50 protein-coding genes and 3 pseudogenes (1 of these 53 only partly in view) are annotated in these 52,213 nt (G+C 67.3%); 25 read left to right on the top strand and 28 right to left on the bottom strand.

All coding sequences use genetic code 11. From position 1 onward, the window contains the following. Positions 1-71: 71 nt before the first annotated feature. The 7 genes and pseudogenes from ACWEO7_RS05015 (at position 72) to ACWEO7_RS04985 (ending at position 8,337) form a co-directional block, all read left to right on the top strand. Positions 72-1,187 (top strand): acyl-CoA dehydrogenase family protein, encoded by a 1,116-nt coding sequence (locus ACWEO7_RS05015; RefSeq protein WP_452420871.1) that lies wholly within the window; start codon positions 72-74, stop codon positions 1,185-1,187. A 149-nt stretch (positions 1,188-1,336) separates the two neighbouring features. Continuing rightward, positions 1,337-1,558: pseudogene (locus tag ACWEO7_RS05010) on the top strand (NADP-dependent oxidoreductase); the annotation flags it as partial. Positions 1,559-1,588: 30 nt separating this feature from the next. After that, positions 1,589-2,215 (top strand): TetR family transcriptional regulator, encoded by a 627-nt coding sequence (locus ACWEO7_RS05005; RefSeq protein ID WP_452420869.1) that lies wholly within the window; start codon positions 1,589-1,591, stop codon positions 2,213-2,215. A gap of 10 nt (positions 2,216-2,225) precedes the next feature. Next, positions 2,226-3,461, top strand: a complete 1,236-nt coding sequence (locus ACWEO7_RS05000; protein WP_452420867.1) for a PucR family transcriptional regulator — start codon at positions 2,226-2,228, stop codon at positions 3,459-3,461. Positions 3,462-3,593: 132 nt separating this feature from the next. After that, positions 3,594-5,072, top strand: a complete 1,479-nt coding sequence (locus tag ACWEO7_RS04995; RefSeq protein ID WP_452420866.1) for a class I adenylate-forming enzyme family protein — start codon at positions 3,594-3,596, stop codon at positions 5,070-5,072. A gap of 32 nt (positions 5,073-5,104) precedes the next feature. Continuing rightward, entirely contained in the window at positions 5,105-6,865 is a 1,761-nt protein-coding gene (locus ACWEO7_RS04990) for a DUF3556 domain-containing protein (protein ID WP_452420864.1), read from the top strand. Then, positions 6,862-8,337 carry a phytoene desaturase family protein gene (locus ACWEO7_RS04985; protein WP_452420862.1) on the top strand — a complete coding sequence of 492 codons (1,476 nt, stop codon included), beginning with the start codon at positions 6,862-6,864 and terminating at the stop codon, positions 8,335-8,337. The genes ACWEO7_RS04990 and ACWEO7_RS04985 overlap by 4 nt, the downstream gene beginning before the upstream one ends. Before the next feature lie 141 nt (positions 8,338-8,478). Here ACWEO7_RS04985 and lexA read toward each other — a convergent pair whose 3' ends face one another. The 4 genes from lexA to ACWEO7_RS04965 all read right to left on the bottom strand — a co-directional run bounded on the left by lexA (position 8,479) and on the right by ACWEO7_RS04965 (position 13,016). Continuing rightward, entirely contained in the window at positions 8,479-9,141 is a 663-nt protein-coding gene (lexA, locus tag ACWEO7_RS04980) for a transcriptional repressor LexA (protein ID WP_452420860.1), read from the bottom strand. Between the two features lie 29 nt (positions 9,142-9,170). Beyond that, a complete protein-coding gene (locus ACWEO7_RS04975) occupies positions 9,171-10,148 on the bottom strand; it encodes a LysR family transcriptional regulator (RefSeq protein WP_452420858.1) in 978 nt (325 codons plus the stop codon). 31 nt (positions 10,149-10,179) lie between these two features. Next, positions 10,180-12,474, bottom strand: coding sequence for a molybdopterin-dependent oxidoreductase (locus tag ACWEO7_RS04970; protein ID WP_452420856.1), 2,295 nt, complete (start codon positions 12,472-12,474; stop codon positions 10,180-10,182). Positions 12,475-12,536: 62 nt separating this feature from the next. After that, positions 12,537-13,016: a nitroreductase family deazaflavin-dependent oxidoreductase gene (locus tag ACWEO7_RS04965; protein WP_450022212.1), complete on the bottom strand. Its 480-nt coding sequence runs from the start codon at positions 13,014-13,016 to the stop codon at positions 12,537-12,539. A gap of 593 nt (positions 13,017-13,609) precedes the next feature. On the opposite strand from ACWEO7_RS04965, the gene ACWEO7_RS04960 reads away from it, so the two are divergent. After that, a complete protein-coding gene (locus ACWEO7_RS04960; protein ID WP_452420855.1) occupies positions 13,610-14,929 on the top strand; it encodes a family 1 glycosylhydrolase in 1,320 nt (439 codons plus the stop codon). 34 nt (positions 14,930-14,963) lie between these two features. Next, a complete protein-coding gene (locus ACWEO7_RS04955) occupies positions 14,964-15,158 on the top strand; it encodes a hypothetical protein (protein ID WP_452420854.1) in 195 nt (64 codons plus the stop codon). Positions 15,159-15,163: 5 nt separating this feature from the next. On the opposite strand, the gene ACWEO7_RS04950 is transcribed toward ACWEO7_RS04955, so the two are convergent. Then, positions 15,164-16,150 (bottom strand): NAD(P)H-dependent flavin oxidoreductase, encoded by a 987-nt coding sequence (locus ACWEO7_RS04950; protein WP_452420852.1) that lies wholly within the window; start codon positions 16,148-16,150, stop codon positions 15,164-15,166. Positions 16,151-16,202: 52 nt separating this feature from the next. Further along, positions 16,203-16,901, bottom strand: coding sequence for a TetR/AcrR family transcriptional regulator (locus tag ACWEO7_RS04945; protein ID WP_452420850.1), 699 nt, complete (start codon positions 16,899-16,901; stop codon positions 16,203-16,205). 187 nt (positions 16,902-17,088) lie between these two features. Here ACWEO7_RS04945 and ACWEO7_RS04940 point away from each other — a divergent pair, with 187 nt between their 5' ends. The 3 genes from ACWEO7_RS04940 (at position 17,089) to ACWEO7_RS04930 (ending at position 21,128) form a co-directional block, all read left to right on the top strand. Then, a complete protein-coding gene (locus tag ACWEO7_RS04940) occupies positions 17,089-18,810 on the top strand; it encodes a GMC oxidoreductase (RefSeq protein WP_452420848.1) in 1,722 nt (573 codons plus the stop codon). Between the two features lie 188 nt (positions 18,811-18,998). Continuing rightward, positions 18,999-20,558, top strand: a complete 1,560-nt coding sequence (locus tag ACWEO7_RS04935; protein WP_452420884.1) for a serine hydrolase — start codon at positions 18,999-19,001, stop codon at positions 20,556-20,558. A gap of 138 nt (positions 20,559-20,696) precedes the next feature. Next, on the top strand, positions 20,697-21,128 hold the full coding sequence (locus ACWEO7_RS04930; protein WP_452420846.1) for a hypothetical protein: 432 nt from the start codon (positions 20,697-20,699) through the stop codon (positions 21,126-21,128). A 110-nt stretch (positions 21,129-21,238) separates the two neighbouring features. Here the strand turns inward: ACWEO7_RS04930 and ACWEO7_RS04925 are convergent, their stop codons facing one another. The 5 genes from ACWEO7_RS04925 to ACWEO7_RS04905 form a co-directional block, all read right to left on the bottom strand. Beyond that, positions 21,239-21,622 carry a VOC family protein gene (locus tag ACWEO7_RS04925; RefSeq protein ID WP_452420845.1) on the bottom strand — a complete coding sequence of 128 codons (384 nt, stop codon included), beginning with the start codon at positions 21,620-21,622 and terminating at the stop codon, positions 21,239-21,241. 307 nt (positions 21,623-21,929) lie between these two features. Next, complete coding sequence (locus tag ACWEO7_RS04920) at positions 21,930-22,805, bottom strand: DUF4231 domain-containing protein (RefSeq protein ID WP_452420843.1); 876 nt, start codon at positions 22,803-22,805, stop codon at positions 21,930-21,932. A 134-nt stretch (positions 22,806-22,939) separates the two neighbouring features. Continuing rightward, positions 22,940-24,358, bottom strand: a complete 1,419-nt coding sequence (locus ACWEO7_RS04915) for a hypothetical protein (RefSeq protein WP_452420842.1) — start codon at positions 24,356-24,358, stop codon at positions 22,940-22,942. Positions 24,359-24,525: 167 nt separating this feature from the next. Then, a complete protein-coding gene (locus ACWEO7_RS04910) occupies positions 24,526-25,797 on the bottom strand; it encodes a cytochrome P450 (protein ID WP_452420883.1) in 1,272 nt (423 codons plus the stop codon). Positions 25,798-26,158: 361 nt separating this feature from the next. After that, positions 26,159-27,271, bottom strand: a complete 1,113-nt coding sequence (locus ACWEO7_RS04905) for a hypothetical protein (protein WP_452420841.1) — start codon at positions 27,269-27,271, stop codon at positions 26,159-26,161. A gap of 1,062 nt (positions 27,272-28,333) precedes the next feature. Between ACWEO7_RS04905 and ACWEO7_RS04900 the strand changes: the two genes are divergently transcribed. Together ACWEO7_RS04900 and ACWEO7_RS04895 are read left to right on the top strand one after the other, a co-directional pair. After that, positions 28,334-29,095 carry a bestrophin-like domain gene (locus ACWEO7_RS04900; protein WP_452420839.1) on the top strand — a complete coding sequence of 254 codons (762 nt, stop codon included), beginning with the start codon at positions 28,334-28,336 and terminating at the stop codon, positions 29,093-29,095. Between the two features lie 95 nt (positions 29,096-29,190). Then, the gene (locus ACWEO7_RS04895; protein WP_452420837.1) at positions 29,191-30,087 is read left to right on the top strand and encodes a hypothetical protein; all 897 of its coding nucleotides are present in this window, start codon (positions 29,191-29,193) and stop codon (positions 30,085-30,087) included. A gap of 87 nt (positions 30,088-30,174) precedes the next feature. Here ACWEO7_RS04895 and ACWEO7_RS04890 read toward each other — a convergent pair whose 3' ends face one another. Beyond that, a complete protein-coding gene (locus ACWEO7_RS04890) occupies positions 30,175-30,936 on the bottom strand; it encodes a 3-hydroxyacyl-CoA dehydrogenase (protein ID WP_450022238.1) in 762 nt (253 codons plus the stop codon). 238 nt (positions 30,937-31,174) lie between these two features. Here ACWEO7_RS04890 and ACWEO7_RS04885 point away from each other — a divergent pair, with 238 nt between their 5' ends. Beyond that, the gene (locus ACWEO7_RS04885; RefSeq protein ID WP_452420836.1) at positions 31,175-32,026 is read left to right on the top strand and encodes a crotonase/enoyl-CoA hydratase family protein; all 852 of its coding nucleotides are present in this window, start codon (positions 31,175-31,177) and stop codon (positions 32,024-32,026) included. 26 nt (positions 32,027-32,052) lie between these two features. Here ACWEO7_RS04885 and ACWEO7_RS04880 read toward each other — a convergent pair whose 3' ends face one another. Further along, a complete protein-coding gene (locus ACWEO7_RS04880) occupies positions 32,053-32,313 on the bottom strand; it encodes a hypothetical protein (RefSeq protein ID WP_452420834.1) in 261 nt (86 codons plus the stop codon). A 320-nt stretch (positions 32,314-32,633) separates the two neighbouring features. Further along, positions 32,634-33,284: a cyclase family protein gene (locus ACWEO7_RS04875; protein WP_452420832.1), complete on the bottom strand. Its 651-nt coding sequence runs from the start codon at positions 33,282-33,284 to the stop codon at positions 32,634-32,636. 134 nt (positions 33,285-33,418) lie between these two features. Between ACWEO7_RS04875 and ACWEO7_RS04870 the strand changes: the two genes are divergently transcribed. Continuing rightward, the gene (locus tag ACWEO7_RS04870) at positions 33,419-33,625 is read left to right on the top strand and encodes a hypothetical protein (RefSeq protein WP_355074149.1); all 207 of its coding nucleotides are present in this window, start codon (positions 33,419-33,421) and stop codon (positions 33,623-33,625) included. Positions 33,626-34,002: 377 nt separating this feature from the next. On the opposite strand, the pseudogene ACWEO7_RS04865 reads toward ACWEO7_RS04870, so the two are convergent. After that, positions 34,003-34,458, bottom strand: a pseudogene (locus tag ACWEO7_RS04865) (alpha/beta fold hydrolase); the annotation flags it as partial. Positions 34,459-34,731: 273 nt separating this feature from the next. Here ACWEO7_RS04865 and ACWEO7_RS04860 point away from each other — a divergent pair. Together ACWEO7_RS04860 and ACWEO7_RS04855 are read left to right on the top strand one after the other, a co-directional pair. Next, positions 34,732-34,890 (top strand): hypothetical protein, encoded by a 159-nt coding sequence (locus tag ACWEO7_RS04860; RefSeq protein WP_452420830.1) that lies wholly within the window; start codon positions 34,732-34,734, stop codon positions 34,888-34,890. A gap of 171 nt (positions 34,891-35,061) precedes the next feature. Further along, positions 35,062-35,538: a DUF2505 domain-containing protein gene (locus ACWEO7_RS04855; protein ID WP_355074157.1), complete on the top strand. Its 477-nt coding sequence runs from the start codon at positions 35,062-35,064 to the stop codon at positions 35,536-35,538. Positions 35,539-35,576: 38 nt separating this feature from the next. Here ACWEO7_RS04855 and ACWEO7_RS04850 read toward each other — a convergent pair whose 3' ends face one another. The 3 genes from ACWEO7_RS04850 to ACWEO7_RS04840 all read right to left on the bottom strand — a co-directional run bounded on the left by ACWEO7_RS04850 (position 35,577) and on the right by ACWEO7_RS04840 (position 38,371). Then, the gene (locus tag ACWEO7_RS04850; RefSeq protein WP_452420828.1) at positions 35,577-36,641 is read right to left on the bottom strand and encodes an LLM class flavin-dependent oxidoreductase; all 1,065 of its coding nucleotides are present in this window, start codon (positions 36,639-36,641) and stop codon (positions 35,577-35,579) included. Positions 36,642-36,645: 4 nt separating this feature from the next. Further along, positions 36,646-37,467: a DUF1684 domain-containing protein gene (locus tag ACWEO7_RS04845; protein ID WP_452420826.1), complete on the bottom strand. Its 822-nt coding sequence runs from the start codon at positions 37,465-37,467 to the stop codon at positions 36,646-36,648. A gap of 178 nt (positions 37,468-37,645) precedes the next feature. Then, positions 37,646-38,371: an SDR family NAD(P)-dependent oxidoreductase gene (locus ACWEO7_RS04840; protein ID WP_364426654.1), complete on the bottom strand. Its 726-nt coding sequence runs from the start codon at positions 38,369-38,371 to the stop codon at positions 37,646-37,648. 58 nt (positions 38,372-38,429) lie between these two features. Here ACWEO7_RS04840 and ACWEO7_RS04835 point away from each other — a divergent pair, with 58 nt between their 5' ends. Then, positions 38,430-38,951, top strand: coding sequence for a MarR family winged helix-turn-helix transcriptional regulator (locus ACWEO7_RS04835; RefSeq protein WP_452420824.1), 522 nt, complete (start codon positions 38,430-38,432; stop codon positions 38,949-38,951). Between the two features lie 18 nt (positions 38,952-38,969). Here ACWEO7_RS04835 and ACWEO7_RS04830 read toward each other — a convergent pair whose 3' ends face one another. Together ACWEO7_RS04830 and ACWEO7_RS04825 are read right to left on the bottom strand one after the other, a co-directional pair. Beyond that, positions 38,970-39,161: a hypothetical protein gene (locus ACWEO7_RS04830; RefSeq protein ID WP_452420822.1), complete on the bottom strand. Its 192-nt coding sequence runs from the start codon at positions 39,159-39,161 to the stop codon at positions 38,970-38,972. Positions 39,162-39,416: 255 nt separating this feature from the next. Further along, a complete protein-coding gene (locus ACWEO7_RS04825; RefSeq protein ID WP_452420820.1) occupies positions 39,417-39,911 on the bottom strand; it encodes an anti-sigma factor antagonist in 495 nt (164 codons plus the stop codon). A gap of 109 nt (positions 39,912-40,020) precedes the next feature. On the opposite strand from ACWEO7_RS04825, the gene ACWEO7_RS04820 reads away from it, so the two are divergent. Beyond that, positions 40,021-40,458 (top strand): hypothetical protein, encoded by a 438-nt coding sequence (locus tag ACWEO7_RS04820; RefSeq protein ID WP_452420818.1) that lies wholly within the window; start codon positions 40,021-40,023, stop codon positions 40,456-40,458. A 222-nt stretch (positions 40,459-40,680) separates the two neighbouring features. Continuing rightward, positions 40,681-41,950, top strand: a pseudogene (locus ACWEO7_RS04815) (FAD-dependent monooxygenase). Here ACWEO7_RS04815 and ACWEO7_RS04810 read toward each other — a convergent pair. Continuing rightward, positions 41,913-42,503 carry a TetR/AcrR family transcriptional regulator gene (locus ACWEO7_RS04810; RefSeq protein WP_452420816.1) on the bottom strand — a complete coding sequence of 197 codons (591 nt, stop codon included), beginning with the start codon at positions 42,501-42,503 and terminating at the stop codon, positions 41,913-41,915. The pseudogene ACWEO7_RS04815 and the gene ACWEO7_RS04810 sit on opposite strands and share 38 nt — an antisense overlap. Before the next feature lie 87 nt (positions 42,504-42,590). On the opposite strand from ACWEO7_RS04810, the gene ACWEO7_RS04805 reads away from it, so the two are divergent. After that, positions 42,591-42,974, top strand: coding sequence for an ester cyclase (locus tag ACWEO7_RS04805; protein ID WP_452420814.1), 384 nt, complete (start codon positions 42,591-42,593; stop codon positions 42,972-42,974). Positions 42,975-43,024: 50 nt separating this feature from the next. On the opposite strand, the gene ACWEO7_RS04800 is transcribed toward ACWEO7_RS04805, so the two are convergent. The 5 genes from ACWEO7_RS04800 to ACWEO7_RS04780 all read right to left on the bottom strand — a co-directional run bounded on the left by ACWEO7_RS04800 (position 43,025) and on the right by ACWEO7_RS04780 (position 47,521). Continuing rightward, a complete protein-coding gene (locus ACWEO7_RS04800) occupies positions 43,025-43,822 on the bottom strand; it encodes an SDR family NAD(P)-dependent oxidoreductase (protein ID WP_452420812.1) in 798 nt (265 codons plus the stop codon). A gap of 110 nt (positions 43,823-43,932) precedes the next feature. Continuing rightward, positions 43,933-44,376 (bottom strand): pyridoxamine 5'-phosphate oxidase family protein, encoded by a 444-nt coding sequence (locus ACWEO7_RS04795; protein WP_355074173.1) that lies wholly within the window; start codon positions 44,374-44,376, stop codon positions 43,933-43,935. A 436-nt stretch (positions 44,377-44,812) separates the two neighbouring features. Next, on the bottom strand, positions 44,813-46,060 hold the full coding sequence (locus ACWEO7_RS04790) for a TIGR03618 family F420-dependent PPOX class oxidoreductase (RefSeq protein WP_452420810.1): 1,248 nt from the start codon (positions 46,058-46,060) through the stop codon (positions 44,813-44,815). Between the two features lie 297 nt (positions 46,061-46,357). Next, the gene (locus tag ACWEO7_RS04785) at positions 46,358-46,957 is read right to left on the bottom strand and encodes an SLATT domain-containing protein (protein ID WP_452420808.1); all 600 of its coding nucleotides are present in this window, start codon (positions 46,955-46,957) and stop codon (positions 46,358-46,360) included. A 141-nt stretch (positions 46,958-47,098) separates the two neighbouring features. Continuing rightward, positions 47,099-47,521, bottom strand: coding sequence for a hypothetical protein (locus tag ACWEO7_RS04780; protein ID WP_452420806.1), 423 nt, complete (start codon positions 47,519-47,521; stop codon positions 47,099-47,101). A 262-nt stretch (positions 47,522-47,783) separates the two neighbouring features. Between ACWEO7_RS04780 and ACWEO7_RS04775 the strand changes: the two genes are divergently transcribed. From ACWEO7_RS04775 to ACWEO7_RS04765, 3 genes are all read left to right on the top strand, one after another. Further along, positions 47,784-48,398: a hypothetical protein gene (locus tag ACWEO7_RS04775; RefSeq protein ID WP_452420804.1), complete on the top strand. Its 615-nt coding sequence runs from the start codon at positions 47,784-47,786 to the stop codon at positions 48,396-48,398. 240 nt (positions 48,399-48,638) lie between these two features. Next, entirely contained in the window at positions 48,639-49,421 is a 783-nt protein-coding gene (locus tag ACWEO7_RS04770) for a sigma 54 modulation/S30EA ribosomal C-terminal domain-containing protein (RefSeq protein WP_452420802.1), read from the top strand. Positions 49,422-49,542: 121 nt separating this feature from the next. Then, positions 49,543-50,520 (top strand): acyl-ACP desaturase, encoded by a 978-nt coding sequence (locus ACWEO7_RS04765; RefSeq protein ID WP_452420800.1) that lies wholly within the window; start codon positions 49,543-49,545, stop codon positions 50,518-50,520. Positions 50,521-50,555: 35 nt separating this feature from the next. On the opposite strand, the gene ACWEO7_RS04760 is transcribed toward ACWEO7_RS04765, so the two are convergent. Continuing rightward, positions 50,556-51,452 carry a glycosyltransferase family 2 protein gene (locus tag ACWEO7_RS04760; protein WP_452420798.1) on the bottom strand — a complete coding sequence of 299 codons (897 nt, stop codon included), beginning with the start codon at positions 51,450-51,452 and terminating at the stop codon, positions 50,556-50,558. A gap of 3 nt (positions 51,453-51,455) precedes the next feature. Next, positions 51,456-52,213, bottom strand: partial view of a glycosyltransferase family 2 protein gene (locus ACWEO7_RS04755; RefSeq protein ID WP_452420796.1) — the 3' portion only. Its footprint extends 127 nt past the window's final position; only the last 758 of its 885 coding nucleotides appear in the window; its start codon lies off the right edge, out of view; its stop codon occupies positions 51,456-51,458.

Here is a 52,213-nt window from a genome sequence, read left to right as displayed (position 1 = left end):
CCCCCGGGGACGCCGTCTCATTTCAGTCCTCGCAGGACAAGCAACAAAAGCGTTCCCCGGAGGTCCCAGCCATGAACGAAGGTAGTGCTATCAGCGACATCCTGCTGCTCGATACCGATGTCGAGACCTCCTTGCGGAGCGCGGTGCGTGACCTGCTCACCACCCGATGCGACCCGTCCGCCGTCGCGCGGGCCTACGACGGCGATCGGACACTGACTCGGACGCTATGGACATCGGTCAGGGACGACCTCGGGCTCGCGGGTCTCCTCATCCCCGAGGACCGCGGCGGAGCGGGCGGTACAGCTCGTGACGCCGCCGTCGTCCTCGAGGAGTTCGGGCGGTTCGTCGCACCGATCCCATTTCTCACCAGCAGCGTCATCGCCGCGACCGTCCTGCTCGCGGGCGACTCCACGCTGGTCGGTCGACTCGGCGACGGTAGTTGCACCGCAGCGCTGCTGACGCCGTTCTCCACTGCGCTCGCGACGCACATCCCGACCTTGACGGCTGATGCGGAGGGCCGGCTGTCCGGACTGGTTACCAGCGTCGCCGGTGCGCTCGACGCCGATGTACTGCTGGCCGCCGTCGAGACGGCGAACGGCACGGAGGTGCACGCGCTGACGGCCGCCGCGGCGCAGATCAAGCCGGTGGTCTCCCTGGATATGACCCGCCCGCTGGCTGACGTCGCTGTCGACTCCGTGCCGGGCCGGGTCGTCGTCGCCGCCGAATCCGGTTGGGCAGCTATCCAATCCGGCTTGACAATCGGCGCCGCACTCCTCGCGTCCGAGCAAGCCGGAATCGCCGCCTGGTGCCTGGAGACAACCGTCGAGTATCTGAAGCTGCGACGCCAGTTCGGCCGGGTGGTCGGCGGATTCCAGGCGATCAAGCACCGCCTCGCCGACCTCTACGTCGAGGTCGAGTCGGCCTCGGCCGCCGCGCGGTATGCGGCGGGAACATACGCGGCCGACGACCCCGACAGCGTGATCGCCACCGCCGTCGCGGCGTCCTATTGCAGCGATATCGCGGTGCGGGCCGCCGAGGAGGCCATCCAATTACACGGCGGGATCGGCATGACCTGGGAGCACCCGGCACACCTGTACCTCAAACGCGCGAAGGCCGACCAGATAGGACTGGGAAGTCCCGGCCACCATCGGAGATTGCTGGCGGACCTCGTCGCGCTGCCCGCGTAAGAAAGCGGAATGCTCGGTTCCGGCCGACGACGCGGACTCGGCGCTCTCTGACCCGATCCGTTCGGCGCACAAAAGGAGACCACGTGACAACAACCCAGCAGGCGCGGCTCGCGAAACGGCCGCCGGGGCTGCCCGACGCGGGCGCTTCGGCAGGCGGTCCGACCTGGCTCGGCACGCTCGGGATGCCGGACATGACCGCCTATTCCGGTTTGCGCGAGGTCTGCGAACTCCGAGCCGGCGACACGGTGGTGGTCTCCGCGGCCGCAGGTGCTGTCGGCAGCATCGCCGGTCAGATCGCGAAGATCAAAGGTACGAGAGTGATCGGGATCGCGGGCGGCGCCGAGAAATGCCGGATGCTGACCGGCAAACTCGTGCTCGCTGCGTAGAGCCATACTGTCCAGGTGACCGACACAGAGGACCGATCGCGCGCGGACCAGACCCGAGCGCGGCTGCTCGACGCCGCGGTGGTGGCCTTCGCCGAACGCGGCTTCCACGGGTCGACCACCCGCGACATCACATCGATCGCCGGGGTGAGCACGGGGACGATCTACGTGTATCACCGTTCCAAGGAAGAATTGCTCTACCAGATCTCACGCGCCGGTCACCTGGACACCCTGGAGCACGTCCGCACTGCCATCGCTTCGGCACAAGACCCCGCCGAGCAACTGATCGCCGTGATGCGGGAGTTCACGATCCATCACGCCCGCGCCCACACCGTCGCCCGGATCATCAATTACGAACTCGCCGCACTGAGCCCGGAACATCAACAAGAGATCAAGGAAACCCGGCGTGCGATCGAGGGCGAGGTCCGGAGCTTGATCGAGCGCGGGGCGGCAGCCGGAGTGTTCGAGAACTCGAATACCCATATGGCCGCGACCGCTCTGCTCTCGCTGGGAATAGATATCGCGCGCTGGTACCACGAGGGTGGCTCCTGGTCACCGGAGGACATCGGCGACTATTACGCGGACCTCGCGCTGCGGATCGTGGGCGGTCGAAGGCCGAGCCCGCCGGAGTCCGCTCGATCGTGAAGATGTCAGGATGATCATGCGGAGCGACGCCGCGGAACTGCTCGCGAGGATCGCGGGCGAACTGAGCCGACATGCGCTCGGCTTGTCCGAACGTCTGACCGAGCAGATGCTCCACATCGAGCCGGAGCTGCGCGGCGACAGCCGGGTGGAGTCACTGCTGCGGGCCAGCGTCACCGGCAACGTCGTGATCGCGTTGCATATCTACGAGCTGGGGCTCGACATCGACGAGCTCGAGGCTCCCACGGAGGCATTGGAGTACGCCCGGCGCATGGCCCAGCGCGGCACTTCGATCGCCGCCTTGCTGCGGGCCTACCGCATCGGACAGCGACTGTTCAACGACCACATGCTCGGCGAACTCACCGCGGCGACCAACGACGTCGCCCTGATCACCTCCGCAGTGGCCGAGATGACCGACCGCTCGTTCGCCTATATCGATCGGGTCTCCCAACAAGTCGTGACCGCCTACCAGGACGAGCGGGACCGGTGGCTGCAGAACCAGATGGCCGTCCGTACCGCGAGGGTGCGCTCGATCCTGTCCGGACAGCGCGTCGACCCGGATGACAGCGAGCGCGCACTGGGATATCGGCTCGATCGAACCCACCTCGGCATGGTCATTTGGTCCGACGCGGGCGCGGATCAACTGCGCGCGGCCAAACAAGTGGCGACGGCCATCGCCGATCAGTTGTCCTGCCAAGGACCACCGCTGCTGATCCCGGCCGACGAATCGACCCTGTGGGCGTGGCTCCCGCAACCGGAACTGAATGTCGATCCCGCCACGGTGCGCACTCCGGAGCAGACATGGGTCGCGGTGGGCAGACCGGCCACCGGACTGGAAGGCTTCCGGCTGACCCATCGCCAGGCGACACAAGCGCAGGTGGTCGCGATGTCCGCACCGGCACCGCAGCGTGCGTCGATGTCGTGTTCGGCTCAGCTCGGGCCGATCGCGCTGATGTGCTCGGACCTCACCGCCACCCGGGCATGGATCAGCGAAATTCTCGGGTCGCTCGCGCGTGACGACGATGCCACGGCGCAGCTCCGCGAGACCGCGCGTGTCTTCCTGGAGACGAACGGCAGCTTCCAGACAACGGCAGAGCGGCTGGTGCTGCACCGCAACACCGTCCAGTACCGGATTCGCAAGGCGGAAGCGGTACTGGGACATTCGCTTCGGGAGCGACGACTGGACGTCGAGGTCGCCCTGCTGGCCTGCCGATGGCTGGGGTCGACTGTGCTGCAGCCCGTGGGGTGACCGAGATATCCCTCGTGCGCTGCGCACGATCCCTCCCGCTATCTTCATGCGCTCACAATATGGTCCAGGTCACATCACCTTCCTAACGTGGCGTTCACGCAAGTGAGCTGCCGAGTTAGCAAGGAGATCGACATGCACTTCGCTGCCCTCCCGGACATACGTGCCGGAGGCTTCCCCACCAACCCGTGTATTGCCGACGACAACTTGGGAAGTATCACCAACGCCGAGTTCCTCGACTTCGTGCGGAAGTACGCCGATCGGCTGTCGGAGGCGGGGATCGGTGTCGGCGATGTCGTGGCCGTGCGGTTGCCGAACCGGCTCGAATTGATCGTGACATTGTTCGCGGCTTGGCGGCTGGGTGCCGCGGCGACGCCGATCGACCCGTCGTCGACCGCGGCCGAAGCCGACTATCAGCTGGCCGATTCCCGCGCTCGCGTCCTTGTCTGCGCTGACGAACGCGAGTCCAGCGAGGCCGGTCAACCGCAGCGAATCGCGGTTGCGGAGCTGAATCGGCACGAAGGCCGCGGCGGCGCCGCGGAAGCGACCGAATTCTCGAACGACGCGCTCGCGTTGATCATCTACACCAGCGGTACCACCGGACGTCCGAAGGGCGTCGAGTTGACGCACGCGAACATCCTGGTGATGGCCGAGACGATGGTCGCGGGTATGCGGTTGACCGCCGAGGACCATAGCCTGCTGATCCTGCCGCTGTTCCACGTCAACGGCATCGTGGTCAGCGTGCTGTCGCCGCTGCTCGCCGGCGGCCGGGCCACCGTCGCGGGCCGGTTCTCGCCGCGGACCTTTTTCGACAGGGTCGAGGCGGCGCGGCCGACCTATTTCTCCGCGGTGCCAGCCATCTACGCCATGCTGTCGGCACTGCCGGCCGAGATCCGGCCCGACACCTCCTCGGTCCGGTTCGCGCTCTGCGGTGCGGCTCCGATGCCGGTCGAACTGCTCACCCGATTCGAAGAGCGCTACGGAATCCCGATCTACGAAGGCTATGGCCTGTCGGAGGGGACGTGCGCGAGCACGGGCAATCCACTCGACGGTGTCCGCAAACCCGGCACCGTCGGTCTCGCGCTGCCAGGGCAGGAGATCGCCATCGTCGACAGCGACGGCAATTTCCTCACCGCCGGATCGGTGGGCGAGGTCGTGATCAAAGGTCCGACCGTGATGCGGGGATATCTGGGCCGGCCGGAGGAGACGGCGAAGGTGATCGTCGACGGCTGGCTGCACACCGGAGACATCGGTCGCATGGACGCCGACGGCTACCTCACCCTGGTCGACCGCATCAAGGACATGATCATCCGCGGCGGAGAGAACATCTATCCCAAGGAGATCGAGTCCGCGATCTACACCCACCCACAGGTGCTCGAGGCCGCCGTGATCGGTCGACCGCACCCGGTCTACGGCGAAGTGCCCATCGCCTTCGTGTCCTATCGCGACGGTGCCGCGGTCGAGCCGGAAAAGATTCTCGAGCTACTGCGAAAGTCTTTGGCCGCCTACAAGCTTCCCGGGCTGATCGTGACCGTAGACGAGATCCCGAAGAACCCCGTCGGGAAGATCGACAAGCGGATTCTGCGCGGCCTCTCGGTCGATGCGACCCTCTGACCCCCTCCTTTCCCTCTCGAAAGACATCTGCCATGGGATTCACGAAACCAGACCTTCCGGACATCGACTACGCCGAATGGAAGACCCGTCCGCGCGGTGAACGGCTGCGCACCGTTGCCGAGCACTGGGTCGAACACGGCTTCGGCACGCCTCTTGCCGTCTACCTGCTCTACATCGTCAAATGCGCCTTGTACGTCCTCGGCGCGGGCGCGGTGATCTCCCTGACCCCCGGGCTCGGGGCGCTCACCGACATCAGCTCGTGGTGGACCGAGCCGATCGTCTACCAGAAACTCGTCGTCTGGACTCTGCTGTTCGAAATACTCGGGCTCGGATGCGGGTTCGGACCCCTCACCATGCGGTTCCTGCCGCCACTCGGCGGGCTGCTGTACTTCCTGCGTCCCGGCACCCTGCGGCTGCCGCCATGGCCGGGCAAGGTGCCGTTCACCCGTGGTGACGAGCGCGGAGTCATCGATGTCGCCCTGTACGCGGTCGTCCTCGGATCCGGAATCCAGGCGTTGCTCGCCTCCGGCCGCGGCGTTCCGCCGGTGGACGGCGGTCAGGTAGGCCTGCTCGATCCCATGGTCGTCGTCGCTCTGGTCATCGCCCTCTGCGTGCTCGGGCTGCGAGACAAGACGGTGTTTCTGGCCGCACGCCCCGAGCACTACCTGTTGATGCTGCTGATGTTCTTCGTCCCCTTCGCCGACATGGTGATCGGATTCAAGCTGGTCATGCTGGCACTGTGGTGGGGTGCGGCCACATCCAAGCTCAACCATCACTTCGGGCACGTGGTCGCCGTCATGATGAGCAACAGCCCCGTCATGCGACTCGGATGGCTCAAGCGCAAGATGTACCGCAACCCACCGCAGGACCTGCGGCCGTCACGTATCCCGGCTCTGCTGGCCCACGGCGGCACCGTCGTGGAATACCTGGTTCCCGCCTACCTCGTGTTCCTCGGCCACGGCGGCCCACTGACCTGGGCGGCGATCATCTTCATGGCCGTTTTCCACCTGCACATCATCTCCACCGTCCCGATGGGCGTGCCGCTGGAATGGAACATCTTCTTCATCTTCAGCCTGTTCTACCTGTTCGGACACTACGGCTACATCCACGTCCAGCAGCTTCGATCGCCGCTGGTACTCGCGATGATCCTCTTCTCCGCACTTGTCGTCGTCGTGGGACATATTCGGCCGCAATGGGTTTCGTTCCTGACATCGATGCGCTACTACGCAGGAAACTGGGCCACCAGCGCCTGGTGTTTCCGCGGGGACGCCGAACTGAAACTCGAGCAGCATGTCACCATGAGCGCCGCGCTGCCGGTCACCCAGTTGACCAAGCTGTACGGCCCCGAGATCGCCGACATCCTCATCCAGACCGGGCTCGGCTGGCGATCGATGCACACCCACGGCCGGGCGCTCAACGGCCTTATCGCACGGGCCGTCGACAACGCGGAGGACTACGCCGTCCGCGACGGAGAGATCGTCGCAGGCCCGCTGCTGGGCTGGAACTTCGGTGAAGGGCACTTGCACAACGAACAGCTGCTGGCAGCGCTGCAACGGCGCTGTCAGTTCGAAGAGGGCGAGCTTCGCATCGTCGTCCTCGAATCTCAGCCCATCCACCGGCAACGCCAGGCATACCGCATCATCGATGCCGGAACCGGGGTCATCGAGGAGGGCTACGTACTGGTCGAGGACATGCTTGCCCGCCAGCCGTGGCCGGAGCCGGGCGATCTGTTCCCGGTTCATCCTCTCCACCACGACGACACCCAGGATCTTTCCTCGGCGCGTGCGCGATGACCACGGCGATCGTGGTCGGCTCCGGGCCGAACGGACTGGCTGCCGCCGTGACGCTGGCCCGTCACGGGGTCGACGTCACCGTGCTCGAAGGTGCCGCCACCATCGGCGGCGGCACCCGCTCCGGCGAACTCACCCTCCCCGGTCTGCTGCACGACCACTGCGCCATGGCCCACCCCATGGCCGTCGGCTCACCGTTCTTCGCCGGAATCGACATGGCCCGCTACGGATTGGAATGGGCATGGCCGGACATCGACTGCGTTCACCCGCTCGACGACGGAACAGCGGCAGTGCTGTATCAATCCGTCGAAGAGACCGCGGCGGGCCTCGGGCCGGACGGGCCGATATGGCGCCGCCTGTTCGCCGGCCCCGCCGCTGGATACGAGCTGCTGGCGCAGGATGTCATGCAACCGCTCCTACGGATACCGTCACATCCGCTGCGGCTGGCCCGATTCGGCATCCCGACCCTGATCCCCGCCGCCGCGCTCGGACGGCTGTTCCGGACCGAGCGGGGACGGGCGTTGTTCGCCGGGAACATGGCGCACGGCTGGCAACCACAGCACCGAATCCTGTCCGCGGCGATCGGTCTCGGCATCACCACCGCGGGCCATCGCTACGGGTGGCCAGTCGCGGTGGGCGGCTCGCGCGCGATCACCGAAGCCATGGCGGCGGCGCTGAGAGATCTGGGCGGAAAGATCGAGACCGGCTTCTGGGTCGAGTCGCTCAACCGACTGCCGCCGGCCGACCTCGTGATGTTCGATCTTGCCCCGGCCGCTATCGCCGACATCGCCGGTGACCGGCTACCGTCGCGGATCGCCCGGGCCTACCGGCGCTTCCGGCACGGGCCCGCCGCCTACAAGATAAGCCTGGCCGTAGAGGGCGGCATTCCCTGGACCAGCCCGCACGCCAGGAAATCGGGAAGCCTGCACATCTGCGGCAGCGCAGCTGACGTGGTCCGCGCCGAACGCGCTGTGCATCGAGGTCGGCTTTCCGACCGACCGTTCATCATCGTCGGACAGCAGTACCTCGCCGACCCAACACGCTCACAAGGAAACGTGCACCCGGTCGATATGTATGCCCATGTGCCACAAGGATATTCGGAGGACATCACCGAAGTACTGCTCGATGCGGTCGAACGGTTCGCACCGGGGTTCCGAGACCGCGTCCTCGCCACCACCGTGGTAGGTCCCATCGACATGCAGGCCTACAATCCCAACTATGTGGCCGGAGACATCCTGACCGGCGACAAGAGCATCCGCCAGCTCGTCTTCGGCGGACCACGCATCACCAGGCGCCCCTATCATGTGGCGAACCGGATGTTCATCTGCTCGGCCGCCGTCCCGCCAGGGCCGGGAGCCCACGGGATGAGCGGATTCAATGCCGCGGTCGCGGCCCTGCGAGAATGCGCCGCCCCACCGAGGGAGCGATCCGCAGTGCCGCGCGGCGGGAACGGCCCGAACTCCCCAGATCATTGATCGCAGCTCGGGTCGCGTCGACCTGGGCGGCTACTGGGGCAAGCAAGGCCCCGACCTGCTCGACCACCACGATCCCATGTCGGTCGAGACCTGCGCCGGTCAACGCGACGACCCGACGCCCATCGAGCAGGCGCACCGAGCTCAGACCCGCCGCATCACCGACACGACCTTGCCGAGCACCACCGCTTCGTCACCATCGATCACCTCGTAGGCCGGATTGCGCGGCTCGAGATACACGTGACCGCTACGCCGCCGGTACACCTTCACCGTCGCTTCTCCGTCGATCATCGCCGCCACGATCTCCCCGGAATGCGCCTCGCGCTGCTGTCGCACCACCACGATGTCGCCGTCACAGATCGCCGCGTCGATCATCGAATCACCACGCACCCGCAACCCGAACACCGTGCCACGGCCGACCAACTCGCGCGGCAACGTCATCGTGTCGCCGGCATGCTCCTCGGCCAGGATCGGAGCGCCCGCCGCGATATCGCCGACCACCGGCACCGCCACCGAATCCTCCGCCGTCTCCCGCGGCACCGGAGCCCGCAAGAACATCCGCACGTCGATCGGACGCGACACCGTCCGGCTGCGGCGCAGAAAACCACGCTCCTCCAAGCTCTTCAGATGCTTGGACACCGACGACGCCGACCGCAGACCCACCGCGTCACCGATCTCGCGCGTATTCGGCGGATACCCGTACCGCAGAACCCAGTCCCGAATCGTGGCGAGAATCCGCTGCTGGCGCGGCGGCAACGTCGAGGTGTCGAGGTGCTCGAACGCGTCGAGCGGGTCGTATCCGGTCACCCGGGGAATGGTAGAGGCACGGACCGACACTACCGACCGGCCACCGCACCGGGCACGCCGAACAGCTCCTGATCGGGTTCGGGAACCCAGCAGGCGGCGGCGGTATCCCGGTTGTAGTTCTCCGCGACATGCTCGATCAAATGCCGCAATCCCGGATGCCGGTGACCCGCCGACCACAGCAGCGCCAGCGGATAGGCCGGAGTGGGATCGACGATCATCAGCCGCCGCACGTTCGGATGCCACGGCGTCTGCCCGCCGTCACCGGTGAAGGTCGCCAACGACGACGAATCCGCGATACGTTCGACGATTCCCGCCATATTTTCCAGCGGACCCCCGGTATCGATCGGAATCCCGCTGAACGCGCTGAGTTCTCGATAGAAATCGGCCCACTCCGACGGCACGGCCGCACCGGGCACCCACACCGGATGCCCCGCGATCTCCCGCAACCCGATCGTCGACCGCCCCGCGAACGGATGGTCCTTACCCACGAGCAGATACAGCGGCTCCAGATACGCCGGAGCCGCGACGATGTCACCGGGCAACGCCACCGGGCCGCCGTGCGCGCGGGCCAAGGCCGCGTCGACCAGACCGCCGCGCAGCGCCTCCCGCGACGTCGTGATCATGTTCGACATGACGATCTCGATCTCACAGCGCGGATGACGCGCGAGATAGAACTCCATCAACTCGGTCGCGGCCATACGCTTACCCAGAACCGCCACCCGCAACGGTCGCACCTGCTCGCGCACGGACCGCACCGCCGCCTCGGCGCCCACGAGCAGTGAACGCGCATGCGGCAACAGCCGAAGACCCGCGGCGGTCGGCGCGCTACCGCCGCGTCCACGCTCGAAAAGCTCCGCACCCAATTGCGATTCGAGTTTCGCGATGCGCTTGGAGACCGCCTGCTGGCTGATACCCAGCACAGCGGCGGCGTGACCGAACTGCTCCTCCTCCACCACAGCGACGAACGCCCGCAACGCCGCCAGATCCAGATCCATCATCACCTCCATCGACCAGGCAGCTTCGCCTTGCTCGGCGACCTCACAACGCTTCCGCGCCCGTCCTGTCCGGCGGGCGGATCACCTCCACCTCCGTGAGCGGGCCCGCATAACGCTCGATCTCCACCAGAGTGAGCTGCCCGGCGCACCCTTGGCTGAGCGTCGAGGACGGACGGTCGGCGATCAGCACGTTCGGATTACCGTGACGGCAGAACGCCGGATCCGCCGGCTCAGGGTCGTACCACGCGCCGGTGGACAACTGCGCGACACCGGCTCGCACCCCCTCGTCGACGACCAACCCCGCCAGGCAACTACCCCGATCGTTGAACACCCGCACGATCTCACCGGCACGCAGACCACGAGCCTCGGCGTCCGACGGATGCATCCGGATCGGTTCCCGCCCGGAGATCTTCACCGACTGGCTATAGGCGCCCACGTCCAGCTGACTGTGCAACTTCGTCCGCGGCTGGTTCGCCACCAACTGCACGGGGAACCGCTCCGCCGCCGCGCCACCGAGCCACTCCTCCGGCTCCAGCCACATCGGATGCGGCGGGCAATCGGCGTACCCGAAGCCATCGATCGTCGACGAAAAGATCTCGATCTTCCCGCTGGGCGTGCTCAGCGGGTACCGGTCCGGGTCTGCGCGAAAGTCCGCGGCAAGCACCTGCCGCGGGTCCGGCATCGGAAGCTCGAGTGCCTCGCCGGACCAGAACGCGTCGAAATCCGGAAACTCCTGTCCCGCACGCGAGTGCTCTACTCGCCACCGCTCGTACAGATGCCGCAGCCACTCCGCGACCGAACGTCCTTCGGTGAACTCCTTGCCGACCCCGAGCCGATCCGCCGCCTCGGCGAAGATCCGATAATCGTCGCGCGCCTCGGCAGGCGGGCGGGTCAGCGCTCGCATCGGAAAGAACGACCGGTCACCTTCCCCCGCGCCGTAGTCATCGCGCTCGATGGACATCGTCGACGGCAACACGATGTCCGCGTGCCGCGCGGTAGCCGTCCAGAACGCATCGTGCACCACCACCGTGTCCGGCCGTTCGAACGCCATTCGCAAACGGGCCAGATCCTGATGGTGATGGAACGGATTGCCGCCACACCAATACACCAACCGCACATCCGGATACACCAGATCCTGACCGTTGTACCGATAGGACGCACCCGGATTCAGCAGCATGTCCGCGATCCGCGCGACCGGGATGAAAGCATCAACACCATTGCGCCCCTGCGGAAGTCGCGGCACCGGCCGGCGCGCCGGTTCCCCGACGCCCGCGGCCGATCCGTAACCATGCCCGAACCCGCCGCCGGGGAGGCCGATCTGCCCCAGCATCGCCGCCAGCACCACACCCGCCCACAACGGCTGCTCACCATGTCGCGCTCGCTGCAGCGACCAACTCACCGTCACCAGCGTTCGGGCGGCGGCCATCTCGCGCGCCAGCATCCGGATACGCTCTGCCCCCACACCGGTGATCGCCGCCGCCCACTCCGGATCCTTGACGACTCCATCCACCGCGCCACGAAGATACGCCGCGAAACGCTCGTAGCCGACCGTGTACTCACGCAGAAACGTCGTGTCCGCCAAGCCTTCCGCGTCCAGCACCTGAGCCAGCGCAAGCATCATCGCCACGTCGGTGCCAGGCAGCGGCGCGATCCACTCGGCTTCGCTCTCCGGCGGGGTGTCGTCGCGCAACGGACTGATCGACACGAACCGGCAGCCCCGCTCCCGCGCCGCCGTGATCCAGCCCCGCACGTTGTGCCGGGAGACGCCACCAGGCGACACCGCCGCGTTCTTCGGTGACAGACCACCGAAGGCCACCACGAGTTCGGAGTGCTCGGCCAGTACCGTCTTCGCCGTCGCCTGCTGCGTCAACCAGCCGATGTCACCGATGACGTGCGGCAGGAAAACCGTCGAAGTGCCCAGACTGTAACTGTTCACGTGCCGGACGTAGCCGCCGAGACAGTTCAGGAAGCGGTGCAATTGACTCTGCGCGTGATGGAAGCGCCCCGCACTCGCCCAGCCGTACGAACCGCCATACACCGCCTCCGCCCCATACCGCCGGTACACCCGGCCGAGCTCGCCGGCCAGCAGGTCCAACGCCCGCTCCCACGACACCGGAACGAAAGCCTCCGAACCGCGCGGCCCCGGCCCCGGCCCGTTCTCCAGCCAACCCTGGCGGACATACGGCCGATCAATCCGGGTGGGGTGGTGCTGCGCAGAAGCGACGTTCCCGATCAACGGCATCGGCTCCGGATCACCACGCCACGGCCGGACCTCCGTCAGTCGTTCACCGTCGCTGTCCGCCTCGAACGCGCCCCAGTGGGTCAGATGCGTGGTCACCGCCCCACCGTAATCGGCCCCACCGACATCGCAGCGCCGCCCGTCTCCCCGCCAACGCCACCTCAGCCGGATTTACGGCGCAGCTCGAAGATCCGGAACACACGGCCGCCGGAGAGCTCGTACTCCATGGCGTAACCTGGCCAGAACTCGACCGCCAGATCCCAGAAGGGCTTGCGCTCCACACCGTCGATCTCACGCACCGCCACCAGGAACTGCTCACCCTCGTGCCGGACCGAGGCAGTCTGCGCGGCACGCAGATTCGCCGACCACGCCGGATGTTCGGAACTCCCCCAATTCGAGCCGAGGACGATGAAGTCCGCACCGTGCGGGACATACAGCAACGACGTGGTCCGCGGGATCCCCGTCTTCCGGCCCGGTACCGTGACCTCGATGGACGGCAACCCCGCCAGATCCAGGACACCCTTTCGCCCGCCGCTCACCCGCCGGATCACGCGCTCGAGCCGGAGCACGACCGGCGCCGACCGCATCACCCAGCGCTGCTGAGCGAGCCGTCGCGCCACGCGCGGCAACGGATTAGACACCAATTCAGGACACCTCTCCGTAGCGGACTCGCAGGCTGGCAGGCGCTCTACAACAGATCTAACACCTCGTACCGACATCTATGCACAGTTGGCCTCTCGGTCTTCGATATCCATTGCGAAGTTTCTGTTGCGGTGCAGGTTTCGAATTGCATCCGTTTCTACGCAATCCCGCTGGTCACCGCACCGGACGAGGTCGCTGGTGATCCCCCGGCCCGGCCTGGCTGCGCCGATCCAGTTGGAGCCCGAACAGGCCGAACGTGATCTTGGATCGGCTCGTCCTAGGCGGAGTTGTGCGTGCGCGATCGCATGGTGGTTGTGGAGGTGTTCCATGGTTCTGAAGTCAAGGAAAAACATAGTTCAATGCGAATATCTACGTATCAACATGTTAGTTGTAGCGATGTTAGTTGTTGCGGCTCCGCCACATCGCCCTCCACGCAGTTCCGTACCGCGCAAGTCCTCGAAGCGCAGCCCACTCCCCGACTTTCGAGAAAACGGACAAGCGACCAGTTACCCTGTCCCCCGTGCCGCCCTCCCCCACCCCGGTTCGAGCACCCGGGGTCGACGAGGGCCAGCCCTTTCGGAACAGGAGTTCGATGCGTTCACACCGCCGCCATGTCTCTGCCGCCTTGGTGGCCGTCGCCGCGGTACTGCTCGGAGGCGTCGCTCCAGCAGCCGCCCGCACCGAGCCGCTCGCCGCGGTCACCCCGATGGGCCCGGATTTCCTTTGGGGCGTCGCCTCGTCGGGATATCAATCGGAAGGCCATGCCCCGGACAGCAACTGGTCCCGCTACGTCGCGTCCGGGAAAACGACTGACCCCTATCGGGATTCGATCGACTTCTACGCGCGCTACCGCTCGGACATCGCCCTTGCGGCCGATCTGGGCGTGAAGGTGTATCGCATCGGCGTCGAGTGGGCACGCCTCCAGCCCGAGCCGGGCAAGTGGGACCTCGAGGGCCTGAAGTTCTACGACGACGTCGTCGCCGCGATCACGGCTGCCGGCATGCGTCCCATGATCACCATCGACCACTGGGTCTACCCGGGCTGGGCGGTCGACCGCGGGGGCTGGAACAACCCGGACCTCGTCGAGGATTGGCTGGCCAACGCACGAGCGGTCGTCGATCGCTACGCCCCGTTCCAGCCGTTGTGGGTGACGTTCAACGAGCCGACCTTCTACCTGCTGAACGAACTGCGCCACGGCGGACTGCCGCCCGCGGCCGCGCCCGCGATGCAAGACCGGATCGCCCAGGCGCACAACAGCATCTACGACTACATCCACCGGGTACAGCCGGGCGCCATGGTGACCAGCAATGTCGCCTACATCCCTGGCGGTGAGGATGTGGTGAACAAACCGCTGGTGGACAGGATCGACACAAAGCTCGACTACATCGGCATCGACTACTACTACGGCCTCTCCCCCGACAGCCTCACCTTTACGGCGAGTTTCACGGAGTTGTGGAAGAACCCGCTGCAGCCCGAAGGCATCTACTACGCGCTGCAACACTATGCGCGTCAGTTCCCCGGTAAGCCGCTCTACATAGTCGAGAACGGAATGCCCACCGAGAACGGCCTGCCCCGCGCGGACGGATACAGCCGCGCCGACTCACTCCGCGACACCGTCTACTGGCTCCAGCGAGCCAAGGCCGACGGCATGAACTTGATCGGTTACAACTATTGGAGTCTGACCGACAATTACGAGTGGGGCTCCTACACACCACGTTTCGGCCTCTACACCGTCGACGTCCTCACCGATCCGGCCCTCACGCGCAAGCCGACGGACGCGGTGGCCGCATACACCGACATCACCCGGACCGGCGGCGTCGCGCCCGGTTACCGGCCGACCCGTGCGCCGAAGGATTGTTCCTTGGTCGACGTGCCCGCCAGCTGTTCCGACCCGGTCACCGTCCCGCGGTGACACTTCGGGGTACACCATCGAGTGGAGGTGGACGATGACCGACGATCCCATCGCGATGCTGCGGCGCTGGGCCGATTCCGGCGGAATCTGGCGGGTCGCCGGACGCAGGCCCGGTTCGGTCACCGTCGCCCTCTACCAGTGCACGGGCGGAGAGGAGGTCGACCGGCTGGTCTCCTCCGATCCCGAGTTGATCAGCTATCTCGGTGAGCGAACCAGCAGCGAGGACTGAACCGCTCAGCTCATGACCGATCCGGTCGCCCCCGCCCACAGCCGCTCCAGCACGCGCGCGGCCGGTTCCACGGAGGTGATCATGCCGACCCCCTGCCCCGCGTCGATCGGCGCGGCGGCGGGATCGTCAGCGGCGAGCGCCGCGGTGAGAGCGCGCTTGGCCGCCGCGTCCATGGCGAGTTCTTCTTCTCGCCCGGTCCACCGGTCGGTGAACCCGGTGCGCAGCACCCGCGCGGGAAACCTGGCGGGCCAAGGCAATTCCATTCCGACGTCGTACGCGCGGGTGAGCACCGTGTCGTCGCCGCGTGCCTCGATCAGAGCGCGACGGCCCGCATCCGACAGTAGCGATTCCGAGGAGGCCGCCAGGCAGGTGCCGAGCCATGCGCCACTGGCCCCGGCGCGCAGCACAGCGGCGAGATCCCCCGGTGCGCCGATGCCGCCCGCCGCGAGCACCGGGACCGTTACCGCGTCCAGCACCTCTTCCAGGAGCGGCAGCAGCGACGCGTTCACGGCGCCGTGCCCGCCACCCTCCACCCCGCGGGCCACGAGGACGCCGACACCGGCGGCTTGCGCACGTCGCGCGTCCTGCCCGCTGTACACCTGAGTGGCCGGGACGATCCCTTCGTCCGCGACTCGGGCGGCCCAGCCCAAGTCGTTCCCGAAGCTCACCGAGATCAGTGCGGGACGCGCCTCGATCGCGACCTCGAGCAGTCGCGGCTCCTCGGCAACCACCCAATCGACCAGACCGATGCCGAACGGGCCGTCGATGCCGCGCACGTGCGGCAATTCCCGCTCCAGCGCCCGGACCGATCCGGCACTGCCCATCCCGATCATCCCGAGCCCACCGGCCGCGGTCACCGCCGCGGCGAGCCGTCCGCCCGCCACACCCCCCATCGGCGCATTGACCAGTGGAATGCGCGCACCCATCCGGTGCGCCCATGCGATCGCGTCGTGTGCGGGGAACTGTTCGCCGGGCGTCGTCACGAGTTCCATCGCAGCACACCGTGCCATGAACAGTGCCGGGCCGCCCTGTCACCGCGGGTGGTCACCCGCGGTGACCGAGCATGTCCAGCAGTCCGTCGAGCTGGAGTTCGAACAACTCGTCGCGGTCGGCGAAAGTGTTGGTGCCGTACATGTCGAAGACGTCCGCGCTCACCGCCCCGAACAGGCCGACCCAGAACGTCACGCCGCGGACGACCAGCCAGTCGGGCATCTCGAGCGGGAACTCGTCCCGGATCAGCGCGAAGCTGCCCGCGAGAGGCGCGGAGATCCGCGGCTCCTTACCGGGCGCGGCGAGCCGGCCGGCACGATGGGCCTGAGCGAACAAGGTCAGCAGCGCGACGATCACCCGGGTGCCCGGCGCGGTGGTCTCGGTGGCGGGTGCGTCGTAGCCGGGAACCGGCGTACCGAACAGCAACCCGTAGCGAGCGGGTTCGGCCAGTGCCCATCGCCGCACCGTGCGGCCCAGAACCCGCAGCCCGTCGATCGGATCGTCTCCTGCCTCGGCCAGCGCCTCGTCGACCGCGTCGCCGAGGGCGTTGTAGCCGTCCACGACGAGCAGGGTCAGCAGTTCGTCGCGACTGCGGACATACCGGTAGACCGCCGAGGAGACCACGCCGAGGTCACGCGCGACCGCGCGCAGCGACAAGGCGGCGGCGCCTTCGGTCGCCAGGTGTTCGCGCCCGATCCGGACGATGTCGTTCATGGTCTGGGCCCTGGCGCGGGCGCGGGGTGTCGTCGGCATAACAGAAACGATGCGCGCATCTGAGAGCGTTGTCAACTATTGAGAGCATCGCTCTTTAACCGGGGCGGGCAACCACCGGCACCGCAGATTACCGGAGTGATCGGCTGGTTCCAGCCGACTTGCGAACCGTTACTTACCCGGGAGTAGTGTTAGCCGAGTCACTGGCGACACGATCGAGGAGTTCCACATGGACCAGCGGACGACGGATTTCGACGTGCTGATCGTCGGTTCCGGGTTCGGCGGCAGCGTCACCGCGCTTCGGCTGGTGGAGAAGGGGTACAAGGTCGGCGTACTGGAGGCGGGCCGGCGCTTCGCCGACGACGAACTGCCCAAGACCAGCTGGGAGCTGAAGAAGTTCCTCTGGGCGCCCGCACTCGGCTGCTACGGAATCCAGCGCATCCATCCGCTGCGCAACGTCCTCATCCTCGGCGGCGCGGGCGTCGGGGGTGGTTCGCTGAATTACGCGAACACCTTGTACGTGCCGCCGGAGCCGTTCTTCCGCGACCCGCAGTGGCGTGACATCACCGACTGGCGCGACGAGCTCACCCCGTACTACGAGCGGGCGCAGCAGATGCTCGGCGTGGTGCGGAATCCGCACATGACGCCCGCCGACGAGGTCTTCAAGGCCGTCGCCGACGACATGGGTGTCGGTGACACCTTCGTGCAGACGCCGGTCGGCGTGTTCTTCGGCGAGCCGGGCAAGACCGTGCCCGACCCCTACTTCGGCGGCGTCGGGCCGGAGCGCACCGGGTGCGTCGAATGCGGCGACTGCATGGTGGGCTGCAAGTACGGCGCGAAGAACACGCTCGTGAAGAACTACCTCTACCTGGCCGAGCAGGCGGGCGCCGAAGTCATCCCGATGACGACGGTCACCGAGCTGCGTCCGCATCCAGATGGCACGTGGGACGTGTCCACCGTTCGTACCGGCGCCTGGATTCGCAAGCAACCTCGCACGCTCACCGCCGCGCACGTCGTGCTCGCGGCGGGCACGCGCGGTACCCAGAAGCTGCTGTTCGCCATGCGCGACAGGGGCGTGCTGCCGGACCTGTCCGATCGGCTCGGCGTGCTCACGCGCACCAACTCGGAGTCGATCGTGGGCGCCGCGACCAAGCAGGTGCGCCCCGGCACCGACTTCACCAAGGGCGTCGCGATCACCTCGTCCATTCATCCCACTCCCGACACCCACATCGAGCCGGTCCGCTACGGCAAGGGATCCAACTCGATGGGGCTGCTCCAGACGCTCATGGTCGACGGCGGTGGCCGGATCCCGCGCTGGCTGCGCTTCCTCGGCCTGGTGCTGCGGCACCCGATGAATCTGCTCAGCTTCTTGAGCACGAAGAACTGGAGTGAGCGGACCATCATCTCGCTGGTCATGCAGCACTTGGACAATTCGATCACCACCTACACCAAACGCGGCCTGTTCGGCCGCAAGCTGACCAGCAAACAGGGCCACGGCGAACCCAATCCGACCTGGATCCCGGTGGGCAACGACGTCACCAGGCGGGTCGCGGAGAAGATCGGCGGCATCGCGGGCGGTAGCTGGGGGGAGATCTTCAACATCCCGCTCACGGCCCATTTTCTGGGGGGCGCGGCGATCGGGGCCGACGCCGAGCACGGCGTGATCGACGGCTACCACCGCGTGTACGGCTACCCGACGCTCAGCGTCGTCGACGGGGCGGCGGTCTCGGCGAACCTGGGCGTCAACCCGTCGCTGACGATCACCGCGCAGGCCGAGCGGGCGGCGGCGTACTGGCCGAACAAGGGCGAGGTGGACGCCCGCCCACCGGTGGGCACGGGATACCGGCGTATCGCTCCCATCGCACCGGTGAATCCGGCGGTTCCGGCGACTTCGCCCGCGGCGCTGGTGCTTCCGATCGTGGAGATCCGGGAGACGCCCGCCGCCGGATAGGTCCGCCGCCGGTCTGATCTGCCGGAATTCGACGGCGGCGGGCGAGTGCGGGGCCCGTCGCCGCGAAAGCCAGAATCGACCGCGCAGCAATCTCACCTCAACTAGCCTTTATCTGGTCTTTTGTCGCTGCGACAGCCAGGAGGCGATCCGTGAGCACACCGCGGCACACGTTGCTCGGCCCCGCGGCGATGGCGACGGCCCTCATACTCGCGATAGCGGGGTGCGGCGGCGACGGAGCGGACTCAACGCGAGCGGGAGCACCGTCCAGTTCCGCGGTGCTGCCCAACCGGATCGCCGGTGTGCCGATACCGGACGGCCGGATCGACGATGCCGTGGGCGAGCTGGACCGGCTCGCAGAAGACCTGTTCGCCTCCTCCGGGGTTCCCGGCATGGCGGTCGCCGTCGTTCACGGCGGAAAGGTCGTGTACAGCAAGGGATTCGGCGTTCGCAACATCGTCACCGACGAGAAGGTCGACCCGGATACGGTCTTCCAGCTGGCGTCGTTGTCCAAGCCGGTCGGGGCCACGGTCGTCGCCCGCCGGATCGCCGCGGGAGGCGTCGAATGGGACACTCCGGTGCACCGGCTGCTGCCGTCCTTCGCCCTCGCCGATCCCTACGTCACCGAGCACGTCACGATCGGCGATCTGTATGCGCACCGCTCCGGACTGCCCGATCACGCGGGCGACCTACTGGAGGATCTCGGCTACGACCGCGGCCAAATTCTCGACCGGCTTCGGCTGTTGCCGCTGGGCGCGTTCCGCGATTCCTACGAGTACACCAATTTCGGGCTGACCGCGGCGGCCGTCGCCGTTGCCACCGCGGCGGGAACTGATTGGGAGACGTTGTCCGCACAGACCATCTACGGTCCGCTCGGCATGAATTCGACCAGTTCCCGCTACACCGACTTCGTGTCCCGCGCGAACCGCGCGGAGGGGCACGTGCTGATCGAGGGGAAATACGAGCTGGCGAACCCGCAGCGCCAACCGGACGCGCAGTCCCCGGCGGGAGGGGTCAGCTCCTCGGTGACCGACATGGCCAAATGGATGACGATGGTGCTCGCCGACGGCTCTGCCGGAGGCTCGGTCCTGGTGCCATCGGAGGATCTGCTGCCCGCCATCTCTCCGCAAGCCGTGTCGGCTCCACCGAAAATGCCCGACGCACGAGCCGGGTTCTACGGATTCGGCTTCAATGTGAGTGATTCCGCCGCGGGCCGCGTCGTGCTCGGTCACTCGGGAGCGTTCGGCCTCGGGGCGGCCACCGCGTTCACCCTGATCCCCTCGGCCGACGTCGGCATCGTGACGCTCACCAACGCGGCCCCGATCGGCGTGCCGGAGACGCTGAACGCGGAGTTCGCCGACCTGGTGCAGTTCGGGGAGGTCCAGCAGGACTGGCGCACTCTGTATCGAACGGCGTTCCAGCCACTCGGAGCACCGGCGGGGGCGCTGGCGGGCAAACAGCCGCCCGCCGACCCAGCGCCCGCGCGACCGGCGGCGGCATACGCGGGTACCTACGACAACGCCTACTACGGACCGGCGACGATCAGCGCCACCGATCAATTCCTCACGCTCACCCTGGGCCCGAACAACATGACCTTCCCCTTGAGGCACTGGAACGGTGACACTTTCGTCTTCACGCCTCCCGGCGAGAACGCCCCGCACGGCTCGGTCTCCCAGGCGACCTTCGACGGCGACAAACTCACCCTCGAGTACTACGACATCGAACACCTCGGCGTGTTCACCCGACGGTAACGGTCGCGCCCGCCCCGACCGCGATCCCGGGCTCCGGCGCACGGCCCGTAGCCGGTCGCGGACGCCGTCCATCCATTTCCCGGGGGTTTGCCGGCCACCGTTGCGGGAAGTCGCTGAATGCAGGAGAGGAAGGCAGCGATGACCGAACCGAACGAGACATACGACCCGCCGCAGGACACCGGCCCGCCCGACGCGGTCGAGACCGATGCGGCGGCCCTCAGCAGCGCCGAGGATCTGGACGAGGATCGGCTGCGTTCCGACCCGCTCGAGGCCGGAATGGACCCACCGGAGCACTGGACCGGCGTCACGAAGTACGGCGTAACGCCGTGGGAGCAATCTCATCCCCGACCGATCGGAGACCGGCTCGCCGAGGAGGAGCCCGACACCGATGCCGAAGTCGTGGAGACCGAGGCCACCGGACACGAGAACTACCGAAAGCTCAAGGACATCAGCGACGACTGCGACCCGGTACTCGCCGAGCACCGCTACGAGGAGGAAATCGGTGTTGCGGCCGACGTCGCAGGCGGTTCGGTGGGTGACGACATCCGGCACCCGCACCCGCCCGAATGAACGGAAGCATGCCCATCTGATCGGTGTGCGCCGCCGTGGCCCTGCGGCCCGCCACCCGCCGCATATCGCGCGATCGCTTCCGGCGCGGCAGGCGGGGCCGGGCCTGGATATCATTCGTCCGGGAGCCACACCAGGCAGAACGTATGCCCCACCGGGTCGGCATAAACACGGAACGCTCCATCGGTTTCGTCCTGCACGAGTGTCGCGCCCAACGCGAGCGCCGCGGGCTCGGCTTGCTCGATATCGTCCACCAGGACGTCGAAATGTACTTGCTGTGACCCCTCGGGATCCGGGAAGCGTGGGGGCTGGTAGTCGGGCGCCGTCTGGAATGCGATGCGCCGACCCGATGCCTCGACCAGCACCACCCAGTCGTCGTCATCGTCCTCGAGCAGATCTCCCCCGAGCAACTCTTGGTAGAACCTGGCGAGTTTGCGCGGCTGAGGGCAATCCAGCACGACGCTACGCAATTGTCCGACCCCATTGTTCGATGCCATACTCCGACCTCCTGACCTATGCCATTCGTCGTTGCCTACCCGCGCCGCTCGGCGGCAAACGAGGGCGGCACGCCCGAGCCCGCACCCGTCGCCGCTGCGATGGAACACACGGGCCGAAGGCAGGCCGGGCCCAACGCAACGGCCCGCCCGGCGCTACGAATCACGCCGGACGGGCCGCTTCCCCGTTCGCTATGCGACGCCGCCACGTCACACAGCTTGATCATGGTAAGCGCCCACGCCTGGCATATCCGGCAGCCACGCCGGATCATCCGATGTCCGATCGATGCGACACCGTCGTGCATGCGGGTCATTCGCCATGCGAGGCTCGCCAGAGCGTGTGTTCGCGGCTGATCGCTTCCTCGGCGTCGGATACGGCGTCGGCCCAAGCGGCTTCGGTGTCGTTCTGTTCCAGGACCTCGGCGACGATGCTCAATTCATTCGAGGCGACGGCATAGGCGGCGGCGCCGGTACTGTGCTGACGAGCCGACGACCAGGCGGCCAGGCCCGCCACCCCCGCCGCGAAAATGCCTGCGAGATCGAAGTTCACCGCGTTGAACGCCTTCGCCAGCGCTCCCGCGACACCCGCGACCTCGAAAAAGAGTGCCAGCGTGCCGAATAACTGAGACCTGCGCTGGTGGTATCCGGATTTCCCCGCATACCACCGTTGCTGTTCCCGGATGCGGTCGTTCAAGTAGATGCGGCGCCGTTCGTCGAACGGCGCGGAGCGCAGCCGCCGCATGCGATCGGTGATGGCCGGGGCGGTGGTCGGCCGCAACGCCAGCGCCGAGATATCCTGACGCAGCAGCATGAGTCGCTCGATCAACATCCGATCGGCCTCGGCCGGAGACAGCGTCCCGACGAACGGCGCACCCTGTACCGCGTACTTCCAGCTCAAGGTCTTCACTGACTCGGCGAGCGCGCGACCCTCGTACCAGGACTTACCCGGACGTCCGCGCAGAACGCCCACATCGACCGCGAGGATTCCGACAAAGGCCATCGCCGTGAGGATGGCCGCGATATCGGTGCCCGAAGCGCCGACGCGTATGGTGAATGCCGCGCACGTCGCCGCCACCACGGCCAGCCAGAGCCGAGCTCCATAGGCGCGGAGATAGAATTTCTGGCCGTACAGCGACGCCGTGTCCGCGGACTGGAACAGCCCCGGGTAGTCGTCAGCCTGCCGCACGGGCCGCGGGACGCGTTCGAACCGACATGGCCGAAGCGTAACAGGCGACAGGTCGGTATCGAATCCTTTTGCGCTGCTTTCGAATTACGAGTCTTCCATCGCCGATCGCCATTCCGGACCACGCACTCGCGACATCAACCACGGACCTGCAGATCCGCCATCAGATACCGGGTTGCGGCCCGATGACCGTCGGTCACGGCGATCCGGGCCGTCCGCGGGGTGGTGCCGGAATTCGGTGAGCGGCTGTCCATTAGCGACCAGTGATAGAGCACCTGCGCTTTCAGGAACGCCCGGTCACTCTGCTTGTCACAGAGGAAGATGACTTTGGCAATGGGAAAGCGGTCGACCACACATTGCAACTCGAATCGCGTTCCCGCCTTCGCCGGCACGTATCCGGCGAGGTCGAGCACGACGTAGTCGACCCGGGACAGCAGTGTGTCCACCGCCGCCTGCCAGAAGCTGACGTGGCAGAGGATCGAGCGAACGGGATAGCTGCCCGCGGGGTCGCGGACCTCGACCGCCAGATCGGTCACCCCGAGCAGCCGCCTTCGTCCGGGTGGCAACGGTTCGGCCGACTGTTTCGCCAGTTCTTCGCGCAGCATGCGCGGTGACGCCACGAACATGGTGCGGAAGGCATTGCGCCTTCGCACGTCTCGCACCTCCTCCGGACTCACCGACGCGGCGCTGCGCAGGAGATGCACATACCCGAACTCGCGCCACGCGCCGCGCAGGAAGTCCCGGGCGCGCGCCCGATTGTCGAACAGGCGGAGATAGGCGATCTGTACCGGCTTCGCGCCGATCACATTCGACCGCGGCGAGACCTCGCGAAGATCTCCCCGGCCCCGCGGCGGGGTGGTGAACCGCACGGTGAGCGCCGGAATCTCGCTCGCGCGAGCCCAAGTCGGGTCCGGGCCGATCGGGCTGATCCGGGCGCTGTAGGCGGGGTCTTTCGACCACTTCTCGACCGTCCGGCTCGCATTCCACCGCCGCCATCGCAGCGCGACCGATGCCAGCAGTACCGCCGCCGACAGGACCATCAGGCCGAGGACGACAGGCTCCAGTTCCGGCGCCGGACGTTGCGTTCCGTCGGGTTCCTCCACGGTCACCCCGTAGACCAGGACCAAGACGAACAGCGCGACCGGCACCACGCCCCAGAACAACCGTCGGCTCGCGGCCGCACCGTGACTTCGGACCTCCTGCACCGTGGCCATGTGCGTGTCCAGCGGCGGCACCAGCATGGCGATCTGATCGGGATCACGGTCCACGCGTCGCCGCAGCGATCGCGCTCGCAACCCCTGCGATGCGTCGGTGACGGCCTCCGCACCGGCGGCAATCGCCCCCACCCCCAGCACGGCCAGCGGAAACAGGACCAGCTGCCGCCACGTCGACACGTCGACCGCGGGCACCCAGGCCGCCAGCAACTGCGGCCCGCGAGCCCAGACCACGACAACAGCCGCCACCGCCGCCACGAATCGAACGGCGTTTCCACCCGCCGACCGCAGCGACGCGGTCTCCTCGCCCCGGACGCGAGCGTACAACTCGCCGCCGCTCATTCCGCTGACCACCGCTGGCGTACCGTCCCGCCCCTGTGCCGACGAACACTGGCATACCGATGGCTACGCATGTCGCGCCGGCGATATCGCCGTGCACGTCAGCCGCTTTCACCGGCGAGCACCAGTATGGACCGGAACCGGTGAGGGCACATCGGTTATCGGCAGGCCTATATGACGCGGACCGGCGCGGATTTCGGGAAGACGACCGGCAAGGCCATCAGTGCCCGGTGGAACGGTCCCGGCCGCCATTGCAGTTCGGCCTCGGCCTTGCCCAACTGGATTTCCGGCAGAGCGTCGAACAGTTGGTCGATGGCATTCTGCACCGTCATGTAGGCGACGGATTTCGCCGGGCACGCGTGCGGACCCGCACTCCACGCCAGATGGGAACGATTGCCGATACGACTGCCACCGGGCTCGTCGGTCCCACGAATCTGGGGATCGTTGTTGCACCCGGCGAGGCTGATGACCACCGGCTGGTCCGCGGGCAACCAGACCCCGTCGACCATGATCGGCTGCCGCGGGTAGGTCGTGCAGAAGTTCGCCATCGGCGGGTCGTTGAACAAGACCTCGTCGAGCGCGTCGGTGGTGGACAGGTTCCGTCCGAGGACGTCACCGAAGCGGAACCGGTCGTCGGTGATCATCAGCAGCACCGCGTTGGTGATCAGATTGCGTTGCGCCTCGAATCCGGCCCCGTAGAAGCTCATCAGCTGGGCGAAGATCTCGATGTCGTCGAGTTCGGTCGAGTGGTGCGCCAACCGCGAGGTGACGTCGTCGCCGGGATGTTGGCGCTTGAGCCGGATCAGCTGCATCAGCGCATCCTTGAGCATCTTCATGCCCTCGGGCCCCCGCACCGTGTCGAAGCGCGCGGCCATACCGGTGGCGACCCGCTCGCCGATCTCGGCCGGGCAGCCGACCATCTGGTTGAGGACCTCCAGGACCAGCGGAAACGCGTACTGGGTGACCAGATCGGCGGATCCGTCCGCGCAGAAGGCATTGATCAACGGGACGGCGATCTGTTCGACCGTGGTAGGCACGTCGAACAAATCGATCCCGTCGATGGCATCGACGGAAGCATGCCGGTAGCGATCGTGGGCGAGTCCGGTGCTGTACCGTGCCGCCGGATACCACTCCATCATCGGCCGCACCGGAGAATCGTCGGGAATGGTCTTCTGCCAGGTGCGCGGATCGGCCGGGAAATGGTCAGGATCGCTGAGGATGCGCACCGCGGTCTGGTAGCCGATCACCAGGGTGGCGGGAACGCCGGGCGCCAGCTCGATCGGAACCAGCGAGCCGTGCTTGCTCCGCATCTCGCGATAGGCATGGTGCGGGTCGGTGACGAACTCTTTCGTATACATCTGGACGCGCGGGGCGTCCGCTTCCGTCAAGGGTCCGTGCTGGACGGGGCACGCTCCGGTTCCAGTGGTGTGCGGCGCGGCCATCGGGGACTGTGGTGTGGTCAAGAACGTGACTCCAGGTAATGGAACAGCAATTCGACGAAAGTGATCTGTGAGCGGGTACACGTGCCTGCCGAGACCTGTCGTCCAGAACTCGGCGACCCGCATACGCTAGCAACATAGCAACGCTCCGATCCCTCCGCTGACGAAGGCGGCACCGACATACGGCCGAGAGGCACGTCCGGACAAGGCAATTCGCCGAATTTCAGCACGAAAGCCCGCCGTAGGCGCTGGTGGGGAGTGCACGATCCGGTCGTCGCACGTCGGCTCCGGGTCGTGTTCCGCGCACCTGGAGGGTCGTCGCCGCTCCCCTGCGGTCACGCGCGGTCGGCTACCGCACGGCAGATCACTGCTCGGGTCCCCTACCGCCGGCCAGGCCAACCGTCGTCGCGGCCGCCTGCCGCGCGGCGTCGACCGTGCATCGGCCGAGTCCGCAGGCGGTGGCCACACCGTAGGCCTCGCGTCCGGCGGCTTGCTCGAAGAGAGCGAGCGCGCGGGCGCTGCCCTCTTCGGAGTCCGGGGAGACGACACCGGCGATCACTTTCCAGTCGGGATCGAGTTTGCGCAGCGGTGCGTAGAACCGCGGGTCCAACGGCGCCGGCTCGGCACCGTAGGCGCACGGGATATGCACCGGCGGCAGGGGTGTGCCCTGTGCACGCAGCAGCCGTGCGGTGCGGCCGAGCAGCTTCACCGCCGGAGTGAGGGTGCGCGGGGTGAGCAGGCTCTTGTGCTGATAGTCGCCGTAGCACAGATGCACGATCGCTTCCGCGCCGATTTCGTGCATTCGGCCGAGGAAACCGGCGAGTTGCCGCGCGACGAGCGGTGCGAGGGCCCACTGCGAACGTAGTCGTTCCGCCTTGACCATGCTCAGCAGTGCGATCGGCGACTCCAGCTGCCAGACCACACGGTCACCGTACCGTTCGACGACCTCGGTCATCTCCTGAACCACCGCTTCGGTGAACACCGGCAGCTGCCGAAGCGCGCCGACCACGAGCCCGGAGCTTCGCACGGCAGGCCAGACGGGGAGTCCACCGGAGACCGCGGCGCCCGCGAAGACGAACATCGCCAGATCCAGCGGGCTGGGTTGGCTGATCTGGACTTTCGTTCCGGCCAGCTCCGGACGGTCGCTCCGCAGCGATTCGAACGTGTCCACGACCTCGCCGATCCGCTCGACCCGGCCCATCGCGACGTGCCGCGGCTCCAACGTGCACCCCGGTCTCAGGCCGTAACTGGGGAAGTCACTGTAGTCGGTGTACTCGCCGGGGCGGACGATCTCGAAGACGTCGGCATGCAGCTTCCGCGTGCGCAGATAGTCGAGAATCCAGTCCGGATCGAGATCGCAAGGCACGGCGGTCACCGGCTGTCCCTGGCTGTGGTCGGCAAACCATTGCATGACGGCACGATCACCCGTCATCAGCTCGGCAGGCAGGCTGCCGACATAATGCGCGTATCTGGTCATCTGTGGCTCTTCTGTTGTCTGGACGCGCGATCCGCGACCCAGGAGCATTCCCGTTACGCCGATCGGTAGCTGTGCAAGCGTACACGGACACGCCGGAATCCCGCACCCCCTGATGTTCCCACGCTATCGACCAGCGGATGAACGTTTCCGAAGCCGGTCCGCCGTCACGGCAGGTGCTGCGGTGGCCGAGGCATCCAGCCACCACGGACCCGGACCTGTTGTGTGCCAATGGATTAACTCTGATGCTTCGATACGAGCCCCGAACGGTGGCGACTACCGCGACCAAAGCACCGGACGAACCCAACAGCCCCACCCGACCCGGCACAGCGTGCACTATTTCGCTGACTCCAGCACGCGCGCAGCCGATACGGGGTGCTTGCCGGCATCGTTCGGTGATCGGCAAAGTCGGGGATCACGCATCCTTCGGCTGCGCAGCAGCAACTTCCTCGCACCACACCGATCCGGGGTCGGCACCGGTCACCGTAATCCGGGCGACCGACCGCAGCAGTCCGCGCCGCGTCCTGGATGACCTGCGGCGAGGCATTCCGGAAATTCTCCACGCACACGCGTATTCGCGGTCTACCATCGGTGTCGTCCGAACCGTTCTGCTGGATAGGACAATTCGACGGCGCCGGGTCCGTAGCGGCGTCGTGTCGTGTTATCGCTTTGCTGTGCACCACTGATCAGATCCGAACAGACGCAGACCATCGACAGCATGCTCGTCGATCGTCTCGGTATCCATCTCGGGGGTGAGGGCCACGCATGACCATCGAAATGCCTGTCCGCGACAATTCCGGCTCGCCTGGTAGCCGAGACCCGCTGAGCGTCTCGACCGGCTCGCGGAATCGCGTGATGTCCACTCGGCAGCGCTGAGAGCGCTCCGATCCGAGCGCGATTCGCTCGGGATTGCCAGGTCGCCGCAGTACCGCTGAGGGCAGGCGCATCTATCGACCTCGCACACGGCGACGCCCGGAATTCATCGAACTCGTAGTGCGACAAGCGCTGCGGTACGTCGCCGACGCGGCGGTCGCGAGAACCACGCAGACAGAATGGAGTCCCCGCATGGCGTTGGAGTTTCTCGTGCCCGTTCTCACCGCACTGGTCGCGGTGGTCGTCTTCGTGGCGGGGGATCGCCTACATCCGAAGGCATGGCGGCACACCGACGACGACACCGTCGGCGCGCTGGTGCTCAACTTGATCAACACGATCTTCATGGCGGTGGTGGCGTTCATCGTCGTGATCGCCTGGCAGCAGTACGACAACGCGCGCAATCACACCATCGCCGAAGCCAAATCGCTCATCGACACCTACTGGGCCGCGCACGGGATGCCCGAAACCGACCACACCCGCATCCAAGGACTGGTGCGCGATTACACCGAGCGGGTTCTCACCGCGGAATGGGCCGTGATGGCCGACGACGGTCATCTCAGTCAATCCACCCAGGACACCCTCGATACCCTGCGCGACGCGGTGGCCGCGGTGAATCCGGCCGATCCCGAGGTCGATACACTTCGCACCAGTGCGCTGACCAGCCTCGACGCGGTGGCGCAGGCACGTGCCGATCGCGCGCTGGACGCCGGTTACCGCGTTCCCGGCTTCCTCTACCTGGCCATGTGGATCTGCACGGTCCTGCTGCTGTTCAGCGTGGTCCTCTCCGGCGTCCAGGTCACCAAGCGCACCGTCGTGACGACCGCGCTGCTCGGCGCCATCGTCGGCGTGGTGATCCGAGCGATCTACAACCTCGACGAGCCGTTCTCCGGTGGGAACGTGGTCCCGAAGGAGGCCTTCGAACTCGCACTGTCCCGATACCAGCACACGAGTTGATCTTCCGGCCGGTTTCGACCACGACGAGGCGACTACACATGCGACGCGAGCGAAACACATCTCGAACACCGAGAACGGCCAAGGGATTGGCCGCTGTGATGCTGCCCCTGACCATAGCGGCACTCGTGGCCCAACCGCTGGAAGCATCGGCGGAGGCACCGCCGTGGCCGCCGTTCGGCGACCTCGCCACCGGGAGTGCGGGGACCGGCTCCGAGCCGGTGGGCGCCTTCGCGGGCGGTGGTTCCAGCGACGGCCCCGCCACATCGTCCGGTAGCGCCGCTGCCGAAGGTGAGACGTCCGGTGGGTCCCTGAGTCTCGGCCCGATCCGGCTGCCTTCCGGCAGCGCCGGCCTCGTCGCCACCGGCAGCGCCGCGACCGCCGGCGCACGCGGCGGTCCGCTCTCCACCGGCGATGCGGAAACCGGCGGCGCGGCACGCCCGGCGCCCCACTCGGACGTCACGGCGGAACAGCCGGCCGCGACGCCGGGAGTCGACACCGGCAGCGTCCAGCTGGCGTGTACCGGCAGCGCCGTCACGGGCAGCGCGTTGCTCCTGCTCGGGCTCGTGACCGGCAGCGGTTCCGGCTCCCTCGTACCTGGTCTCATCGGCCCCGGATCGAGCGGATCGGGCGTGGGCAGCGCCGCCGTCGGCAGTGCCGCTACCGGCAGCGCGGTGCTGACCTGTCTTCTGCTGCTTCCCGCAACCCCGCCCCCGCCTATGAGCCCTCTCCAACTCGGCCCGCCTGCACCCGAACTCCCTATCGTTTCGGCTCCCGCAGCTGCTCCTACACCGATAACGCCGCAGGCCGAGCGTCCCCTACCCGAGCCGCGCACTGCCCCACCGAACCGGCCACGCGGACAGAACATCCGAGCCGCCGAACCGGCCCCCGACCCTGCCGTCTGGAACCTCATGAGGCTGATGACAGTGCTGGTGGTCACCGTCATCACCGTCGTCGGCATCCGCCTCGCACCCGGCCCCGGACGAACCCGTTAGATCTCCGATCCGCGCAACGATGGTGCGGGTGCCGAAACAACCGGCACCCGCACCATCCTCACTACTCGGAGTCCCTCCGACATCACCTCAGCGGGGCGCCATCCGGATCGCGCCGTCGAGACGGATGGTCTCGCCGTTGAGCATCGGGTTCTCCACGATGTGGCGCGCGAGCGCGGCGTATTCGGTGGGGTCGCCCAGGCGCGAGGGGTGCGGGACCTGCGCGCCCAGGGACGCGATGGCCTCGTCCGGCAGCGTGGCGAACAGCGGAGTGTGGAACAACCCCGGCGCGATGGTCACGACCCGGATCTTGATGGCCGCGAGGTCACGCGCCACCGGCAGGGTCAGGCCGACGATTCCACCTTTGGACGCCGAGTACGCCGCTTGCCCGATCTGGCCGTCGAAGGCCGCCACGGACGCGGTGTTGATGATGACACCGCGCTCCTCACCCACCGGATCGGTCTTCGCGATCCGTTCGGCGGCCAGCCGGATCACGTTGAAGGTGCCGATCAGGTTGACGTTGACGACCTTGGTGAAGTCCGCCAGCGGGAATGCCCCGTTCTTGCCCACGGTCTTGATGGCGTTCCCGATACCCGCGCAGTTGACCGCGATCCGCAGATCGCCCAGCTCCTGCGCGGCGTCGAGGGCCGCCGTGACCTGCTCCTCGTTCGTGACGTCCGCCGCCGCGAAGACCACTCCGTCGCCGAGTTCTTTGGCGACGGCCTCGCCGGAGGACGACGGCAGGTCGATGATCACGACCTTCGCTCCCTTACCGTGCAGCTCCCGCACGGTCGCCAAGCCCAGTCCCGACGCACCACCGGTCACCGCCGCGACCGAGTTGCTGATCTCCATCCCACTCCTCTTCTCCGGGCTGCCGAACGACAGCGCGAAACGCCGTCCGACTGGTCTGCGCTGTCACCCCGACACGGGGAGCCAGGCCCCGTGACCAATCGAGACACGGCGACAGGCTAACCGGACGGGCAGCACTAAGTAAACAGTCATTCTCCTTCGAATCGATACCCCGGCCGTCCGATGTCACCCGAACCCCCTGCGAGAGCGCGAAAATCGGCGTGATGGCAAGCTGTTCGTTTTGGCCGATATTCGCCTGGACGTCTCCGACTCCATCGCCACCATCACCCTCGACCGACCGCGGCAGCTCAACGCGTTCACCACCGCGATGGGCACGGAGCTGGTCGATGCCTTCGACACCTGCGACCGGGACGATCGAATTCGCGCCGTGATCATCACGGGCGCCGGTCGCGCCTTCTGCGCGGGCGCGGACCTGTCGGCGGGTGCGGAGACCTTCGTCGCGGGCGACCAGGACGCCGCGGAGTCCTTCCGTGACAGCGGCGGCGAGGTCGTCCTGCGCATGTTCGAGTCTCGCAAGCCCATCATCGCCGCCGTCAACGGCCCCGCCGTCGGCGTCGGCATCACCATGACGCTCGCGGCGGACTTCCGCATCGCCGTCGACACCGCCCGCATCGGGTTCGTCTTCAATCGACGTGGCATCGTTCCCGAGTCCTGCTCCAGCTGGTTCCTGCCCCGGCTGGTCCCGATGCAGACCGCGCTGGACTGGGTGTACTCGGGCCGCCTCATCGACGCGAGCGAGGCCCGCGAAGCGGGATTGTTCTCCGCGCTGCATCCGGCGGACACCCTGCTCGACGAGGCGCGTGCGCTCGCGCGCCGCGTCACCGAGCATTCCGCGCCGGTCTCGGTGGCCTTGTCCCGGCAGATGCTGTGGCGCAACCTGGGCGCCGAGCATCCGATGATCGCGCACCGCATCGAGTCCCGCGGCATCTACCACCGAGGCGCGAGCGCCGACGCCAGGGAAGGCGTGACCACCTTCTTGGAGAAGCGACCCGCGCGCTTCCCCGACAGCGTCGACCGCGACCTTCCGGACCTCTTCGGCGACGATCTCACGGTTCCGCCGTTCCGGCCGTGAGTTTTTCGCTCGTGCCTGTCGGTGCGTCAAGAACCATCGACGGTGGCAAGGAACTCCCGCAGCAACGCGGTGATCGCCACGGGTTGTTCCCAGCTGCTGGTGTGACCGCAATCCGCGATGGTGTGCAGGCGCGCGCCCGGGATCGACGCGGCGATGCGCTCGGATCGCGCGGGCGGCGGTAGTGCTCGCGCAGCACCTCGATTTGCGGGCTGGAACATCCAGCCGGCGAACAGCAGTCCGTGACCGAACACCACGCGGGCGGTCGCGCGGCGCTCCGGTATCGGCATAGGCGATCGACACGTCATCGACCGTTATCGTGGGCATGAGTTCGTCCTGCTCCGAAAAATCGCACTGCACCGAAATGGACAGTTCCGCGGGTCCACGCACATTGATCCGTCCGTTCCAGCGCAATTCGTCGATGGTCGCCTCGGGAAACCGCCGCACGAAGCGAGTGAAGACGGTCCGGGCCTCGAGCCGGACCAGCGCCGCGCCCAGGCAGTGATGGATGCCCGCGCCGAACGAAAGGTGCTGCTGCGCGTTCGGCCGGTCGAGGCGCAGCTCGTCGCCGTCGACGCCCCAGAACTCGGGATCGCGATTGGCGTCTACGTCACCACCACGCCACGACGCGCAGCGGAAACGAGCCCATCCCGCGCACCGGCGCAGGCAGTGCGACGAGTCTGGCGCCGGTGCCGGGGAGCGTGTCCAGGTTCGTCATCTGCTCGATGATCGGGATTCCCGCGCCCAGCAGCGTGTGATGGCACGGACGTGTCGGCAACGACGTGTCGTCCACGTCGAGCGAGTCGATGCCCACCAACGCCACATTGGCGGCGACCAGCGCATCGGCGACCTCACCGACCAGGTACGGATGCCCGGGGTCTCGGTACGCGGCCGAACCCCATTCGGCCGACCAACCGGTGTGCACCAGCACCGCCTTGCCCCACAGGCGCGCGGGATCACCGAGCAGATCGGGGCCCACCGCGCGAAGTCCGCGCGCGCGGATCAGGACGATCGGCACGTTGAACAGCCGTTCCAACGGCAACTCGGCGATGTCGGCGCCCTCGGCGTGGAAATGGTAAGGCGCGTCGATGTAGGTCCCGGTGTGGCCGACCATATCCACGCGTGCGATGTCGTAGGTCATGTCGATCAGCGGCGATCGGTCGCGCGCCACGGCCGTGGTGACGCGTGGTGCGGGCAGGCCCGGATAGGTGAGCATGCCGTCCGAGACCGGATGCGACAGCTCCACGATCGCTCGGCTCATACCTGGGACGCTACCGGCCGATCCCGTGCTCGTATACGGAGTGGTCGCGGGCCCCGACGCGGTGAAAGCGCCGATCGCGATCGGCACATGCGCGTCGCGCCGAAGAAGCGCAGAATGTACACCGGAAGGTCATCATGCGAGCGCTACAGGGCCTGCTCGGCGTCGTGCTGGGGATCCTCACGGCCGTGCTCGGCACGGTACTGGGGCTGGTCGCGGCCGTGCTGTGGCTCGTCGGCGCGATCCTGTGCGTGACGGTCATTCTGCTTCCCCTCGGTCTGCCGGTCACCAAACTCGCCCGCCGCCTCTTCACCCTCTCCCGGCAACTCATGCATCTGCCCTGACGGCCGTCGCAACGGGTCGGTCGATCAGGTTTCGTATGGCTTCGATGACGCGGCCGGGCATCTCCTCCGGCAGGAAGTGTCCGCACCGCACGGTCCCGGCGTGCAGATCGTTCACCCATCCCGACCAGATCGACAGGGGATCGAACGGAAGCACGACCTCGCCCGGATCCTGCCAGAGCGCGGCTACGGGCATGGTCAACCGACGGCCCGCACGACGATCCGCTTCGTCGTGGACATTGTCGATGGAGGCGCTGGCCCGGTAGTCGGCGCACACCGCGCGAATGGCGCCGGGCGCACGGGCAGCCGCGAGGTATGCGGCGCGGGCTTCCGCGGGAATCGCGCCGGGTATCCGGCACCAGTCGTCGAGGAAGTGCCCGAAGAACAGATCGGGGTCGGCTGCGATCATGCGCTCGGCCACGTCGGAAGGTTGTGCGAGCAGATACAGATGAAAGGCGAAGATGCCGGATGTCCCGTGCAGGGTGGACCACATGTCCGCGGCGGGCAGCACGTCCAGAATCGCGAGATGGCTGATCGCGTCCGGGTGGTCCAAACCGGCACGGAACGCGACCAACCCCCCCTCGATCGTGGCCGGCGAGCGCGAATCGCTCATGGCCCAGCGCCCGCATGAGTCCGATGATGTCGGCGGCCATCGTCCGTTTCGCGTAGGTGCTGCCATCCGGCTCGCCGACGGGCTTGTCGCTGTCGCCGTAGCCGCGCAGATCCGGGCAGATCACCAGATGGTCGCGAGCGAGGTCCGTCGCGACGTGCCGCCAAGCGAAATGGGTCTGCGGAAAGCCGTGCAAGAGCACGATCGGGGCGCCTGCTCCGGCCATGGCGACGTGGAGACCGACATCGCCGACCGTCACGCGATCGTAGGCGAATCCAGTAATCCTGTTGCGCATCTTTCGGACAGTAGGACATGGCACCGACAAGCTCTGGGCGCGCACACCGGCCCAAAACCACTGCGGCGCCATCGATCGTCATCGCGAATTCAGACCCCTCGAAACTCCTCGATGTGTGCTCGGCCGAGGTCATGCACCCCGGTGTCCGCCGCACGGTCGGGTTCGAGCTGAAGCGGCACCACCTCGAGTTCGCCGCGTACGTCCGTGTGCTGCAAGCGGCATGACGTCTGCTGCCGGATCGGGCTGCTGCTGCCGCTGGCCTACCACCGCCTGCAATACGAGAAGCTCGTCCGCTACCACCGCAAGTACGCGCTGGACTCCTTCGCACCGCCCCCGGGCACGACGGGCGGTCGCCCGGTCTGAGACGGCCACTCCCCGCCGGGGGCAAGGCACTCCGCACCGCACTAGAAGACATACCGGACTGGGTTCGCAGGTGTCGAAGCTGGTGCACGCCAGGGCGATTCAGTAATCCGGCTTCATGGTTAGGCGATTCACCGGCTCGGGCGGGCGGCGCGGCGGGTAGCGTGTGCCGATATGGCGACCCCCTTGGCGTACACGGCCACCTACTCCCATCCGGCCGACGCGCTTCGCGCGGCGCTGGCCGACGAGCGGTACTGGAAAGACCGCGTCGAGGAGGTCGGCGGAGTTCTTGTGGAGTTCGATGCCGCCGAGGACCGTTTGCACGTGCGAATGGTGCAGACCATAGCGGCGGCCGAGTTGCCCGGCGCCGTCACCGCGGTGCGCCCCGAGGGCCTGGTCGTCACCCGCACCGAGACCTACACCCAGGAGGGCGGCAGTTTCGACGCCGACGTCGAGGGTGTGCCCGCGCGGGTGAGCGGCACCGTCCGGCTCACCGAGCAGGATGCCGCCGCGGTGGCGGTCGTGGACGGCGCGGCCGAGGTCGGGATCCCGTTGTTCGGCAAGAAGATCGAAGCGGCCGTCGTCGCCCGGCTGGTCGACATGCTCGCCGCGGAAGCGGAATTCACCGATACCTGGATCACGAACCACTGACGCGTCGACCGGCACCCGGAGTCGATCGGGCATGAGGATCACGCGGGGGCGGCCACCCCACCGGTCTCGTGCTCGGTACCGGTCTCGGTCCGACGGCCCAGCGCCGGCGCGATCAACTCCACGGTGTCGTGCAGGATCTGTTCGTAGTCGGCGCGGTGGAACTCGTACGGAAGCTCCAGTCGCAGTTCCGAAGTCTGCGCGAGCACCGGATCGGCCCGCAGCCGATCGATGATCTCCTCGGCGGTCCCGACCAGGTCCGGGGCGAACAGGACGCGCCGCGGCCCCTGCGGCGCGAGGGTGCGCTCGCGCCTGCTCTCCGCGTACTGCCGGTACCGCTCGCGAGTCGCGCGGTCGGCGCTGTCGAACGGGACGATCACCCGTCCCACCGCGACCCGGGCGGGCCGAGCCGGATCCACCAGTCCGCGGTACTCGCCGATCAGGCTCGACTGGGTGGTGGTGAAATCGTCGCTGTGCTCGCCGAACACGATGTTCCCCGTCAGCAGGTTCAGCCCGTTCTCCCCTGCCCAGCGCACCGAACGGGTGCTGGCCCCGCCGTACCACAGCCGGTCGATCAAACCGGGATTGTGCGGCTGTAACCGCGGCCGCTGGGTGTTGCCCGGGGAGTGGATCACCGTGTCGGCGTCACCGAGATAGTCGCCCCGCAGGTTCTCGATCAGCCGGGCGATCCGTCCGTAGGAAAGATCGTAGGTGCGCCAGTCCCCGTCGAAGACCAGGCCGCCGATCAAGTCGGCATGCGGCGGCGTGCCCGCACTGAAACCGGCTTGCAACCGGCCCCGCGACAGCACATCCGCCAGCGACAGATCCTCGGCCAGCCGGAACGGGCTTTCGTAGCCGATGGGAATCACCGCCGTGCCCAATTGGATTCGACTGGTGCGCTGACCGGCAGCGGCCAGGAACACCGCTGCCGACCCGACGCCGTGCTCGAGATGTCGCTGCCGGATCCACGCACCGTCGAAACCGAGGCTTTCGCCGTACTCGAACAGACGTAGCGTGTCCTCGAGCCCGGAGTACGGATCGTCGTCGGGATAGTTGCCCGGCGTCAGGAACGACAACGTCCTGATCCGAGGTGTCGGGTCGCCCATCAGTTCAGCCGCGCTCGTACGGCAGCTTCTCACCGGCTTCGATCGCGACCGGGAGCCGGTTCTCCGCGGGCGGCAACGGGCAGGTCGCCAGGTCGGTGTAGGCGCAGGGCAAATTCGCGGCCCGATTGAAGTCCAGCTCGACCGACCCGTCGGCATCCGGCGGCGACAGCTGCAGCACCCGGTTGGCGGCGTACGTGGTGACCCCGGAGGTTTCGTCGGTGAAGAGCACGGTGAGGGCGCCGGGGTCCTTGCCGGGGAAAGCGGTCAGGCGCAGCGGCCGACCGTCCAACTCGAACTCGACCTGTCCGGGCGCGTCGTAGACGTGTTCCAGTCCTTCGACAGCGGCGCCGACCGTGGTCGGCTGCGGCTCCGGGAAGGCGACATATCGCCCGGAGACCACCCACTTCGGGTGCGGCGCGTAGGCGGGCGTGCCGCGAAAAGCCGTGCGCAGCGGGTTGTCCGGGTGCCGTGGCCGAACGATGTCGTGGCCGCCGCGCTTGGCGACCTCGATCACCGCGTCACCCCAGACAGCGTTCACGCCGCCGCGTTCGGGGATGACCCCGAACACATGCCGGCCGCGCACGGGTGTCCCCTCGACCACCAGCTCCTCACCGTCGTCGAGCACCACCGTCACACCGTCGGCGCCGGTGGACCAGGCACCCGGCGCGTCGGAGAATCGCTGCGGCGTCTCGGCCAGCCAGTGCAGATCGGTGATGGCCAGGAAACCGTGCGGGTCGGCCAGTCGCGCCTCTTGTCCGCGATGCCAGTCCTGCCAGTCGGCGACGAAGGCGTCGGTCGGAGTTGCCGCGGCGGCCTGCGCTGTCATGTGGTGCTCCTCGTCTGAAGCTGTGTCCGCCCCGGTTCGGTGCCGTCCCCACGATTCGAGCCGAGACGTGCGACACCACTCTGGACGACGAACGGAGGTGATACCGGATTCAACCGCACGCGCCCGTGCGCGGATAGCATTGCGATCAGCCCGAATCCAATCGCCGCTCACGGAGCATTCATCTGGTCGTGTGCGCACCGCCGTTGACGTGAATCGTCTGGCCCGTGATGTGCCGGGCGTGCGGGGAGGCCAGGAACTCGATCAGACCGGCGACGTCGTCGGGCTCACCCGCGCGTTTGTCGTGCGTGGAGTCGATCAACCAGCTACGCCGTTGCTCGCTCAGTTGCCCTTGGAAGAAATCGGTGTTCTCGATGTAACCGGGCGCGACCGTGTTCACCGTGACACCCTTCGGCGCCAGTTGCGCCGACAAGCCGGCCGACCACGCCGCCAGCGCCGCCTTCGCGGCGCCGTAGGACCCCGCGGCATACTCCGCGCCGATCGAGCCGACGTTGATCACCGCTCCACCGGGGCGCAGCCGCTCCCGCAGCGCCGAGGTGGTCAGGACCGCACTCAAGAGATTCGTCGACAGGTTCGCCGTCCACTGCTCGGCCAACTCCGCCAACGACACCGCGGCACCGTTGCCGACGACGAGATCGGTGTTGCCCCCGGCCATGTTCACCAGCACATCCACTTCGGGCCCGACCGATTCGGCGAACCGCTCCACCTCCGTTGGAATCGCCGCATCACAAACGATTCCCCGCACTCCGAGCTCCTGCGCCGCCCGCTCCACCCGTTCCTTCGAGCGCCCGGTGATCACCACGTCCGCCCCGCCTTCGGCGAACCGCTGAGCCACCCGGCGTCCGATTCCCCCGCTCGCACCGGTGACGACGACCGTTCCGCGCATTCTCATCTCCTCTCGATATATTTAGCGCTAAATGTACTGAAGGGAGAGACTTCCGGCAATGACGCACGAAACACACGACGAGATACCTTCGCCCGCCCGGATAGCCGCGGCATGGCGCCGTGAACTGCCCGGCGCGCGAGTCGAGTCGATCGAGATCCTCACGCCGCTGTGGCGAGTGGCCAAACTCCTCACCGACGAGCGACAGCGCACCCTCCAGCGGCTCGGGATCGATGAATCGACCCTCGATCTGCTCAGCACCCTGCGCCGATCCGGTCCGCCCTACCAGCTGACCACCCGCCAGATCGCCGCCCGCAGCCTTGTCACCGCGGGCGCCGTCTCCCAGCGCCTCGCGCGTGCGGAAGCGGCCGGGCTGATCACTCGGGAACCGACCTCGACCACCCGGCGCGGCGTCCTGGTCTCGCTCACGCCGGACGGCCATCGCCACATCGAACATGTCGTGCCTGCCCTACTGGAGCACGAAACCGCCTTCACCGACCAACTCGCCGCCGACGAACGCACCGTGCTCACCGCGGCTCTGCGCACACTCGAGGCGGCGATCCGATCCTCCGAACCGGCGTAGGCCCCCGCGCCGACTCGGTCAGGCGCCGGACAGATCCGCGGACGGGTCCCCGGCTTCGACGCCTACGGGCAGTCGCACTTCCGCCACCGGTTCCGGCCGGTCGTCGTATTCCAGACGCAGGGCCCGGCAGATGGTGGCATGCATGTCGTAGAGGGCGGTGATGTAGGTGAACTCCATGATCTCCCGGTCGGTCAGCTCGGGCTTCAACACCGCGATCACTTCGCCCCGAACGCGTCCGCCGTCGTAGACGCGCGCGTCGGTGTAGGCCAGCAGGGCCCGTTCCAGCAGGGAGAAGACGTCGCTGACCTGCCAGTGCGGGTTGCCGCGATCTTCTCCCCGGGCACGCCCAGCAATCGCATCTGCTTGTAGTGCTGGGAGAAGACGAATTGGCTGCCGCGGGTGTAACCGGCCCGGCCCTTACCCAATTCGCGCAAGGCCGGATCGAGGATCGCATTGCGGTGAGCGTCAGAGAGGTTGCGGCTCCGCTGTACCGGCGTGACCGCGCCACGCCGCACGTGGCCCGATGCCGTGGAATCGCCCGCTCGGCAGCGAGTCGGCCAGCGCGTCCTCGACGGAGGAGTGAACGGGCCGCAGGGCGTCGAGGTCGAGGACGGCCACGACGCGGGCCACTACCAGCCGGTCACCGACTACTCGCAGCCGCACGCCCCGGAGCAGGCATGCCTCGGATTCTTCGGCCAAGATCAGCAGCGAACGGCAGGACATGAAGCCGAGACCGCGCGCATCGATCACGATCGACCCCGGCGTCGCGGTGGCCGCTCCGGCCTCGTATAGCAATCGCCGCCACGCGGGCAGCGTGTAGGCATCGACTTCACCATGGACGTGGACGACGGTCGCGTTGCCGCGATGTTCGATGGTCGCGTTCAGTCCGAGGAGAGCGTCTTTCCACCCGTCCGACGAGGGCTGGGCTGCGCCGCCGAGACCGTGCAATTCTGTGCTCATAGGGCACTCGATTCGTTTCGCGCCTAGCGCGCTCGATACCGGCCCACCCTGCATCCTCAAGACAGACCCACCCCTCCTTGCTAACAGAGACATGCCCTTCTGTACAGCGGTGCGGGAAATCTCTTGCAATGGAAGCGATCGCCATCACACGGAAAACATGCGGCGCGCGCGGCCGCTGGATCCGCAGCGAGCCGACACTATACAGACCGAGCCGCCGAAGCTCGGCCGGTGGCCCGGTCTGGTGGAGAAGTACACCAAGCCCGAGCATGGCATCTCGTTCCGCGACATGCAGGAACGCATGCTGTTGTCCGAAGCCGTCGACACTCTTCGCTGCTTCGACGAGGGCTTGCACTATCTGCACTACCACTACAAGGCCCTGGTGACCTTTTTCGACAACGCGCTCCGGGGCGGCGGCGGTCATGCATTTCGGGTAACCCGCGGCTGGGTGCTTCCTTCGGCCGCGCGCTGCTCAGCAGACGCCCAACGGCGGAACCGTAGCCACGCCGGGCCGTCACAGATTTCCCATGGCCGCACGCCGATCGTATGAGCCGGTCCCTGCCGACCGTGAACGCTGACATTTGTTCAAGACGAATCTTCGGTCGCTCAGCAAGGTAGTCCCTGCACGGACCGTCCGAAGGAGAACCAATGGCTGAGACCAGCGCCGCTGCGGCGTCGAGTCGGTGTTCGGATCCAGATCCGAAGTGGCAGTGGAGTTTCGGATCGAGGATGCCCAACTGATCGGCGATTTCAGCGAAAGGGAGGCATATTCATGCGGATCCTCATCTCCGGTGCAAGCATCGCCGGACCGGTGCTGGCGTACTGGCTCACCAGGCACGGCTTCTCCGTCACCGTCGTCGAACGCGCGCCGATCCTGCGCAAGACCGGCGGCCACGCGGTCGACCTGTTCCGGCCCGCGATCGACATCTCGCAGAAGATGGGCGTGCTGGCGCGCATCCAGGAACGGGCCACCGGCACGAACCGGATGACACTCCACCCCGAAGGCGCGGGGCGGCCCGCCAGCGTGGACCTCGCCAAGATCTTCGGCGCCACTTCCGGCCAACACGCCGAGATCATGCGCGACGACCTCGGCGAGATCTACTACGACGCCGCGTCCGACGACGTCGAATATCTCTTCGGCGACTCGATCACCGCGATCTCACCCGAGGGCGAGGTGCGGTTCGAGAAGTCCGCCCCGCGCCGCTTCGACCTCGTCGTCGGTGCGGACGGGCTGCACTCCACCGTGCGCCGCCTGGTCTTCGGCGAGGACGCGCTTCAGCGCCTTCGCCGGGGCCTACCTCGGGGTGATGACCCTGCCCGGCGCCTACGGCTGCGACAGCGAACTCCACATCCACGTCGGTGCCGGCCGCACCGCAGGTATCTACGGTGTACGCCACCTCGGCGAGGCGCGCGCGTTGTTCCTGTTTCGCAGCAACCGCGAACTCGACTACCACCGCCACGACGTGTCACGGCAAAAACAGCTGCTGCGTAAAGCATTTCACGGCTTCGACAGCGACGTGGCCCGCTGGCTCGACGAACTCGACCACACCCCGGCGTTCTACTTCGACTCCATCACCCAACTCCGCATGGACACCTGGTCCCGAGGCCGGGTGACGCTCGTCGGCGACGCGGGCTACTGCCCCGGGCCGGCCGTCGGCGGCAGCACCACGCTGGCCGTCGTTGGCGCGTACGTCCTCGCCGGAGAACTCGCACGAGCGGGCGGCGACCACGAGCGCGCCTTCCCCGCCTACGAACACGCGATGGCCGAACACATACGCGGCGGCCACGCGGTCGCGCTCAGCGCAGCCAAGACCCTTATCCCCACATCCCGCCTCGGTGTCTCGGGACTGGTGCAGGCCACCCGACTGCTATCCGCCCTGCCCACAGGTCCCGGCCGCGCCTTCCTCCGCCTCGCCACCAAAAGCACACGCGTCTACAACGCTATGACCGTCGACGACTATCCACCACCGCCCACCGCATCAGGAGACCTGGGCGGCGACCCGTTCACCCTTCGGACGTCAGACCCTCGAAGGTCAGGGTGAGCAGACGGCGAGCATGGTCGGCATCGCCGTTGCCCGCGTGTGCGATCGCGGAGACGAGGGTCATCAATTCGGTCACCTCGAGATCGGCTCGAATGAGACCGGCGGCTTGGGCATTTCGCAACAGCGGCATGGCAGCGGCATCGGTCATGCGATGCCACGCTGCGACTTCTGGGGTTTCGTCGCCGTCGCGAAGTCCATACGCGTTGATGAACGCCTCGCGCAAGCCTCGGCTGACCGCGATGTGATCGATGACCGCATTCAGCCAGCCGAACAAGGCGTCACCGGCCGCATCGCCGCCCCCTAGCTCGGTGGCCGCCGCACACAGCGCGTCGATCCGCTCGCGGTACACGGCCGTGATCAGGCGCCCGCGGGTCGGGAAATGCCGGTACAGGGTCGCATTGGCGACACCGGCGGCGCGAGCGATGTCATCGAGCGAGGCGGCGGCACCGAAACGATTGAACGCGCGCTCCGCGGCGGCGAGGAGTCGGTCACGGTTGCGCCGGGCGTCGGCGCGCGGCCGCGCGCCCGGGGACGGCTCGGAGGTGGTCGGCACGAGATCTCTTGTCTATCCGGGGACAGTCCCCGTATCGTACGGCACCATAGCGGGGACAGTCCCCGTTTATCGGTTCAGGAGAGTGACATGAACAATCCGCTGAGCCCTGCCGCAGTGAGCGAGGCGATCATCGACGCCAGGGCGACCGGTGACCTCGACACCGCGCTGAGCTACATCGCCGCCGAATCGCGGGACCAGGGACAGTTGATGACCCGGGAAGACTGGCGGCGGAAATGGCAATCGATGTGGACGGGCGCGCCGGATCTGCAGGTCGTCGTGGAAGCGACTATCGAAAGCGGAGAGTGGGTCGCGCACCGGTACACGGTTCGCGGCACGCACACCGGGGATTTTCTCGGCCTGCCGCCGACCGGTCAGCGATGCGAGACGATGGGCATGGACATGATCCGGGTGTACGACGGCAGGCTCGTCGAGCACTGGATGGTCGCGGAACCCTTCCGGGCGGCCGGGTAGGCGACAGAGCGCGAGCTACGCGCGGGCGACGTTCGCCCTGCGCGGCGCTCTCAGTAGAAGACCGGACCGGGGACGCCGCCGCCGACCGCGATGGCGTCGCCGGTGATCGCGATACTGCGGGGTGACGCGAGGAAGGTCACCACGTCGGCGACTTCCGCGGCGTCGATGACCCGGCGCAGCGTATTCTTCGCGAGCTCGGCTTCGAGTTCGGCGACCGTATTCCCCGACTCCTCGACTTGCGCGGTCAACCGCTGGGTCAGGCGTTCGGTCCTGGTCAGCCCCGGATGCACGACCGTCACGTTGATGCCCTTCGGACCGAGCTCGTCCGCCAGATTCTTGGTCAATGCCGAGACGCTGATGTTCCGAATCGTCTGGGCGATGGAATTCGCCTGGCGCGCACCGAGTCCACTGATGTTGATGATCCGGCCCCAGCCCTGCTCCACCAGATGGGGGGCGACCGCGCGGGCGGTGCGCAGATATCCGAGCACCTTGATCTCCACTTCACGCCGCACCACATCGTCGCTGGTGGCTGCCAGGTCGGCGCTCGCGCCCGCACTCCACGGCGTGGCGGCGGAGTTCACCAGGATGTCGACGCCGCCCAATTCGGCGACGGTGCGCTCCACCAGCGCCTCGACCTGGCCGTCGTCGCCCGTGTCGGTCGGTATCGCGACCACTCGCCGACCCGTCTCCTCGGACAATGTCCGCGCAGCGGCCGCGAGCGGTTCGGCCGCACGCGCCGCGATCACCACATCCACACCTTCGTTGGCGAGCCCGCGAGCGACAGCCAATCCGATCCCTCGGCTGCCGCCGGTCACGATCGCGCGTTTTCCATCCAGGTCGAGATTCACCGGGCTGACGCTAACAAGCCTGTCGATCCCCGTAACCGATCCCGCTCGACATGATCAGAACTACGGGCTGCCCCGCGCCCAGTTCCGGCTCTTGCGGAGCGCGGCGAAGCTCAACCGTTGCCGTAGACACGATCCGGCGAGATCAACACCACCGCCCGACGCTCGGCGGCCATCACTCTGTCGTACTCGTCCCAATCCTCGTGCACGCCACCGGCCGCGGTGAACACCTCACGCAGCAGCAACCGCAACCGCTCGGCATCGACCCCGGGGGCCGGGTCGTCCGGACCGGCGATCCACACCGGCCCCTCGGCGGCGCACCATTGCCAACCGACACGGACCACGATCGTGGCACGCGCCCGGGCCCGCAGGTTGTCCAATTTGCGCACGCCGCCGCGTACCACCATGCCGACCACGTCGGCACCGGTCGCCGGGTGTCGCAATACGCCGGCGTTGACCAGCGACGACTGGATCGTGTTGTCGGCTCGAAGCGTGGAGACGACACAAAGTCCGTGGTCACCGGCGATCAGCCGGGCGAAGTCCGCGAGATCGGTCACGCCGAAAGTCTACGTACGCGAGCGGGCGCGAGACCGAGATCCGCAGGCATCTACGCCACTCGAGCGCCGGTTCCTGACATCGAGCACACCGTCGCCGCGACCGCCACCGAGCGCTCCGGGTTGCCCGCGACGGCCACTGGCCGAGCAAGAGCCCGAAGACGCGTGCCCGCAGTCGGTGGCAAGTGTGAACCGCTGGATCGACCTGAATTTCGGCCGGGCGACGGTCAATGCGCGGGAGGCCGCACCGAATTTGCCGATCGGTCGCCGCCGACGGGGAGCCTACCGCCTCGCTCCAGCGACGCCCCGAACCGTGAACGTGGCGTCCTGATCATCCGCTAGGCCTCACGCGGTGTAGCTACCAGGGGCACCTGTTCGGCGAAAGGTGCCGGGACGCCGTGGTCGTGCTTGCATGCCCGGGCTCACAAAAGATCGCGGCTCAAAGTCGGCCGACGATTCGTTCGGGCGTGACCCGGACGACGACCATCGGAGTATCCCCATAGGTGGCGGCGGCTTCCGGATTGTGCTCGCGATAGGTCTTGCCGGTGTACTTCAGCGCCAGACGATCCCGCAGTTCGAGACCGCCTTCGGTGGACAGGGTCGCGGTACCGTGGATCGCGGCGTACGTGTAGGGCTGCTCGGGCGGATTGACCAGCACGCCGACTCGGGCGTCTCGACGCAGGTTGCGCTCTTTGCGACTGCCCGCCCCCACGACGAAGAGGACATCGCCCCCTTCCCGCAGTATCCACACCACCGATTGATGCGTGCTGCCGTCGGGCTGGATCGTGGCCACGACACCGAACACGGGCGAGTCGAGGACCTGCCGCAACCTGGCTGGGGAAATGCCCGACGCCGCCGACTGCAACCGTCCGAGCAGCTTCGTCGTCTCGCCGTACAGCCGGGCGGCCGCGGCGGTGTCGAACTCGGGTCCGTGCACGTCCAACGGCTGTCCGTGCGCGATCGCGGTCAGCGCCTCGACCGGCGGATCGTCCAATACCGCGAGGATCGGGCGGATGGCCTCGTCGATCGGTCGCGCGGTGTGGCGCATCGTTTCGATCCTGGCCGCCATCTCGGCGTCGTAGTCGCCGGACAGGGCGGTGTTCACCACCCCCGGATGCACCAGCACGTATCGCACTCGCGCCGACGTCGGCCTGCGCGCGAATTCGATGCCGAGCAGATCGTTGAGCTGACCGCCCTGCGCGAGCGCGTGCAGGCCATGGTAATCGCGCTCGAGACCCAAGTCGTCCCAGCGGATCTCGCCGGTTCCGCTGCCCGGACCGGCCACATTGACGATGACCGGGTTCGCGGCGGCGCTCAGCAGGTCGATCAGTTCGTAGCTGAGCACGAATCGGCTCAGGTAGAACAGCGCGAAGGTGTATTCGAACCCTTCCGCGGTCACCAGCCGATCGGACCGGTAGTGCCTGGCACAGAGCACCAGGGCATCCACCGTGGTGAAACGGGTTCGGATGGCGTCGATGGCGGCGCGGGTCGCACCGATCGAACTGAGATCCGCCGGCACGAAATGCGCACGGTCGCCCGCCCCGAGCGTCTCGGCTGCCGCGAGAAAGCTTTTGCCTTTCTCGGCGTCTCGCCCGACGACCACGACGGCGTCTCCGACGGCCAGCCGCTCCAGGGCGACAGCCCGGCCGATCCCATCGGTACCACCCACGACGACAACATGTTTCATGAGATCGAAATTAACCGGTTAGTTCATCTTTGTCACCTATTCAGCCCAATCGGCTTGACTAATCGGTTCAATTTGGGCGGCACCGGCTACGTACTGCCGTCCCCGCACACAGGCGTGACGCGCTCGATCGATCGGTAGTCACGGCTCCCTCAGCACCGAAAAGCGCCCGGGTACAGCGCCTTCGCGCCAGGCTGGCCCTGGTACGCGGAAGGGCCAGGTCCGCCGCATCCGCGGACCTGGCCCACATCGCCTGTCGAGGTTCGTCTGCAAGCCGCCCGCAGGTGGCGGCAGCCGGCGCTACCTCCGATCCAGCCTGCTCATCCGCGGTTGTGCCGACAGCGGCAATTGCCCGGTCCAGCTGTCGGTTTCGTGTGCGATCACCTCGTTGACCCGGTAGGAGAAATCCCGCAGCAGTCCCATCCTGCGGTCGATCTCCCCATTCGAATTGGCTGGCGCGCGGGAAACCGAAGCCCACTCGAGTTGGAAGTCGCACAGCATCGCGTTGATCGACTGCGCGCTGCGGATGTCGCGCGCCCACGCCGTGGAGACGCCGAAGAACCGGTCGCATGCCGCGCTTCCGGCGGCGCAGGCGAGCAGGATATATCCCCAGCTCGGGTCGATGGCGTGGACTCCGGCGGTGGTGAGCAGGGGCACCAGGATTCCGAACAAGCCGAGCACGATCATCGCCGCGGTGAGGGCTAGGCTCGCCCGCCGCTTCGTTAGACCGTCCCGCGAATACCACTCGCGCGCGTCCATGGCGTACGCCTCGACACGTTGGAACAGCCGGGCAAGGGTCTCATCGGAACTCGACCAGTCGGCGGAGCGGAGGTCCAGCGAACGCGGCACTCCGAGGTCCTGCGAGCGATCCCCGCCGATGGGCGATCGGTGCTCTGTCACGGCCCGTACTGTATCTCGCCTACGGCTCCCGAATCACCTTTCGGCCGTTTGCCAGGCGGCCGGAGCGGCGTCGGCAACCCTACCCGGCACGCCCGCTCGACACCGCCGGATGTACCGACTCATATTGCATGACAATGTTTTTCAGCTCTCAGTTAGATCGTGAACCGATTCCGCGTCGACCATGCCGAGGTGTTGCGACGCGCGGATCGGCGAAAGTTGCGACTTAGTAACGGATTCGGGCGACACGGGGTCTCCAGGCAAGTCGTCGGTCAATTCCGGCACCGCTGCCGGAGAGATTGCCACGGCACCGAATCGGACTCTGCTCCAGATCTTTCGACGCCCGCCTGCGATGCGGACGAACGGCGCAGCACCGACCGCTGTCCGACGTCGGCAGAATGCTCCGAATTCTTCCCGGAACGCGGTATGCCCATCTGCCCGAATGTTCGCACAGACCTGGAAGCCGAAGTGCTGGGTGAAGGTGGGGTGGCCGGGTGAGCCGGTCTCCATTCCGCACCGGCCCCCAGGCGCCCACTGAGATTTCAAAATCGCGCTGATCGCAACCATTCTCCCAGCGTTCGGCAGCTTTTAACGTCCAGATAGCCCTGCTGCCGACCGTGCGTGAGGCCGACCGCAGTCGGGACCGCCCTGTCCACCTGGGTTCCCGACGGCGAACCCTTGTCCTCGAGTTCGGAGCGAAGTGCAGCCAACGCCGTGGTCAGCAAAGGACACTCGACTCGAGCGAGAAACGAGCGCGGCGCCGGGACGGCACGGCGAATTCCGTGCATCCCTGTCGGCGTTGCGGGGCCACTGGGGCTACCTGTGCGCCGTGGCCGGCAGTATCGTCACGCTGATCCTGCTGTTCCAGCCGTGGCTCAGGGCTGTGGGCGCCGACGGCAAAGCCAGTGCCGATGCCTTCGGCCGGATCACCGCGACCACTTCCTACCTGAACGTCTGGTCGTCGTCGCAGCCGCCCACCGCGCGGATCAGCGGGGCCCTGGCACTGCTGTCCGCGGGCGCGATCGTCCTCACCGTCTGCGTGGTGGTGGTGAATCTCCGGCTTCGCGCCGAGGTCCTTTCACGCACGGCGACGGCGTGCGCGGTGACGACCGCGGCGCTGGTCCTGCTCACCGTGCTCTACGTCAACAGCAAGGCTCCCGAGCTGCGCGCCATGCTCGCCCGCTCCACGGACTTCGGCGGGCAGGTCGGCATGGTGACGAGTTGGGCGTTCGGCAACGGCAGCCTGATCGCGCCGGGGGTCCGGCAGGTCTCCTACAACACCGCAGGACTCACCCACTGGGCTCTGCTCGCGGGTATGACTTCGCTGGGCTCGGCCGTCATAGCCGTCGCCCAATGGGCCTACAACCGTCCGGCCAGGTCGCTGCGCCTGCCACGGCCCGCGGCCGGTGCGCGTTCCGGCGAACCGGCCGCACGCGTCGAGTGAGTAGGCCCGCGGACCACCTCACGCAACGCTGACGCCTCGATCTGCCTGTCGGCCGGCACACATGGCCGGCCGTCGCATCGGCGGCCTCCACGATCCCGCGCGACGGACGGCCGATCGCCGAGGGACTTCACGATGCTGAAAGTAATCGGCGTAACGGACTTTCGGCCCTACGGGCACGACCCACGCTGCGGGCACAGTCTTGCCAGGTGAGTCGGTGGGGCGAGAGCAGTGGAGGATGGGATGTCGCTGGTGTCGGAGGTGTGGTCGTCGACGTCGTTCCCGGAAGTCGCCGTGTTCGCCACCGGCCGGGTACCGGCCCTCGAGCGGGAACGCTTCGCCGGTACGGTCGGCCGTCTACTGCGGCGATTCCCTGTCGCGGGCGCCGCCCGCCTGCGGATCACGGCCCCGGACAGCGACGACGGCCCGATGGTCATCCAGGTGAATCTGTCCGTCGGTGACACCTTCGCGCGGATCCAGACGTTGGCACATCGTCGTGGTGACGCGCTGCCGACGGTGATCCGGTTGCAACGGCAGATCAAGGCGTTGCAGAAGCCGTGGGAGCCGCGGCCGTGGCCGGATCCGGACCGTCGGCCGCTGGACGCACCCGGCCCGGGAGAACTGGTCCGCCGCAAGGCGGTTGCGCTGATGACGGGCTCGCTGCCCGCGGCGACGGCGCTCTTGGACGCGATGGATTACGACGCGCATCTGTTCACCGATGCCGAGACCGGCGAGGACGCCGTCGTCTACCGCGCCGGACCGTTCGGGCTGCGGATGGCGCGCCAGCACAGTGTCCATACGCCACACTCGATCGTCGGCAGTTCGGGACTGTTCACCATCAACCCCCGCCCGGCACCGGAGCTCACCGAAACACGAGCAGTGGAACGGCTATGCGAATACGGATTGCCGTTCCTGTTCTACACCGACCCACCGTCGGGACGCGGCCATCTGATGTATCGCCGCTACGACGGCGACCTGACGCTCGTCACACCCCGCACCGGCGCCACCGACACGGCGACCGCCTGAAAGTCGTCACTTCCCCGGCGTTATCCGTCCGGCCTCGGTCGTCGCTGATCGCGACCGGGGCGGGCCGGGACCGATCATCTCTCCCTTCCGAAGCAATGCGCAAAGAAAGGCGGACACGACGTTGGCGCGTGATCTGACACAGCTGGAGATCCTCACCGAGCTCGAACCTTTCGCGGGTACCGCGTTGAACCGGCACCTGTCCATGGTCAAGGAGTGGCATCCCCACGACTACGTGCCCTGGGACGACGGACACAACTTCGCGATGCTCGGCGGGATCGATTGGGAGCCAGGGCAATCGCGGCTCTCCGAGGTGGCGAAGGCGGCCTTGATCACGAATCTGCTCACCGAGGACAACCTTCCGTCCTATCACCGCGAGATCAGTGCCAGCTTTTCCCGAGACGGCGCGTGGGGGTCGTGGGTGGGACGATGGACCGCCGAGGAGGCCCGCCACAGCATCGCCCTGCGTGACTACCTGGTCGTCACACGGGGAGTCGACCCGGTCGCGTTGGAGAACGACCGTATGGCGCACATGTCCACCGGCTTCGGCGCGCCGGTGGAGCGAGCGGACACCGATTTCGACGGCGGGTTCCTGTACTCGGTGGCGTACGTGTCCTTCCAGGAGTTGGCGACCCGCATCAGTCATCGCAACACGGCGGCGGTCTGTGACGACCCGGTCGCCGACCGCATGCTGCAACGCATCGCCGCCGACGAGAACCTGCACATGATCTTCTACCGCGGCATGTGCGGCGCCGCCTTGGATCTGGTGCCCGATCAGGCCATCGAAGCGATCGACCTGATCGTGCGCAACTTCCGCATGCCGGGCACCGGCATGCCCAACTTCCGGCGCAACGGCGTCCTCATGGCCAAGCACGGCATCTACGATCTGCGCCAGCACCTGGAAGAAGTGCTCCAACCCGTCATCCGGCAATGGAACATCCTCGACCGCGACGACTTCGGGCCACGCGGCGAGCAAGCCCGCGAACGACTCGCCGCCTTCTTGGACGACCTTACGGAAGTGCGCATTCCCCGGTTCGAGGAACAACGCGACCGTGCCCTCGCTCGGGAAGCACGCCGGGGTGTCGGCGCCGCTGCGGGATAGTACGCCCGGGTAGGTCCTCCCCGACGAGACGACCGTCAACCCACATAGCGACGCGCGGGGGAACGGCGCTGGGATTCTTCCAGCAGAACGAGGCCCGCCTCCACTGGCGGTGGCAGGACTTTTCGTTCGCGCAGCACCCACGGTATCCCGCGCAGTGTGTCCAGGACGGCCGCGGCGGTCGTCAGGTCGGCCGGGGCCGATCCGAGTACGACGGCGGTCCGCCGGGCGGCGCTGCGAACCGGGCGGCGCAACCACAGCGTCCACAACGTGTTCCGGATGCCGAGCCTGCGACGGTGGGTCGGATCACGGGTGGTGGACGGCTCATGGTGGATCAGGATGTCCTCCATCCAGCACATCCACCAGCCGTGCGCCGCGAGGTCGAGGGCGAGCAGTTCCTCTTCGCCCGCGAACCACAGACGCCGGGAGAAGCCGCCGACCTCCCGGAACGCGCTGACCCGGAAGGCGGACAGCGCGGCCATCACGCCGAGCAGAGCGGGGCCGGGCAGCCAGTCGGGCCCGACGACCGGTGAGTCGCGCAGTTCCGGCGTGATCGGGTCTTCTCGGAGATCGGGTGCGACCAGGCATCGTCCGGTCACCGAGCCGAGGCCGGGGTATCGGTCGAGCACATCGGCGGCGCGGGTCAAGGCGCCCGGCTGCCATCGGGTGTCGTCGTCGCAGAACGCCACATACGGCGTTGTCGTCCGCTCGACCGCGATATTCCTGGCCACCGCGCCCAGGTTCTCCCCCGAGCGGATGAGTGTCACCGAGGGGAACGCCGCGGCGACCGCGTCGGCGGTGCCGTCCGTTGACCCGTTGTCGACGAGGATGATCGGCGCCGCGTCGGGCAGCGCGGTCATGTGCGCGAGGGTTCGCAGCAATTGTTCGCGCCGGTTGCGGGTCATGATGACGACCGTCATTCGTTCCGTGACCATCCGTCACTTCCTTCCATGGGCGAGTTCCAGCGTCCTGGCACGGCGCTCGACCTCCGGCGGCAGCGTGCGCCGCTGCGCCAGCGCCCTCGGCAGGCGGCGAACGACCCCCGCGAACGCCAGCAACGTGCCGGGGTCCCGCGCCGCTCGGCGCAACAGGCCCGCGGACTCGGCCGCGCACCGCCGCAACGGCCGCCGCATCCAAGTGATCAACGCGTTGTTGCGCTGTTCGGCCCGTCTGCGCCACGCGTGCGGCGGTCGCCGCGCCGAGGGGTGGTGATGGGCGCGCACTCGCGCCACGTAACAGAGGTCCCAGCCGCACGCCGCCATATCGAGTGACAGCAGGCGTTCCTCGGCGCCGAAATGCAACAGCGGGCTGAACCCGGCAGCCTGCAGATACGCCTCTCTCCGGACGATGGCCGCGCAGGCGAGGAAGCCGAGGACCAACGGGCCCGGCAGACCGGGGGGATGCCCGAGCGGGCTGCTCGCCATCAGTTCGTTGACCGGATCGTCACGGTGGTCGGCGCCGACGAGCGTGCGTCCGGCGATCAGGCCGAGCCGCGGATGGGCATCCAGCACCAACTCGGCTTCGCGCAGCGCGTCCTCGGCCCACCACGAGTCGTCGTCGCTGAACGCGACGTAAGGCGTGCGGGCCAGTGCGACGCCGAGGTTGCGCGCCGCCGCGCCGAGATTGCGGGGCAGCCGGACGACGCGCACATCCGGGAACGCCTCCGCCGCGCCGACCGTGCCGTCGACCGAAGCGT

This window comes from Nocardia sp. NPDC004260 (genome assembly GCF_053603155.1).
The sequence above is the reverse complement of the archived record's forward strand: the minus strand, read 5'-3'. Positions and strand labels throughout refer to the sequence as shown.

Bases quoted from the DNA above. Each gene is read 5' to 3' on its own strand.
- ACWEO7_RS05000 (WP_452420867.1), top strand. From the start codon at position 2,226: ATGATCATGCGGAGCGACGCCGCGGAACTGCTCGCGAGGATCGCGGGC.
- ACWEO7_RS04770 (WP_452420802.1), top strand. From the start codon at position 48,639: ATGTCGCTGGTGTCGGAGGTGTGGTCGTCGACGTCGTTCCCGGAAGTC.
- ACWEO7_RS04760 (WP_452420798.1), bottom strand. From the start codon at position 51,452: ATGGTCACGGAACGAATGACGGTCGTCATCATGACCCGCAACCGGCGC.
- ACWEO7_RS04835 (WP_452420824.1), top strand. From the start codon at position 38,430: ATGACGCACGAAACACACGACGAGATACCTTCGCCCGCCCGGATAGCC.
- ACWEO7_RS04900 (WP_452420839.1), top strand. From the start codon at position 28,334: ATGGCGTTGGAGTTTCTCGTGCCCGTTCTCACCGCACTGGTCGCGGTG.
- ACWEO7_RS04985 (WP_452420862.1), top strand. From the start codon at position 6,862: ATGACCACGGCGATCGTGGTCGGCTCCGGGCCGAACGGACTGGCTGCC.
- ACWEO7_RS04930 (WP_452420846.1), top strand. From the start codon at position 20,697: ATGACCGAACCGAACGAGACATACGACCCGCCGCAGGACACCGGCCCG.
- ACWEO7_RS04790 (WP_452420810.1), bottom strand. From the start codon at position 46,060: ATGAAACATGTTGTCGTCGTGGGTGGTACCGATGGGATCGGCCGGGCT.
- ACWEO7_RS04935 (WP_452420884.1), top strand. From the start codon at position 18,999: ATGGCGACGGCCCTCATACTCGCGATAGCGGGGTGCGGCGGCGACGGA.
- ACWEO7_RS04960 (WP_452420855.1), top strand. From the start codon at position 13,610: ATGCGTTCACACCGCCGCCATGTCTCTGCCGCCTTGGTGGCCGTCGCC.
- ACWEO7_RS04925 (WP_452420845.1), bottom strand. From the start codon at position 21,622: ATGGCATCGAACAATGGGGTCGGACAATTGCGTAGCGTCGTGCTGGAT.
- ACWEO7_RS04945 (WP_452420850.1), bottom strand. From the start codon at position 16,901: ATGCCGACGACACCCCGCGCCCGCGCCAGGGCCCAGACCATGAACGAC.
- ACWEO7_RS04855 (WP_355074157.1), top strand. From the start codon at position 35,062: ATGGCGACCCCCTTGGCGTACACGGCCACCTACTCCCATCCGGCCGAC.
- ACWEO7_RS04995 (WP_452420866.1), top strand. From the start codon at position 3,594: ATGCACTTCGCTGCCCTCCCGGACATACGTGCCGGAGGCTTCCCCACC.
- ACWEO7_RS04850 (WP_452420828.1), bottom strand. From the start codon at position 36,641: ATGGGCGACCCGACACCTCGGATCAGGACGTTGTCGTTCCTGACGCCG.
- ACWEO7_RS04780 (WP_452420806.1), bottom strand. From the start codon at position 47,521: ATGGTTGCGATCAGCGCGATTTTGAAATCTCAGTGGGCGCCTGGGGGC.
- ACWEO7_RS04825 (WP_452420820.1), bottom strand. From the start codon at position 39,911: ATGAGCACAGAATTGCACGGTCTCGGCGGCGCAGCCCAGCCCTCGTCG.
- ACWEO7_RS04875 (WP_452420832.1), bottom strand. From the start codon at position 33,284: ATGAGCCGAGCGATCGTGGAGCTGTCGCATCCGGTCTCGGACGGCATG.
- ACWEO7_RS04805 (WP_452420814.1), top strand. From the start codon at position 42,591: ATGAACAATCCGCTGAGCCCTGCCGCAGTGAGCGAGGCGATCATCGAC.
- ACWEO7_RS04905 (WP_452420841.1), bottom strand. From the start codon at position 27,271: ATGACCAGATACGCGCATTATGTCGGCAGCCTGCCTGCCGAGCTGATG.
- ACWEO7_RS04880 (WP_452420834.1), bottom strand. From the start codon at position 32,313: ATGCCGATACCGGAGCGCCGCGCGACCGCCCGCGTGGTGTTCGGTCAC.
- ACWEO7_RS04955 (WP_452420854.1), top strand. From the start codon at position 14,964: ATGACCGACGATCCCATCGCGATGCTGCGGCGCTGGGCCGATTCCGGC.
- ACWEO7_RS04840 (WP_364426654.1), bottom strand. From the start codon at position 38,371: ATGCGCGGAACGGTCGTCGTCACCGGTGCGAGCGGGGGAATCGGACGC.
- ACWEO7_RS04990 (WP_452420864.1), top strand. From the start codon at position 5,105: ATGGGATTCACGAAACCAGACCTTCCGGACATCGACTACGCCGAATGG.
- ACWEO7_RS04910 (WP_452420883.1), bottom strand. From the start codon at position 25,797: ATGGCCGCGCCGCACACCACTGGAACCGGAGCGTGCCCCGTCCAGCAC.
- ACWEO7_RS04940 (WP_452420848.1), top strand. From the start codon at position 17,089: ATGGACCAGCGGACGACGGATTTCGACGTGCTGATCGTCGGTTCCGGG.
- ACWEO7_RS04870 (WP_355074149.1), top strand. From the start codon at position 33,419: ATGCGAGCGCTACAGGGCCTGCTCGGCGTCGTGCTGGGGATCCTCACG.
- ACWEO7_RS04950 (WP_452420852.1), bottom strand. From the start codon at position 16,150: ATGGAACTCGTGACGACGCCCGGCGAACAGTTCCCCGCACACGACGCG.
- ACWEO7_RS04845 (WP_452420826.1), bottom strand. From the start codon at position 37,467: ATGACAGCGCAGGCCGCCGCGGCAACTCCGACCGACGCCTTCGTCGCC.
- ACWEO7_RS04890 (WP_450022238.1), bottom strand. From the start codon at position 30,936: ATGGAGATCAGCAACTCGGTCGCGGCGGTGACCGGTGGTGCGTCGGGA.
- ACWEO7_RS05015 (WP_452420871.1), top strand. From the start codon at position 72: ATGAACGAAGGTAGTGCTATCAGCGACATCCTGCTGCTCGATACCGAT.
- ACWEO7_RS04915 (WP_452420842.1), bottom strand. From the start codon at position 24,358: ATGAGCGGCGGCGAGTTGTACGCTCGCGTCCGGGGCGAGGAGACCGCG.
- ACWEO7_RS04975 (WP_452420858.1), bottom strand. From the start codon at position 10,148: ATGGAGGTGATGATGGATCTGGATCTGGCGGCGTTGCGGGCGTTCGTC.